General features: G+C 63.0%; 63 protein-coding genes and 1 pseudogene (1 of these 64 cut by a window edge). 32 read left to right on the top strand and 32 right to left on the bottom strand.

The features are described from left to right. Nucleotides 1-960, bottom strand: partial view of a L,D-transpeptidase gene (locus L6637_RS04435; RefSeq protein WP_237869345.1) — the 5' portion only. Its footprint begins 777 nt before the window's first position; only the first 960 of its 1737 coding nucleotides appear in the window; the start codon lies at nt 958-960; the stop codon falls past the left edge of the window. 208 nt (nt 961-1168) lie between these two features. Here L6637_RS04435 and L6637_RS04430 point away from each other — a divergent pair, with 208 nt between their 5' ends. Next, nucleotides 1169-1717: a CreA family protein gene (locus tag L6637_RS04430; protein WP_237858236.1), complete on the top strand. Its 549-nt coding sequence runs from the start codon at nt 1169-1171 to the stop codon at nt 1715-1717. Between the two features lie 11 nt (nt 1718-1728). On the opposite strand, the gene L6637_RS04425 is transcribed toward L6637_RS04430, so the two are convergent. Beyond that, entirely contained in the window at nt 1729-1926 is a 198-nt protein-coding gene (locus L6637_RS04425) for a hypothetical protein (protein ID WP_237869343.1), read from the bottom strand. Between the two features lie 220 nt (nt 1927-2146). Beyond that, on the bottom strand, nt 2147-2338 hold the full coding sequence (locus L6637_RS04420) for a hypothetical protein (protein WP_237869341.1): 192 nt from the start codon (nt 2336-2338) through the stop codon (nt 2147-2149). Between L6637_RS04420 and L6637_RS04415 the strand changes: the two genes are divergently transcribed. Beyond that, nucleotides 2337-2501 (top strand): hypothetical protein, encoded by a 165-nt coding sequence (locus L6637_RS04415; RefSeq protein WP_237869340.1) that lies wholly within the window; start codon nt 2337-2339, stop codon nt 2499-2501. The two genes, L6637_RS04420 and L6637_RS04415, sit on opposite strands and share 2 nt — an antisense overlap. 37 nt (nt 2502-2538) lie before the next feature. Continuing rightward, nucleotides 2539-2904, top strand: coding sequence for a hypothetical protein (locus tag L6637_RS04410; protein ID WP_237869339.1), 366 nt, complete (start codon nt 2539-2541; stop codon nt 2902-2904). A gap of 111 nt (nt 2905-3015) precedes the next feature. Here the strand turns inward: L6637_RS04410 and L6637_RS04405 are convergent, their stop codons facing one another. Together L6637_RS04405 and pdxR are read right to left on the bottom strand one after the other, a co-directional pair. Then, the gene (locus L6637_RS04405) at nt 3016-3273 is read right to left on the bottom strand and encodes a DUF6719 family protein (RefSeq protein ID WP_237869338.1); all 258 of its coding nucleotides are present in this window, start codon (nt 3271-3273) and stop codon (nt 3016-3018) included. Between the two features lie 68 nt (nt 3274-3341). Next, nucleotides 3342-4805: a MocR-like pyridoxine biosynthesis transcription factor PdxR gene (pdxR, locus tag L6637_RS04400; protein ID WP_237869337.1), complete on the bottom strand. Its 1464-nt coding sequence runs from the start codon at nt 4803-4805 to the stop codon at nt 3342-3344. Nucleotides 4806-4889: 84 nt separating this feature from the next. On the opposite strand from pdxR, the gene L6637_RS04395 reads away from it, so the two are divergent. The 9 genes and pseudogenes from L6637_RS04395 (at nt 4890) to L6637_RS04355 (ending at nt 12988) form a co-directional block, all read left to right on the top strand. Next, nucleotides 4890-5618, top strand: a complete 729-nt coding sequence (locus L6637_RS04395) for a pyridoxamine 5'-phosphate oxidase family protein (protein WP_237870011.1) — start codon at nt 4890-4892, stop codon at nt 5616-5618. Nucleotides 5619-5669: 51 nt separating this feature from the next. Further along, complete coding sequence (locus tag L6637_RS04390) at nt 5670-6947, top strand: ArgE/DapE family deacylase (protein ID WP_237869336.1); 1278 nt, start codon at nt 5670-5672, stop codon at nt 6945-6947. Between the two features lie 297 nt (nt 6948-7244). After that, entirely contained in the window at nt 7245-7760 is a 516-nt protein-coding gene (locus tag L6637_RS04385; RefSeq protein ID WP_237869335.1) for a hypothetical protein, read from the top strand. A gap of 308 nt (nt 7761-8068) precedes the next feature. After that, nucleotides 8069-8569, top strand: a pseudogene (locus tag L6637_RS04380) (M20/M25/M40 family metallo-hydrolase); the annotation flags it as partial. 244 nt (nt 8570-8813) lie between these two features. Further along, nucleotides 8814-9623 (top strand): alpha/beta hydrolase, encoded by an 810-nt coding sequence (locus L6637_RS04375; protein ID WP_237869333.1) that lies wholly within the window; start codon nt 8814-8816, stop codon nt 9621-9623. A gap of 32 nt (nt 9624-9655) precedes the next feature. Then, a complete protein-coding gene (gene kynA, locus L6637_RS04370; RefSeq protein ID WP_237869331.1) occupies nt 9656-10495 on the top strand; it encodes a tryptophan 2,3-dioxygenase in 840 nt (279 codons plus the stop codon). Between the two features lie 8 nt (nt 10496-10503). Then, the gene (kynU, locus tag L6637_RS04365) at nt 10504-11706 is read left to right on the top strand and encodes a kynureninase (RefSeq protein ID WP_237869330.1); all 1203 of its coding nucleotides are present in this window, start codon (nt 10504-10506) and stop codon (nt 11704-11706) included. 120 nt (nt 11707-11826) lie between these two features. Continuing rightward, the gene (locus L6637_RS04360; RefSeq protein ID WP_237869329.1) at nt 11827-12225 is read left to right on the top strand and encodes a PaaI family thioesterase; all 399 of its coding nucleotides are present in this window, start codon (nt 11827-11829) and stop codon (nt 12223-12225) included. A gap of 151 nt (nt 12226-12376) precedes the next feature. Next, nucleotides 12377-12988 (top strand): GNAT family N-acetyltransferase, encoded by a 612-nt coding sequence (locus L6637_RS04355; protein WP_237869328.1) that lies wholly within the window; start codon nt 12377-12379, stop codon nt 12986-12988. A 76-nt stretch (nt 12989-13064) separates the two neighbouring features. Here the strand turns inward: L6637_RS04355 and L6637_RS04350 are convergent, their stop codons facing one another. Together L6637_RS04350 and L6637_RS04345 are read right to left on the bottom strand one after the other, a co-directional pair. Next, nucleotides 13065-13370 (bottom strand): hypothetical protein, encoded by a 306-nt coding sequence (locus tag L6637_RS04350; RefSeq protein ID WP_148779049.1) that lies wholly within the window; start codon nt 13368-13370, stop codon nt 13065-13067. A gap of 95 nt (nt 13371-13465) precedes the next feature. Continuing rightward, the gene (locus L6637_RS04345; protein ID WP_237858217.1) at nt 13466-14146 is read right to left on the bottom strand and encodes a DUF2161 domain-containing phosphodiesterase; all 681 of its coding nucleotides are present in this window, start codon (nt 14144-14146) and stop codon (nt 13466-13468) included. 108 nt (nt 14147-14254) lie between these two features. Here L6637_RS04345 and L6637_RS04340 point away from each other — a divergent pair, with 108 nt between their 5' ends. Then, nucleotides 14255-14602 carry a GrlR family regulatory protein gene (locus L6637_RS04340; protein ID WP_237858215.1) on the top strand — a complete coding sequence of 116 codons (348 nt, stop codon included), beginning with the start codon at nt 14255-14257 and terminating at the stop codon, nt 14600-14602. 6 nt (nt 14603-14608) lie between these two features. Here L6637_RS04340 and L6637_RS04335 read toward each other — a convergent pair whose 3' ends face one another. Genes L6637_RS04335 through L6637_RS04325 form a run of 3 tightly spaced genes read right to left on the bottom strand, consistent with a single transcriptional unit; the run spans nt 14609 to nt 15775 of the window. Continuing rightward, nucleotides 14609-14863 (bottom strand): hypothetical protein, encoded by a 255-nt coding sequence (locus tag L6637_RS04335; protein ID WP_237869327.1) that lies wholly within the window; start codon nt 14861-14863, stop codon nt 14609-14611. Further along, nucleotides 14860-15057 (bottom strand): hypothetical protein, encoded by a 198-nt coding sequence (locus L6637_RS04330; protein ID WP_237858213.1) that lies wholly within the window; start codon nt 15055-15057, stop codon nt 14860-14862. The genes L6637_RS04335 and L6637_RS04330 overlap by 4 nt, the downstream gene beginning before the upstream one ends. 37 nt (nt 15058-15094) lie before the next feature. Further along, complete coding sequence (locus L6637_RS04325; RefSeq protein ID WP_237869326.1) at nt 15095-15775, bottom strand: SDR family oxidoreductase; 681 nt, start codon at nt 15773-15775, stop codon at nt 15095-15097. Nucleotides 15776-15895: 120 nt separating this feature from the next. Between L6637_RS04325 and L6637_RS04320 the strand changes: the two genes are divergently transcribed. Continuing rightward, a complete protein-coding gene (locus tag L6637_RS04320; RefSeq protein WP_237869325.1) occupies nt 15896-16615 on the top strand; it encodes an SGNH/GDSL hydrolase family protein in 720 nt (239 codons plus the stop codon). Between the two features lie 16 nt (nt 16616-16631). Here the strand turns inward: L6637_RS04320 and L6637_RS04315 are convergent, their stop codons facing one another. Beyond that, complete coding sequence (locus tag L6637_RS04315) at nt 16632-17375, bottom strand: tyrosine-protein phosphatase (protein WP_237869324.1); 744 nt, start codon at nt 17373-17375, stop codon at nt 16632-16634. A gap of 48 nt (nt 17376-17423) precedes the next feature. Between L6637_RS04315 and L6637_RS04310 the strand changes: the two genes are divergently transcribed. Then, entirely contained in the window at nt 17424-17750 is a 327-nt protein-coding gene (locus L6637_RS04310) for an MliC family protein (RefSeq protein ID WP_237869322.1), read from the top strand. 111 nt (nt 17751-17861) lie between these two features. Here the strand turns inward: L6637_RS04310 and L6637_RS04305 are convergent, their stop codons facing one another. Beyond that, the gene (locus tag L6637_RS04305) at nt 17862-18065 is read right to left on the bottom strand and encodes a DUF2735 domain-containing protein (RefSeq protein ID WP_237858208.1); all 204 of its coding nucleotides are present in this window, start codon (nt 18063-18065) and stop codon (nt 17862-17864) included. A 534-nt stretch (nt 18066-18599) separates the two neighbouring features. Between L6637_RS04305 and L6637_RS04300 the strand changes: the two genes are divergently transcribed. From L6637_RS04300 to L6637_RS04275, 6 genes are all read left to right on the top strand, one after another. Further along, nucleotides 18600-19634 carry a glutamine synthetase beta-grasp domain-containing protein gene (locus L6637_RS04300; protein WP_237858206.1) on the top strand — a complete coding sequence of 345 codons (1035 nt, stop codon included), beginning with the start codon at nt 18600-18602 and terminating at the stop codon, nt 19632-19634. 200 nt (nt 19635-19834) lie between these two features. Beyond that, on the top strand, nt 19835-20536 hold the full coding sequence (locus L6637_RS04295) for a GrlR family regulatory protein (RefSeq protein WP_237869321.1): 702 nt from the start codon (nt 19835-19837) through the stop codon (nt 20534-20536). An 18-nt stretch (nt 20537-20554) separates the two neighbouring features. Then, nucleotides 20555-21238: a substrate-binding domain-containing protein gene (locus tag L6637_RS04290; protein WP_237869320.1), complete on the top strand. Its 684-nt coding sequence runs from the start codon at nt 20555-20557 to the stop codon at nt 21236-21238. A 32-nt stretch (nt 21239-21270) separates the two neighbouring features. Then, the gene (locus L6637_RS04285) at nt 21271-22092 is read left to right on the top strand and encodes a tetratricopeptide repeat protein (protein ID WP_237870009.1); all 822 of its coding nucleotides are present in this window, start codon (nt 21271-21273) and stop codon (nt 22090-22092) included. A gap of 103 nt (nt 22093-22195) precedes the next feature. After that, nucleotides 22196-22663 (top strand): hypothetical protein, encoded by a 468-nt coding sequence (locus L6637_RS04280; protein ID WP_237869319.1) that lies wholly within the window; start codon nt 22196-22198, stop codon nt 22661-22663. 58 nt (nt 22664-22721) lie between these two features. Next, nucleotides 22722-22871, top strand: coding sequence for a hypothetical protein (locus L6637_RS04275; RefSeq protein ID WP_084292415.1), 150 nt, complete (start codon nt 22722-22724; stop codon nt 22869-22871). Nucleotides 22872-23160: 289 nt separating this feature from the next. Here L6637_RS04275 and L6637_RS04270 read toward each other — a convergent pair whose 3' ends face one another. From L6637_RS04270 to L6637_RS04245, 6 genes are all read right to left on the bottom strand, one after another. Continuing rightward, nucleotides 23161-23889 carry an alpha/beta fold hydrolase gene (locus L6637_RS04270; protein ID WP_237869318.1) on the bottom strand — a complete coding sequence of 243 codons (729 nt, stop codon included), beginning with the start codon at nt 23887-23889 and terminating at the stop codon, nt 23161-23163. After that, complete coding sequence (locus L6637_RS04265; RefSeq protein ID WP_237858199.1) at nt 23886-24227, bottom strand: ArsR/SmtB family transcription factor; 342 nt, start codon at nt 24225-24227, stop codon at nt 23886-23888. Before L6637_RS04265 ends, L6637_RS04270 begins: the two co-directional genes overlap by 4 nt. 30 nt (nt 24228-24257) lie before the next feature. Next, nucleotides 24258-24725 (bottom strand): SRPBCC family protein, encoded by a 468-nt coding sequence (locus tag L6637_RS04260; protein WP_237869317.1) that lies wholly within the window; start codon nt 24723-24725, stop codon nt 24258-24260. A 368-nt stretch (nt 24726-25093) separates the two neighbouring features. Then, nucleotides 25094-26374, bottom strand: coding sequence for a lipoprotein-releasing ABC transporter permease subunit (locus L6637_RS04255; RefSeq protein WP_377802658.1), 1281 nt, complete (start codon nt 26372-26374; stop codon nt 25094-25096). 191 nt (nt 26375-26565) lie between these two features. Further along, nucleotides 26566-27534 carry a phosphate acetyltransferase gene (locus L6637_RS04250; RefSeq protein WP_237858193.1) on the bottom strand — a complete coding sequence of 323 codons (969 nt, stop codon included), beginning with the start codon at nt 27532-27534 and terminating at the stop codon, nt 26566-26568. A gap of 597 nt (nt 27535-28131) precedes the next feature. Continuing rightward, on the bottom strand, nt 28132-28842 hold the full coding sequence (locus tag L6637_RS04245; protein ID WP_237869314.1) for a hypothetical protein: 711 nt from the start codon (nt 28840-28842) through the stop codon (nt 28132-28134). A gap of 413 nt (nt 28843-29255) precedes the next feature. Here L6637_RS04245 and L6637_RS04240 point away from each other — a divergent pair, with 413 nt between their 5' ends. Both L6637_RS04240 and L6637_RS04235 read left to right on the top strand, forming a co-directional pair. Next, nucleotides 29256-30878 (top strand): ABC-F family ATP-binding cassette domain-containing protein, encoded by a 1623-nt coding sequence (locus L6637_RS04240; RefSeq protein WP_237869313.1) that lies wholly within the window; start codon nt 29256-29258, stop codon nt 30876-30878. A gap of 70 nt (nt 30879-30948) precedes the next feature. After that, nucleotides 30949-31824 carry an MBL fold metallo-hydrolase gene (locus tag L6637_RS04235; protein WP_237869312.1) on the top strand — a complete coding sequence of 292 codons (876 nt, stop codon included), beginning with the start codon at nt 30949-30951 and terminating at the stop codon, nt 31822-31824. Nucleotides 31825-31949: 125 nt separating this feature from the next. Here L6637_RS04235 and L6637_RS04230 read toward each other — a convergent pair whose 3' ends face one another. Together L6637_RS04230 and L6637_RS04225 are read right to left on the bottom strand one after the other, a co-directional pair. Beyond that, nucleotides 31950-33002 (bottom strand): type II asparaginase, encoded by a 1053-nt coding sequence (locus L6637_RS04230; protein WP_237858189.1) that lies wholly within the window; start codon nt 33000-33002, stop codon nt 31950-31952. Nucleotides 33003-33346: 344 nt separating this feature from the next. Next, nucleotides 33347-33595, bottom strand: coding sequence for a hypothetical protein (locus L6637_RS04225; RefSeq protein ID WP_237858188.1), 249 nt, complete (start codon nt 33593-33595; stop codon nt 33347-33349). A gap of 475 nt (nt 33596-34070) precedes the next feature. On the opposite strand from L6637_RS04225, the gene L6637_RS04220 reads away from it, so the two are divergent. Beyond that, nucleotides 34071-34274, top strand: a complete 204-nt coding sequence (locus tag L6637_RS04220; RefSeq protein WP_237858187.1) for a hypothetical protein — start codon at nt 34071-34073, stop codon at nt 34272-34274. Between the two features lie 47 nt (nt 34275-34321). Here L6637_RS04220 and L6637_RS04215 read toward each other — a convergent pair whose 3' ends face one another. From L6637_RS04215 to L6637_RS04205, 3 genes are read right to left on the bottom strand one after another with little or no spacing between them, the layout of a single operon-like run. Then, nucleotides 34322-35443 (bottom strand): HD-GYP domain-containing protein, encoded by a 1122-nt coding sequence (locus tag L6637_RS04215; RefSeq protein ID WP_237858186.1) that lies wholly within the window; start codon nt 35441-35443, stop codon nt 34322-34324. A gap of 58 nt (nt 35444-35501) precedes the next feature. Then, nucleotides 35502-35822, bottom strand: a complete 321-nt coding sequence (locus tag L6637_RS04210) for a PilZ domain-containing protein (protein WP_237858185.1) — start codon at nt 35820-35822, stop codon at nt 35502-35504. Nucleotides 35823-35825: 3 nt separating this feature from the next. After that, entirely contained in the window at nt 35826-36914 is a 1089-nt protein-coding gene (locus L6637_RS04205; protein ID WP_237869310.1) for a DUF2336 domain-containing protein, read from the bottom strand. Nucleotides 36915-37374: 460 nt separating this feature from the next. Between L6637_RS04205 and L6637_RS04200 the strand changes: the two genes are divergently transcribed. Both L6637_RS04200 and L6637_RS04195 read left to right on the top strand, forming a co-directional pair. Then, nucleotides 37375-38160: an AraC family transcriptional regulator gene (locus L6637_RS04200; protein WP_237869308.1), complete on the top strand. Its 786-nt coding sequence runs from the start codon at nt 37375-37377 to the stop codon at nt 38158-38160. A gap of 50 nt (nt 38161-38210) precedes the next feature. Beyond that, the gene (locus L6637_RS04195; RefSeq protein ID WP_237869306.1) at nt 38211-38801 is read left to right on the top strand and encodes an NADPH-dependent FMN reductase; all 591 of its coding nucleotides are present in this window, start codon (nt 38211-38213) and stop codon (nt 38799-38801) included. 23 nt (nt 38802-38824) lie between these two features. On the opposite strand, the gene L6637_RS04190 is transcribed toward L6637_RS04195, so the two are convergent. Both L6637_RS04190 and L6637_RS04185 read right to left on the bottom strand, forming a co-directional pair. After that, nucleotides 38825-40906 carry a methyl-accepting chemotaxis protein gene (locus L6637_RS04190; protein ID WP_237869304.1) on the bottom strand — a complete coding sequence of 694 codons (2082 nt, stop codon included), beginning with the start codon at nt 40904-40906 and terminating at the stop codon, nt 38825-38827. Between the two features lie 103 nt (nt 40907-41009). Next, nucleotides 41010-41447 carry a DUF1810 domain-containing protein gene (locus tag L6637_RS04185; RefSeq protein ID WP_237869302.1) on the bottom strand — a complete coding sequence of 146 codons (438 nt, stop codon included), beginning with the start codon at nt 41445-41447 and terminating at the stop codon, nt 41010-41012. A gap of 122 nt (nt 41448-41569) precedes the next feature. On the opposite strand from L6637_RS04185, the gene L6637_RS04180 reads away from it, so the two are divergent. The 3 genes from L6637_RS04180 (at nt 41570) to L6637_RS04170 (ending at nt 43507) form a co-directional block, all read left to right on the top strand. Then, a complete protein-coding gene (locus tag L6637_RS04180; protein WP_377802655.1) occupies nt 41570-42604 on the top strand; it encodes a DUF2778 domain-containing protein in 1035 nt (344 codons plus the stop codon). A gap of 66 nt (nt 42605-42670) precedes the next feature. Continuing rightward, complete coding sequence (locus L6637_RS04175; protein WP_237858175.1) at nt 42671-42928, top strand: hypothetical protein; 258 nt, start codon at nt 42671-42673, stop codon at nt 42926-42928. Nucleotides 42929-43009: 81 nt separating this feature from the next. Continuing rightward, a complete protein-coding gene (locus L6637_RS04170) occupies nt 43010-43507 on the top strand; it encodes an SMI1/KNR4 family protein (protein WP_237858173.1) in 498 nt (165 codons plus the stop codon). A 176-nt stretch (nt 43508-43683) separates the two neighbouring features. On the opposite strand, the gene L6637_RS04165 is transcribed toward L6637_RS04170, so the two are convergent. Continuing rightward, entirely contained in the window at nt 43684-45540 is a 1857-nt protein-coding gene (locus L6637_RS04165) for a tannase/feruloyl esterase family alpha/beta hydrolase (protein WP_237869300.1), read from the bottom strand. A gap of 536 nt (nt 45541-46076) precedes the next feature. Between L6637_RS04165 and L6637_RS04160 the strand changes: the two genes are divergently transcribed. Beyond that, nucleotides 46077-46568, top strand: a complete 492-nt coding sequence (locus L6637_RS04160; protein WP_237858169.1) for a MarR family winged helix-turn-helix transcriptional regulator — start codon at nt 46077-46079, stop codon at nt 46566-46568. A 141-nt stretch (nt 46569-46709) separates the two neighbouring features. Next, nucleotides 46710-47801 carry a TRAP transporter substrate-binding protein gene (locus L6637_RS04155; RefSeq protein ID WP_237869298.1) on the top strand — a complete coding sequence of 364 codons (1092 nt, stop codon included), beginning with the start codon at nt 46710-46712 and terminating at the stop codon, nt 47799-47801. 150 nt (nt 47802-47951) lie between these two features. Here L6637_RS04155 and L6637_RS04150 read toward each other — a convergent pair whose 3' ends face one another. From L6637_RS04150 to L6637_RS04125, 6 genes are all read right to left on the bottom strand, one after another. Next, a complete protein-coding gene (locus L6637_RS04150) occupies nt 47952-48734 on the bottom strand; it encodes an ABC transporter ATP-binding protein (RefSeq protein WP_237869296.1) in 783 nt (260 codons plus the stop codon). After that, nucleotides 48722-49777, bottom strand: coding sequence for a dihydrodipicolinate synthase family protein (locus L6637_RS04145; protein WP_237869294.1), 1056 nt, complete (start codon nt 49775-49777; stop codon nt 48722-48724). The genes L6637_RS04150 and L6637_RS04145 overlap by 13 nt, the downstream gene beginning before the upstream one ends. 6 nt (nt 49778-49783) lie before the next feature. Further along, complete coding sequence (locus L6637_RS04140) at nt 49784-50605, bottom strand: GNAT family N-acetyltransferase (RefSeq protein WP_237869292.1); 822 nt, start codon at nt 50603-50605, stop codon at nt 49784-49786. Next, nucleotides 50592-51629 (bottom strand): NAD-dependent epimerase/dehydratase family protein, encoded by a 1038-nt coding sequence (locus tag L6637_RS04135; RefSeq protein WP_237869289.1) that lies wholly within the window; start codon nt 51627-51629, stop codon nt 50592-50594. Before L6637_RS04135 ends, L6637_RS04140 begins: the two co-directional genes overlap by 14 nt. Before the next feature lie 28 nt (nt 51630-51657). Next, nucleotides 51658-52428, bottom strand: a complete 771-nt coding sequence (locus L6637_RS04130) for an ABC transporter permease (RefSeq protein ID WP_237858158.1) — start codon at nt 52426-52428, stop codon at nt 51658-51660. Between the two features lie 81 nt (nt 52429-52509). After that, nucleotides 52510-53157: a TetR/AcrR family transcriptional regulator gene (locus tag L6637_RS04125; protein WP_237858157.1), complete on the bottom strand. Its 648-nt coding sequence runs from the start codon at nt 53155-53157 to the stop codon at nt 52510-52512. Nucleotides 53158-53256: 99 nt separating this feature from the next. On the opposite strand from L6637_RS04125, the gene L6637_RS04120 reads away from it, so the two are divergent. Continuing rightward, nucleotides 53257-54261, top strand: a complete 1005-nt coding sequence (locus L6637_RS04120; RefSeq protein WP_237858156.1) for an ABC transporter substrate-binding protein — start codon at nt 53257-53259, stop codon at nt 54259-54261. The last annotated feature ends 177 nt before the right edge of the window (nt 54262-54438 follow it).

Here is a 54438-nt window from a genome sequence, read left to right as displayed (position 1 = left end):
GGGCTTGGCGGCGTCGTCCGTCTTCGAAACCGTCTCAGGCTGCTTGGCCGGCTCGGAGGCCTCGTCAGACTTGGGGTCGGTCTTGGCCGCTTCCTCGCGAACCGGTGCATTTCCGGTGGTCACATCCGACATCACGGTGTGGCCGACCGTCGAGCGCAGCTCGAGCACGCCGTCGGCGCTGGCGGTCTTCTCGAAAGATATGGTCTCGACAGGCTTCGCATCCGTGACCCTGGTGTCAGGCGCGCCCTTGTCCGCCTTGTCGCCGACGCTCGTCGGCTCGAGGCTTGCTGCGGGCTGCGGCGGGACGCGCAGCGAAGCGAGCATCGGGTGCGAGAAGCTTTGCGGCGTCATCTGGCCGGGCGAGACGATCACGCGCGCGCCCATCTTGGTCCAGTTCCACATCTTCACCGCGAACGCCATCGGCATGCGGATGCAGCCGTGCGAGGCCGGATAGCCCGGCAGCACGCCGGCATGCATGGCGACGCCGGACCAGGTGATCCGCTGCATGTACGGCATCGGCGCGCCGCTGTAGATGTTGGAGTGGTGGAATTTGTGCTTCTGGATGACGCTGAACACACCCATCGGCGTCGAGTGGCCCTTCATGCCGGTCGACACCGGCGACTCCGCGAACACGCCGTTGGAATCGTAGATCGTCACCTTCTGCCGCTCGATCGAGACGACGATGACGAGCGGGCCTTGCGGCTTGGCGCCGGTCTCTTTCTCGACGAGCGCCTCGTCCTTTTTCTTGGCCGCCGAGCCGCGCTTCTGCGGCTTCTGTCGCAGCTCCGCCGGATACCGCTGTTGCGGGGCGTAGTAGGACGCGCCCGAGTAGTCCGGATAATAATAGAACGCTGCTTCCGCCTGGCTCGCTGTTCCGATCGCACCCGCCGCCGCCAAAATCGCGACCTGCCACAGCCTTACCGGCGCGGCCGAAAAGGGGGACCCGTTCACGCTATTCATTCCTCGAATCCACAATCCAAATCAGATGTTAGTGTCGCAGAGGGGATACGCGTTCACCAGCATGGCGGTTCTGCCGTCCGCTACTTTTGTTCAAGACGTAACAAAAAAGCCTCACAGAGCGGTAAACGGCGGCCGTGCCCGCCTGCCGTCATCTTCCTGACGGGACCTTCCGTGCCTACATTGCTGGGACTTGTTACCGGAGAACTTCATGTCATCTCGTTTCCCCGGTCTTTCCGGCATCCGCTTGAAAGGCCTTGCTTTATTGCTCCTGGCTCTGGTCATCCCTCTGGCTTCCGCATCGGCCGCCGACGAGCCCGATCTGATCTTCCGCCGCTCCACCGTGTTCAAATGGATGAGCCCTAATGACAGGCTCGCGACCTATGGCCTCGACGACCCCGAGGTCGAGGGCGTGGCCTGTCATTTCACGGTGCCGGAGAAGGGGGGCTTCAAGGGCTGGCTGGGACTTGCCGAGGAGGTCTCGGACATCTCGCTCGCCTGCCGCCAGGTCGGCCCGATCAAGTTCAAGGACAAGATGGAGCAGGGCGACGACATGTTCCGCAGGCGCCGATCGCTCTTCTTCAAGAAGATGCAGATCGTGCGCGGCTGCGACGCCAAGCGCAATGTGCTGGTCTACATGGTCTATTCGGACAAGCTGATCGAGGGATCGCCGAAGAACTCGACCTCGACGGTGCCGATCATGCCGTGGGGACCGGCCGACGCAAACGTCCAGAAGTGTGGCGACTTCTTCACTCAGTGACGCACTTGCGTTCACTCAGTATTGTGATCGCGCTTCAACCGCGATTTGACGAGGTGCGAGCCGCTCAGCCGCACGAACGCCTGGGGCGCGGCCTCGTAGCCGCGTCCTGATTGCAGCGCCATCGCGCCGGGGCGGTCGCCGGTCTGCCGATCGGCGCGGTCCGTAGGCTGCGCCGCGTCGCGCACCGTTGCGCGATCTTGCGCGATCATGATGGCCATCCCTCAACTATGTGCCCTGATAATGACGGGCCGTTCGGTTTCGAAGGCTTCGGTCGCGTCCGATCGATTCTGGGTTCATCGGCGGGACCGGCCCTCGTTTGCCGACCTCTTCAGCAGAAAACCGTAAAATGCATGTGAAGCGCTGACGTCGCCGAGATGACCGCTTCGCCTCGAGTGGTATGGACGGTCGTTCTCATCGAGGTTCAAACCCTCAAGCGCCCCATCTGAAATGATTGATGTTTTCGGCAGATTGTTTCGTCGCGCCGCGGGTGACGAAACAATTCTGATCGGTAACGAAACCATTTTGGGCTTTGGGCGCATCACGGGAGAAACCGCTGATGGTTATCAGGGTGACAACGACGACGGCAGCACCGCCGGCCACGCAATTCGGAGACAAGTCCATGCGCGCGCTCAGCTTCATCCTCGCTTTCGGTTTCGTGCTCGCCGGTTCCTCGCTCGCCGGAGCACCGGACGGCAATCTGCCCGGCATCGGGACTTTCCAGTACAGCGGCTCGCCGATCACCACCACGGCGCCGCAGCCGATCGTCCTTGCGACGCGCCTCTGATCCCCCAACGAGAAAATCAGCCCGCAAAGGCGCCATCATGTACCTTCGTTTCTGCGCCGCGGTGTTTTTGTCCCTTCTGACCATCAGCTCCGTTCAGGCTCAGGTGCGCTCACCGAGCCGGTTGCCGGATCCGCGCACGGAGTTCGTGAGGCAATGTGCGCCGCGCATGCTCGGGCGCTGGGAACATCCGGAAGAGGTCTGCGGCTGCCTGCATGATCATGCGGCTGCCGTCGTTGAGGATCGCGACCTGCGCGAGGCGCTGCTGCGCGGCATCAGCGAGACAGGCGTTCCCACGATCGAGACCGATTGGGTGCCGGCGGCAAAGCAAGGCGAGATCGGCGCGACCTTCACCAAGATCGCCAAGCCGACCTTGCAGTGCATGTTCGACCCGGCGAAGTCCTAAGGGTCTATTGTTTGAGCATGATCTCCGCGCAAACGCGTTCCGCGTTTGTCGCGAGGGAAAACCGCTTCACACTTTGCGCTAACGCGGCCCTTCGGGTCCGGATCATGCTCGTCACCTCGACTTCGGACCGAACCGCGGCACACAGGATGCTGTCCGCGCGACGCCCTTGTCCGTCATCTTCGAGCCGCGCACTTCCTTGACCTGTCCGGCTGGGCAGGTCCCGTCATCCACCTGCACGCGCTGGCCGAGCTTGAGATCGACGATATCCTGTTCACGTCCAACCGTGGTCGCGTAGGCCGGCGGGGCAAGCGCGGAGAAGATCAGGAGCGCGACGCAGGCTGCGCGGCCGAGTGAGTCGACAAGTGACATGATGAGAGATCCCGGAATCGATTCCGCGATGTTTAGCAGCAGGCTCTGATTTTGATAGTGAACCTTTGTCAGGCCCGCCGGGCCTGATGGCCCTTGGTGCGTAATCTGGCCCGCGCTTCCTTCGCGAGGCGTTCGGCGGCGGCGACGAGTTGTGGAACCGCATGCCCTGAAAATCCCAGCACGAAACCGGGCAGGGGCCGCGCCCGCGCATAGGTGTCGGCGAGCAGCCAACCTTCCGCACCTGCGGCCTGCTTCGCCTCAGCTGCGACCGCGGGGGCAACCGATGGATCGAACCGCGCCACGAGATGAAGGCCCTGCGACGGCACCGGGACCGACAGCACACCATCTGACGCGGCTTCGAGCGTCTCGGCCAGCGCATCGCGTGCCTCACGATAAAGCTTTCGCACGCGCCTCAGATTCGCGGCGAATGCGCCTGAGTTAAGCATGTCGGCGACTGCGCCCTCCATCAGTGTGGCAGGAAAGCGATCGAGCGCGGCGCGCGCGGTCGTGACGTCTGCAATCAGGCGCTCGGGCAGAGCGCAATAGCCGATGCGCAGGCCCGGAAACAGCGTCTTGGCGAAGGTGCCCATGTAGATCACGCGCTGCAGATGATCGATGCCGGCAAGCGACATCAGCGGCGCGCCGTCGTAACGGAACTCGCTGTCGTAATCGTCCTCGAAAACAAAGGCGCCGGCCTGCTTCGCCCAGTCCAGCAGCTCAAGCCGCCGCGGCATCGACATCTGCACGCCCAGAGGAAACTGATGCGACGGCGTCACATAGGCCGCGCGTGCGTGTGGCGCGGTGGTGCGCCCCCTCGCGACTTGCATTCCGTGCGCGTCAACCGGAACGGGCACGGTGCGGTAACCGCACTGCGCGATGGTCTTGCGCGCGGTGGGATAGCCGGGGTCCTCGCACCAGACTTGATCGTTCGGTTTCAAGAGAGCGCCCAGCACGATGCGCAGCGTATGCAGCGTGCCAGAGGTGAGCATGATCTGGTCGGGGTCGCAGCGCAGCCCACGCGCCGATAGCAGATGATCGGCGATCGCGACGCGCAATTCGCGGCTGCCGCGCGGGTCGCCGTAATGCAGGTGTTCGCTGCCAAAGGCGCGCATCCGTCGGCCGACGAAGGCCCGAAAACGTTGCACCGCGCGCTCGTCGATATGGGTGCAGCCGAGCGAAAGTGCGCCTTGTTTCGGCGTTTCGACAGTCACCTTCGGCTTCCTGGTCGCGGCGGCGCGCGCCGGGATGCGTGTCGCCACGAACGTGCCGGAGCCGACGGTCGCTTGTGCGAATCCGTCGGCGATCAGGCGCTCGTAAGCCGTGACCACCGCGTTGCGCCGAAAGCCGGTCTGCTTCGCCAGCCTCCGCGAGGGCGGCAGCGGCTCGCCAGGTTTGACGAGACCAGAGACGATCATCTCGCACAGGGCCTGGTACAGCCGGTGCGCCGAGGACGCGCCGGCTGTGATGTGCGGGCCGGTGAGATCGAGCGGCAGCTCGGCTTTCCCGGGAGAATTGGTCGGAATTTTTCGCATGGAATTGGCACTATCGCAGACCAAATGCGACGCTACAACTAGCCTGGAAGTGTTCCCGATGCGACAGGAGCGGCCGTGAGCCAGATCGAAAGCCAAAAGTCCTATCAACCGTCCTATCCAACATCAGCGCGCAATCAGGTGAAGCGCCGGCACGACCGCGGCTTCTACGATCACGCTACCGTTCACCGCATCCTGGATTCCTCGATGATGTGCCACGTCTCCTACGTGATCGACGGCCAGCCCTATTGCACGCCGACCTTCTTCTGGCGCGAGGGGACCAAGCTCTACTGGCACGGCTCGAGTGCCAGCCGCATGTTGCGCAACCAGGCCAAAGGTGAGCGCGTGTGCCTGACGGTCGCCCATCTCGACAGCCTTGTGCTGGCGCGCTGCGGCTTCAATCACTCCGCCGATTACCGCGCAGTGATGGCGTTTGGCACCGCCTATCTCGTCACCGATCCCGTGGAGAAGGAGCGCGCGGTGGTCGCGATGGTCGACCGCTTCTTCCCGGATCGCACCGCGAGCCTGCGCGCCAGCAATGTCCAGGAGATCAAGGCGACCTCCTTCATCGCGATGGAGATCGAGGAGGCCTCTGCAAAAGTCCGCGCCAAGGGTGTCGCCGACGACGATGAGGACTATGAATTACCGATCTATGCCGAGCGCATTCCGGTCCGCACCGTTCTTGGGGCGCCGGAACCATGCCCGCGGCTGCTCGATGGCGTCAGCCGGCCCGCGACGCTGAATGTCTATTCCGAGGGCCGCCTGCTCGAAGATGCATTGCGGGATGCATATTTTGTGGAGTACCCGAACGGCTGAAATCGGCTAGCTTGCGCGCACCCTCGATCAATGGATGCCCGGAGTTGCCTGATGAACGCCGAAACGCAACAGAGGATTCTTGACGCCGTCGACGCCGGCTTCGAAGCCCAGCTTGCGACCACTCGCGATTTCGTCGCGATCCCTTCGACCCGCGGGGCGGAGGGGCCGTGCCAGGACATGATCGGCGACCTCCTGCGGGCGCGCGGCTACGAGCTCGACGACTGGCACATCAATGTCGATGACTTGAAAGACCTCCGTGGCTTCGGGCCGATCGAGCATGATTTCTCGAGGGCACGCACGGTGGTCGGCACCTATCGGCCGGCGACGGAAGCGGGCAAATCGCTGATCCTCCAGGGTCACTGCGACGTGGTGCCTGCGGGCCCGCTGGAACTGTGGGACACGCCGCCGTTCTCGCCCGTCATCAAGGACGGCAAGATGTTCGGCCGCGGCGCCTGCGACATGAAGTCGGGTACGATCGGCGCACTCTATGCGCTCGACGCGATCAAGGCGGCCGGTCTGAAGCCGACCGCGCGCATTCATTTCCAGTCAGTGATCGAGGAGGAAAGCACTGGCGTCGGCGCACTCTCGACGCTTCAGCGCGGCTATCGCGCCGACGCCTGCTTCATCCCCGAGCCGACCAGTGGCAAAATGGTGCGCTCGCAGGTCGGCGTGATCTGGTTTCGCCTGCGCGTGAAGGGTCATCCGGTCCACGTCGCGCATGCGGGCTCGGGCGCCAACGCGATCATGGCGGCGTATCACCTGATCCAGGCGGTGCAGAAGCTCGAGATCGAATGGAACGAGCGGGCCAAGGCCGACCGTCACTTCAAGACGCTCAACCACCCCATCAATTTCAACCCCGGCATCATCAAGGGCGGCGACTGGGCTTCCAGCGTCCCAGCCTGGTGCGACGTCGATTGCCGAATCGCCGTCCTGCCGGGCTGGTCGATCGCCGATCACCAGAAGGAAATTCTGGCGTGCATCGCCGCGGCCTCGCGCAACCACCGCTTCCTCGCCAACAATCCGCCTGAGGTGGAATGGTCCGGCTTCCTGTCGGAAGGCTATGAGCTGACCGATTCCGCGGCGCCGGAAGCGGCCTTCGGCAAGGCCTTCAACAAGGTCTATGGCGGCGCGGTCGAGGACCTCGTCTTCACCGCGCTCACTGACACCCGCTTCTACGGCCTCAACCACGGCATCCCCAGCCTGTGCTTCGGCGCCAGCGGCGGCGAGATGCACGGCTTCAACGAATTTGTCGATCTGGAATCGCTTAAGAAGACGACCAAGGCGATGGCGCTGTTCGTTGCGGAATGGTGTGGGGTGGAGAAGGCGTAGCGGCGGGATGCGAATGCAATCTTCCCCTTCGGGGGTTGAGCGGCGTGAAAACTTTAGATTCCTGTCGCTGTTGCGTGGATCACACAGCCCAAAAAGAGTTCCGCGAAACGGCCCCCGGGACTTGCCTCATGCGCGAGAGTCGGATTGACTTCAACTGCTGGGTAGGGGCGGCGCGTTGTAAACGCGTCGGCGGGGAAGGCATAACCAGATGCCAAATCTTGTAGTTAACGTTCATTTTTTCGACCGCCGTCCTAAACGGTGGCGCTTGCAGTTTTTCCCGGGCCTTTGATTCAGATCATGGCGATCGGACCACGAGAGCGTCGGATCGCAGCATTTGGTGCAATCGCGGCTGCCATCTTGGTGCTGGCGGTGTCAGCGGAATACTTTACGCCTGGTAAACCAAAGCTAAGCACGGTTTATCAACTCGTCTTGATCACGCTAGCTGGAAACTGGAACCCCGCTGACGTCGACCCAAATTGGAATGCAGTGACCGCTGCGGTCGCACTGCTTCTGAACTTGGCGTCGTTGCTGGCGTTGTTCAAGATCTTTCAGTTCGTGAGCGGCCAACAGGAGCGCAGCATGAAAGCCATCGACCTGCTCGACATCTTCAATGACTTGGTGACCGCCAAGGTCTCCAGCGAGATTGCTGATGAGTTCCATATTGAAGGTGATGCAGAGAAGGGTAGGCTGAATGATGTTGTCGCGAAGGCCGTGAAGAGCACTAAAGATCTTTGGGTGAAGCGTACCGTTCCTCATCTCCTCAATAAAGAAGACGCTCAGCGGTTCATAAAGTCGCTCGACGAAAAGTACTAAGGCCTCAAAAAATCAAAACCACTAATCTCGCCGGTTGGTTGCTTGCTAGGGGGGCGCCAATGAATGGTGACCGCGTGTTTATTGAGCGTTTGGTCCGAAGATTAAAAGCCAAGGGATTGAGTGACGATCAAATAGTGGTCGAGGTCGCGATACACTTCGGGCGTGATGAGGAGGAAGTGAAAGGCCACCTTAAGCGTTGGGGTCTTATCTGAGTGTTGTCGCAGCGCTGACTAGAAACTCGCTGGCATTCACTTCTTCTCGCGAGTTTGAGTGACCGACCCATTTGGCGAGCACGCAAAGATTGATCCTCGCTTCAATATGCCATCAATTTCAACCCCGGCATCATCAAGGGCGGCGACTGGGCTTCCAGCGTCCCGGCCTGGTGCGACGTCGATTGCCGAATCGCCGTCCTGCTGGGCTGGTCGATCGCCGATCACCAGAAGGAAATTCTGGCGTGCATCGCCGCGGCCTCGCGCAACCACCGCTTCCTCGCCAACAATCCGCCTGATGTGGAATGGTCCGGCTTCCTGTCGGAAGGCTATGAGTTGACCGATTCCGCGGCGCCGGAAGCGGCCTTCGGCAAGGCCTTCAACAAGGTCTATGGCGGCGCGGTCGAGGACCTCGTCTTCACCGCGCTCACTGACACCCGCTTCTACGGCCTCAACCACGGCATCCCCAGCCTGTGCTTCGGCGCCAGCGGCGGCGAGATGCACGGCTTCAACGAATTTGTCGATCTGGAATCGCTTAAGAAGACGACCAAGGCGATGGCGCTGTTCATCGCGGAGTGGTGTGGGGTGGAGAAGGCGTAGGCGTCGCCACGACCACGGTCCCGTAGGATTGGCAAAGGCGCACTTGCGCCGTGCCCACGAGCTTTCTCGATTTCAACGAAACCGTGGGCACGCTTTCGCTTTGCCGACCCTACGGCATCTTGGTTGTGGCGCCAGTTGCCCGAAACAACGGCTCGCCAATTCCTTTAAGCTTAAAATAAAGACTAGGATGCCGCCCTGACCGGTGGCAGACTGGGGTTCGCTGAACGAGTCCCCGGGAGTCACGATGCGCGATTGGGATGATGCTTATGCCAACTCGGCCCATATCCCGGGCTCGGACAAGATGCCGGCGCAATGGGCGGAGCGGGCGGCGGCCTATCGGGCGGGGCTGAAGCATTTTCGCGCCGACGTCGCCTATGGCTCCGGTGAGCGTCAGAGCTTTGATCTGATCCTGCCCGATGGCGACAGCAAGGGTCTCGTCGTGTTCGTGCACGGCGGCTACTGGATGCGCTTCGACAAATCGGCCTGGACGGACCTCGCCGAAGGCGCGCGGCGTCACGGCTGGACGGTTTGCTTGCCGAGCTACACGCTGGCCCCCGCTGCGCGCATTTCCGACATGACCGCGGAGATCATTGCCGCGACCACGAAAGCAGCCTCGCTCGTCGGGGGACCGATCCGGCTCGCCGGGCATTCGGCGGGCGGTCATCTCGTCACGCGCATGCTGTGCGACGACAGCCGGCTCGAGCCTTCAGTCTTCAACCGCATCGCCGGCACGCTTTCGATCAGCGGGCTGCACGATCTGCGGCCGCTTTTGAAGACGAAGATGAACGAGACGCTGCGCATGACCATGGAGGAGGCGGCGCTGGAGAGCGCGGCGCTGCATCTGCCGCGGGGCCATTCGCCCGTTACCGCCTGGGTCGGTGGCAGCGAGCGGCCGGAATTCATCCGCCAGTCCGATTTGCTGGCCAACGTATGGACCGGCTTTGACGTCCCGACACGTCTTGTCGTCGATCCCGGGCTCAACCATTTCACCGTGATCGACGCGCTGAAGGACCCGTCCTCGCAGATCACCGCGCGCCTGATCGGGCTCGACTAGCGGGCAGGGATGATCGACCGAAAGGACCTCTCATGACGTCCAGCGATTATGATCCCTCAAGCGAAGGCGCCGAGACGGATTTCGCCCGGCGCATGTCCTACGGCGACTATCTGTCGCTGGATGCGATCCTCGGCGCGCAGCACCCACTCTCGGAGGCGCATGACGAGATGCTGTTCATCATCCAGCATCAGACCACCGAGCTGTGGATGCGGCTCGCAATCCACGAGCTCAGCGCCGCGCGTCGTGCCATCGCCAAAGATGATGTGGCTCCTGCCATGAAGATGCTGGCGCGGATGTCGCGCATCTTCGAGCAGCTCAACAATGCCTGGGACGTGCTGCGGACGATGACCCCGAGCGAATACACCCGCTTCCGCTCCCAGCTCGGCCAGTCCTCGGGCTTCCAGTCGCGGCAGTACCGGCTGATCGAATATCTGCTCGGGAATCGCAACCACGCCATGCTGAAGCCGCACGCGCACGACGTGGAAACGACAAAACTGCTCGAGGCCGAGCTTGCGACGCCGAGCCTCTATGACGAGGTGCTGCGGCTTGCGAACCGCAACGGGCTCAAGATGCCGGCCGCTGTGCTGGCGCGCGATGTCCGTGAGACCCACAGCTTCAGCGAGGGCGTGCTTCACGCCTGGCGCGAGGTCTACCAGGCGCCGGAGACGCACTGGATGCTGTACGAGCTCGCCGAGAAGCTGGTCGATTTCGAGGATTATTTCCGGCGCTGGCGCTTCAACCATGTCACGACAGTCGAGCGCGTCATCGGCTTCAAGCGCGGCACCGGTGGCACCGGCGGCGTCAGCTACCTCAAGCGTATGCTGGAGGTCGAGCTGTTCCCGGAGCTCTGGCGCGTGCGCACGATTCTGTAGAGATGACCATGTCCAGGCTTCGCGTCTACGACGACACCAAAGCGCTGTTTCATCTGCCTGAGGGCGTGATCTATCTCGACGGCAATTCGCTCGGCGCGCTGCCGCTTGGCGTCGCCGAGCGCGTCAACCGTGTCATCACCGCCGAGTGGGGCAATGAGCTGATCCGCGCCTGGAACACCGCAGGCTGGTATGCCCAGCCGCGCCATGTCGGCAATCGCATCGCCCGGCTGATCGGCGCGGAGGCGGGATCGGTGATGGTTGGCGATACGCTTTCGCTCAAGGTATACCAGGCGCTCGCCGCCGCGCTCGACATGAACGCATCGCGCAAGGTGGTCCTGTCGGACACCGGCAATTTTCCGACTGATCTGTATATGGCTGAAGGCTTGATCGCGACGCTCGGCCGGGGTCATCAGCTGCGTCTGGTTGCTCCGGAGGAGATCGAGGCCTCGCTGTCGGAAGAGATCGCCGTCCTCTACATCACCGAGGTCGACTACCGCACCGGCCATCGTCACGACATGGCGAAGCTGACCGCGAAGGCGCATGCGCTGGGCATCGTTACAGTATGGGATCTCGCGCATTCGGCCGGCGCGCTGCCGGTCGATCTCGCCGGCTGTGGTGTCGATTTCGCCGCCGGGTGTACCTACAAATACATCAATGCTGGCCCCGGCGCGCCGGCGTTTCTCTATGTCGCGCCGCGTCATGCCGACGGCGCCCGTGCGGCTCTCTCCGGATGGATGGGCCACGCAAAGCCGTTTGCGTTTGAGCTTGGCTATGCGGCCGCCGGCGGCGTCGAGCGCATGCGTGTCGGCACCCCGCCGGTGCTGGCGATGGCGGCGCTGGAGGCTTCGCTCGATATCTGGGATCGGGTCGACCTCAAGGAGGTCCGCGCCCGCTCGCTGGCGCTTGGCGATCTCCTGATCGCGGAAGTCGAGCGCCGTTGTCCAATTCTGAAGCTCGTGACCCCGCGCGTTCACGAGCGTCGTGGTTCGCAAGTCTCGTTCGCCTTCGAGGGCGGCTATGCCGCGATGCAGGCTGTGATCGCTCGCGGCCTTATCGGCGATTTCCGTGCGCCCGACATCATGAGGTTCGGAATGACGCCGCTGTACATCGGCGAGAGCGAGATCATGCGGGCGGCCGAGATTATCGAGGAGGTGATCGCGGGTGAGGTGTGGCGGCGGCCGGAATATCAGGTCGTCAATGCCGTGACCTGAGAACGACGCGCGGTCTCGACGGCGGGGCGTCGGCGTCACGATAACCATTACCTGTGACGTCATTGCTTTGCCGCGCGAAGCCATTCACGCTGAAACATCTAGGAATTGGGAGGAGTTCTGATGACGCCGCTCGAAAAACTTAAAGCGATGAAAATGCCGTTCGCCGAGCTCAAGGGCGTCGAATTCGTCGAAGCGGGGAAGGATCGCGTCGTCGCCCGGATGACGGTGAGGCCCGATCTCTGCACCCTGAATCACACCATCCACGGCGGCGCCGTGATGGCGCTGGCCGATTCCGTCGGCGCCGCGGCGACCGTGATCAACCTGCCAGAGGATGCCAAGGGCACGACGACGCTCGAGAGCAAGACCAACTTCATTGGCGGCGCCAAGGAGGGGGCCACCGTGATCGCGACCGCGACCCCGGTTCACCGGGGGCGCCGGACCCAGGTCTGGACCACTCGGCTGGAGACCGAGGACGGCAAGCTGGTCGCTGTGGTGACCCAGACGCAGCTGGTCCTGTAAGACTACGGGGCTTTGATTTTATTAACGAATTGGTCGCTCCAATGCCGGAAACTTGAGCAGGTTCCCGTCTTGAAAATTTTGCTGCGACGCACAATATTGGGGGCCTAGGGATTCGAACGCCTCCTCGAGGGACACCAAGAGGAGTTTTGACGTGACACTTGATGAGACTGTTCGCGCGACGTCCGTTCCGGGCTATGTGCGAACCCTGAGCCAGCAGGAAGAGTTGCCGCTGTTGCGCGACCACTTGCTCAGACTCGATGCCGAAAGCCGGCACGACCGCTTCAACGGTTTTCTCGACGACAGTTTTATCGAGCGCTACGCGGCGCGCTGCGCGGATGACGGCACCGTGATTGTTGCCTACATCGTCGACGGCGTGGTCCGTGGTGCGGCCGAGCTGCATCCGCCGGAAGGCGATTCGCTGCCCGAAGTCGCTTTCAGCGTGGAGGCCTCCGCCCGCCGCCAGAACGTCGGCACCGTGCTGTTCAGCCGCCTGATCGCGGAAGCGCGATGGAAGGGTTACAAGAGCCTGCGCATCACCACGGGCGCGGAGAATCACGCCATGCGTGCGCTCGCCAGGAAGTTCGGCGCGAACCTGCAATTCCGCCATGGCGAATCCACCGGCACGATCGACCTGGCCAAGACGCCAGAGGACGAGCTTGCCGATCTCGCCTCGGCGCCGTTCAAGGCCGGCCGCGCGCTACTCAGCTTCAACTCGACTTGCTGGAAGCTGATCTCGAGCATGTACCCCAATCGCGCGGCCTGAAATCAAAAGGCCTGAATCAAAAAAGCGGATCGGCTAAGGCCGGTCCGCTTTTTTGTTGAAGCGAGGAAATGAGGGCTCAGGTGCCGGTGCGCTTGTCGTTGCCGAAGCGACGAACGACGCGGCGTTCAACCACAACCGAGCGCTGTGCGCCCTGTTCGCCAGCGATCACGCGTGTCGCGGTGATGCGGCTGTTGGTGCGGGCCTGCTTCTTCACCTCAGCCTGAACCACGTCGAGCGGCATGCCCATCAGCGAGGCAGCGATCTCGGCCTGCTGCTCCTGGTCGTCGGTAATGCCGACAGCGGCGAAGATCGCCTCGTCCAGGGTAGGCGGATCGTGGCGCACGCGCCGCGTGCCATATTTGGTATTCCAGTCTGCGCTCATAACGGCCTCGTTTTGATGCCGGGATACCTAGTGCCGGAGATGTTGCATTGCAATATGAAATCCGTGTGGCATCTCAGCTATGCACCGGTCGGGTGTCATGACGGTGACGGGGCACCGATCTCGGGGCGTTGCTGCGGCCAGCGCTTCAGCGCCGCATGTCCTGCCTGCGTCAGTCCGTAGATTCCCCGGTCGGCGCGCTCGAACCAGCCATACACATTGTTAAGCAAGATCTTGCCGGCATCGGGACAGCGCTCCCGCAGCTCGCGTATCCGCCGCGGGCCCGCCGCGAGCTCGGATGCGCAGGCCAGCGCCTGCTGCCGGTAGGCCGTCATGATCGGCGCGCGGGTGCTGCCCCCGAGCACCGGATCGCCCTGGCGGCGCTGATGTTCGGCAACCAACCGCGAGCGCGTCTTCGGCTCGCGGCGCGGTGCGGCCGTAGGCGGCTTCACCAGCACCTCGACCTGGCCCTTGTCGGTTACCCCGAGCATACCGAAGCCGAGACGGCGACACAGATTGCGATAGCGCGCATCGCTCTCGCGGCCCTTGCCGCGCGCCGATATTTTGGCCGCGATCCAGATCTCGTCGCCCGCCGGTGCGCGATCGACCGCTTGCAGGATCAGTTCGAGATTGAAGGCGAGCTTGAGCTCGCCGATCACCACCACAGGCGGATCGCCGGCGCTCAGGCCCACGAGGTCGCAGCCACGGATCTCGCCCTTCACGTCGAAGCCGAGGCCTTCGAGGAATCGTTTGACGGGGAGGTAGAGCGCGGTTTCCAAGGCGGTGTCCGATCGGAGAATCAGTTACCGGCAGTTTAGCCCGGATCGGACTCGCACTGACCCGGCCAAGCCAGCTATATCCCCGCGCGGGGAACAGGGCGCTTGCATATGACGATCAGGAACGGGCTTTATCACATCCGGATCGAGTTCCTGGATAGTGTCCAGGGCGGCAATCAGGGTGTCATGGTGCTGCGCGACGGCACCCTGCGCGGCGGCGACTCGTTCTTCTTCGCCTATGGCAGCTACACCTGCGCCGACGGCAAGTGGAAGGGCGAGCTGACCAACGAGGAGCATTCGCCCACATTCGATGAGCGTCCAGTGTGGGGCCGCAAGGTCGTGACCATCGGCTTCAGCGGCACCTATACCGACGAGACTGCCTATGGCGAGGGTATTGCGCTCGCGGGCAAGCAGAGCATCCGCTTCAAGGGCAATCTGCGGCTGCTGGTGCCGGATTGAGTTCTCTCATTGTACAAGACGGTCATAGTCGGCATGCGAGCCGATCCAGAACCAGACGTAATCCCCATTGGCTTCGACGGCCAGGGCGCCATAGCGCAATCCGACTCGGGCAGACCAATATCGTCCGACGCGCTTGAATTGGAGCGAGGGGTGATTGGGATCGCTCTTCAATAGCCTGAAATTGGCGTCAGCCAGCCGTCGAACGTTGGCTGGCAAAGCCTCGTAAGACTTCCAGAATCTCGGCGATGCCGCGTGTTTCACAAGTCGCGGGTTTGGCCGGCGCGATACGCGCTCAACGCTTCCTCGGCAAAAGCATCTAGCTTGCCCGCTTTGGCGTCTTGCTCCAGGGCCTGATCAAAGCGGTGCGCATCGAACTGCTCAAACCATGCGCGGAACTGCGCCAATTCTCTTGGCGTCAGTTGCTCAATCGCCCGCTCGATATCCTCGGTCGTCATGGTTCCAAGATAGCAATATTAGGGGCCGACGAAAAGGCTACACACGTCCGCTCACCGGAATGAGCGCACCGGTGACGCCGCTCGCGGCGTCGCTGACGAGGAACAGGATCACCTCGGCAAGCTCCTGCGGCGTCACCCATTTGGCGAAGTCCGCTTTCGGCATATCGGCGCGGTTGGCCTTGGTGTCGATGGTCGACGGCAGCACGGCATTCACCGTGACCTTGCCCTTCCATTCGTTGGCCAGCGCCTCGGTGAGGCGGTGCACGCCCGCCTTCGATGCCGCGTAAGGCCCCATGCCGGAGCCGGCCTGGAGCGCACCCATGGCGCCGATATTGACGATGCGGCCGGCCTTCGAGGCGGCAAGGTGCGGCAGCGCCGCATGCGAGGTGTTGAGGACCGTCAGCAGATTCAGCGCATGCATGCGCTGCCACGTCTTGATGTCGCCGTCGCCGACCTTCTCGAAGGCAAACCCGCCGGCGATGTTGATCAATGCGTCCAGTCTGCCGAAATGCTTCGCGGCAGCCTCGACCGCTGCCTTCGCCTGCGCTGCGTCAGAGAGGTCGACGCCGCCGATCTCGATGCGCTCGGTCGTTGCCGGCATCTGAGAGGGCGCATAATCGATGCCGGCGACCCGCGCACCGCGCGACAGCGCGATATCGGCGACCACCTTGCCAAGCGCGCCGAGCGCGCCGGTCACGACGACGATTTTTCCCTGCACGGTCCTCTCCCTCGTCTCAGATCGCGCCGACTATTGCGTGAGGCCGGTTGGAGTTGCAATGGCGCCCGCATCAGGGCTGGGCTATAAATGCAACTTTAGATCGTTTGATGAGGTTGTTTCATGCCCGATCCTTTTCCGCCCATCGAATTTCCCTCCGAGATCGTCGACCTGAAATATCCCCTGATGCGGCTCCGGCAAGCCTTCGACGGAAAGGGCGCGGTGCGGATCGTGGCCATGGGGTCGTCGTCGACGGCCGGACGAACCGATGTCGTGCCTTATCCCTATCGCCTCGAGATGTATCTGCGGCAATACGTCAAGGACGTCCTCCATCGGACCGATATCCGGATTGACGTGCTCAACCGCGGTATTGGCGGACAAGAGGCAAATGAGGAGCTCGGGCGGTTCGAGACAGATATTTTCCCCGATGATCCCGCGCTGGTGATCTGGCAGGTGGGGACGAACGCGGTCTTTCACAACGACCAATACGACGTTGACGTCGTTGCCGGGAACATCAGGAAGGGGCTCGCGCAATTGCGTGCCCGCGGTTTCGAGGTCGTGGTGATGGACCCGCAATATACGACGAAGATGCTGTGGGATGATCGCGCCGACCTGTCGGACAGAATGGTCCGGCTGATCCGCGAAGCTGCCAATGACGCCGGCGTTAGTCTGTTTCAGCGCTGGGCCCTGATGCGGCATTGGCACGTGCAGAACAACGTGTCGTTTGAGCAATTGATCGACGTGACCGATCCCGACAAGCTGCACCAGAGCGACTGGAGCACCATGCAGGTCTCACTCGCTCTCAAGGACGTCATCGTCAAAGCTGCGGGGCTGACGGCGTGAGAGGGGCGCTGCCGGATCACGCTTGCAGATAACGCTCCTTCAGCGCGGTGCGCTCGGCCGCGCCAAGCTTGAGGCCGTCGCGCAAGTAGGTTTCGACATCGCCATAGTCGCGGCTGACGGCATCGAACGCGGCCGCGAGATAAGAGGCGTTGACCGAGCCGATCGCGTCGAGGACGTCGTCGGGCAGATCGGAGACGCTCGATGTGTCACGCCTGTAGTGGCGGTTGGTCAGCAGATAATCCTCGGCAATGACGTCGTCGGGCACGCCCAGCGCATGCAGGATCAGGGCGCTGGCAAAGCCGGTGCGGTCCTTGCCGGCGGTGCAGTGGATCACGAGCGGGGCGCGGTCCTCCAGCAGATGGCCGAACAGCATTCGGAAGCTATTCGTGTTGTGGCGGACATAGTTGCGATAGGACTCGCGCATGAGTTCGAGCGCGACCGGTCCGGTCAGCGCCCCCCTGGCGAGCTCGGCGCGCAACGAAGCTACCACCGTCGGCTCGATCGGCAGCGAATGCACGGCGATCTCGTTGATGACGCACGCGCCGGCTGCGCGCTCCTCGACGCCGCGGAAGTCGAAGGCGCTCTTGACGCCGAGCGCACGGACGATCTCGATGTCTGCCGCGGTGAGCTGGCCAAGATGATTGGAGCGGAAGATGTGGCGCCAGCGCGTGGTGCGGCCGTCCAATGTGGCGTAGCCGCCGAGATCGCGAAAATTACTGGCGCCCTGCAAGGCGAGGTGGCGGGCAGGGGAGTCTGACATCGGAGCTGCTTTTGTTATGTTGTCGACGGATCATTAGAGGGGGCGATCATGAGCCGGCACAAGGCTGTTGTTTGGGGGATTATCATGCTGGCGGCAGGACTGTCCGGCGCGCGGCAGGCTGACGCGCAGACGTTCCGGACCTATCGCTGCGTCGATGGTACGCAATTCATCGTCGCGTTTTATGACGACGACAAGCGCGCCTTTCTCCAGATCGACGGCGAGCCGGCGACCCTTGCCAAGCGATTGGCCGTTTCAGGCACGCGCTATTCGGGAGCGGGGATCACATTGCGGATCGACAAGACGGGGGCGACCACGGTCAAGCATTTGAAACGGCCGGTTACGGCCTGCGAGGTGATTGAAAAGCCCGCCCTCTAAACGAGTGTCCAGTCAGAATCAAAAAGGGTCGAAACGTCGTTGTTTCGACCCTTTTTCAAACTCCCGTCGGGCACTCGAAAGAGCGCGGCGGTCTCAATCCAGGCACTGGCATTAGCGTTCCCATTTGGGCTTTGCTTCGTCGACCGCGTCCTGATGGTACCAGCTATCGCTGCAGATCGAGGCGTTCGTGGGAAGGGACGCGTGATCGGCAGGAAGGCGGGTCTCGCCATAGCGGTGCCCCGCGAGAGCCGCGCGGCCCCCGACAGGGAATTGGTAGATCTTCGCTGATCCGTGACTTAGACCATTGTTCATCATTGCGATTGCTCCTTGGTCGAAGCGCCTTGGCCTCCATGGTGCGCTCGACTCGTTCTGATGTGGTTACTGGAATCCCCATATCGGCCTCGCACTCCCAAAAGCAAAGTGCTGAAAACGAAATCAGTTTCCGCCTAATTCTTGGGCAGGTGGCCATCTGCACCCCCTAAGGCATCGGGTCGATGACTAACGTCTGGGCCATTCCAAAGGTTGCTAGGCAGGCGCAGGCCGCTTTTCGAAAGTTGCCGGACGTTGATGCGCGTTTGATCGGCAACCTCAGGCAGGGACCTGCCTGCTCCAGAATCGGGCGTTTTCCGCGGGATTTTTGCAGTGCAGCTTCACGAGAAGGTGCGCTTCTATGACGCACGCCGGTGTGGACCGTTTAGGTCGGGCGGCCAGTTGCGGCGGCGGTGGAAAACCTGCCGAACTGCGGCCTTTTGGCACGCAAAATGCTTGTAAGGGGCCGGCCGATGATGGCCGGGTACAAACGTGCGGGGCTCTCAACCCCACCTTTCGCATCATCTACAGAGAGGCTCAATGACCAAGTATAAGCTCGAGTACATCTGGCTCGACGGATATACGCCGACTCCGAACTTGCGCGGCAAAACCCAGATCAAGGAATTTTCGTCGTTCCCGACCCTCGAGCAGCTTCCGCTGTGGGGCTTCGACGGCTCCTCGACCCAGCAAGCTGAAGGCCACAGCTCCGATTGCGTGCTGAAGCCGGTCGCCGTCTTCCCGGACGGTGCGCGCACCAACGGTGTGCTGGTGATGTGCGAAGTCATGATGCCAGACGGCAAGACCCCGCATCCGTCCAACAAGCGCGCCACCATTCTTGACGACGCCGGCGCCTGGTTCGGCTTCGAGCAGGAATACTTCTTCTACAAGGACGGCCGTCCGCTGGGCTTCCCGGAATACGGCTATCCGGCGCCGCAGGGTCCGTACTACACGGGCGTCGGCTACAAGTTCGTCGGCGACGTCGCTCGCAAGATCGTCGAGGAGCATCTCGACCTCTGCCTGGCGGCGGGCATCAACCATGAAGGCATCAACGCGGAAGTCGCGAAGGGCCAGTGGGAATTCCAGATTTTCGGCAAGGGCTCCAAAAAGGCCGCCGACGAAATGTGGATGGCCCGCTACCTGATGTTGCGCCTGACCGAGAAGTACGGCATCGACATCGAGTTCCACTGCAAGCCGCTCGGCGACACCGACTGGAACGGCTCGGGCATGCACGCCAACTTCTCCACCGAGTACATGCGTACGGTCGGCGGCAAGGAGTACTTCGAGGCGCTGATGGCCGCCTTCGACAAGAACTTGATGGACCACATCGCCGTCTACGGCCCGGACAACGACAAGCGTCTGACCGGCAAGCACGAGACCGCGCCGTGGAACAAGTTCAGCTACGGCGTGGCTGATCGTGGTGCCTCGATCCGCGTTCCCCACTCCTTCGTCAACAACGGCTACAAGGGCTATCTGGAAGACCGCCGCCCGAACTCGCAGGGCGACCCATACCAGATCGCTTCGCAGATCCTGAAGACGATCTCGTCCGTGCCGGTCGACAAGAAGGCCGTCGCCTAAGATCGTCCCGGCCCGGGGCAGGGGGCTGGCCCGGGTTGTCTTTCGATCCGCCGGAGCTGCAAGGCTCCGGCGGATTTTTGCGTTCCGAGTACAGCGCTTGTTGTGGGTCTCGCATCCATGCCGGGGTGAAGCCTGTCCATGTCAGCCGAAACCGGGCTAGACTAGTCGTCAGGATGCGCGCGGAGCCGGGGACACGGCTGGTGTTTGAAGGCTTCTACAAGGTACGATTTCAGCTCGGCGACACCGTCGGCCGGAGCGTGATGCATGCCGGCAATGGCAAGATGCTCGGCGGCAATTCGGCGTTTGCCCATATCGGCACCTACGAGAAGACCGAAGGCGGCGTCGACATCGTTATCAACACCGTCCGCCACAACCCCGATCCGAACTACCGCGCCATGGCCGGCACCGATGATGCGACGCTGATCGCGAAAGGATTTGCGGACGGCGATCTCTACCGCTTCAAGGGCGAGCTGAAAGAGCTGCCCGGCGTGCCCTTCCAGTCGGTGATGACACCGATCACGGAGGAGGAGCTGCCGATCGCCGGCGGGGTCGGCGAGGCCAGCATCACCGATGGCCTCTACTCGATCCATCTGCGCATGCTCGACGGTGTCGACGGCGGGCTCACAGGCGTGATGCTGCTCAACCGGGGCCGCATCCTCGGCGGCGATGCCTCGTTCTACTACCTCGGCAGCTACACCGCCGCGAACGGCCGCTGGAAGGGGCAGATCCTCAACCAGGAGCACACCCCGGCCAAGGACGATCCGATCTTTGGCGGCCACGAGGTCGGCATCGGCTTTGCCGGCACCTATGATGGCGATCAGGCGATGCTGGAAGCGACTGCACTGGCCGGCAAGCGCAGCCTGCGCCTGACCGCCACGCTCAAGCTGATGCATCGCGCCTGATCGTACCGGGAAAATCACATGGAAAATGTTCGCATGCTCTCGACGCTCGGCCTGATGGGCGCGATGCGCAGCCTGTCCGCCGCGTTCGAGACCGCAACGGGCATTCACGTCGAGGCCGACTTCGCGCCGACCCTGGCGCTGCTCAAGCGCCTGCGCGCCGGCGAGGCGGCCGATCTTGTCATTCTCACACGCGAAGGGCTCGACGAGGTGATCGGCGAGGGCCGGGTGATCGCGGACAGCGCAGCCGACCTCGCGCGCTCCTATGTCGGCCTCGCCGTGCGGGCCGGGCAGGTGCATCCCGATATTTCAAGCGAAGCCGCGCTGCGCAAGGCGCTGCTCGCGGCGCGGTCCGTCGCCTATTCGCGTCTCGGTGCGAGCGGCGTGTACTTCGCCCAGCTGATCGTGCGGATGGGCATCGCTGAAGAGATCAACGCCAAGGCCACCATCGTCGAACAGGGATTTACCGCAGAGCGGCTCGTCAGCGGCGAGGCTGACCTCGCCGTGCAGCAGATCAGCGAGCTGAAGCAGGTTGCGGGCATCGAGGTGATCGGCCCCGTCCCGCACGACTTGCAGATTCCGGCGGTGTTCTCTGCCGGCCGCATGACGAATGCGAAGCAGGCCGAAGCCGCGGACCGGCTGTTGCGCTATCTGGCATCGCCCGAGGTCGTGCCTGTGCTGCGTCAGTCGGGGCTCGAGCCTTGAATTTGCCGGCACGCGGACGCAACGTGATGGCCATGCGGACTTATCTCTTGGCCATCCTCGTCACTCTTGCCGTGCCGGTCGCCGCGCATGCGCAATCGGCCGATCTCGTCCTGTGCGACCGTGTTGCCGCCGATCCCAGCGACCCGGACAAGCCGGCCGACGTGAAGGGCGTGCCTGAGATCGCTGCCGCCGACATCACGACCGCCATCAAATTCTGCAAGCAGGCAGCAAGCACGTCGCGCCGCGCGATGTTTGCGCTCGGCCGCGCCTATGCCGCCAACCGGCAGACGGCGGAAGCGCTCGCCGCCTGGCGCAAGGCGGCCGACAAGGGCTCCAGCGCTGCGATGGTCGAGCTCGGTGTCGCCTATGGCACCGGCTCCGGTGTCGCCAAGGACGAGGCGCAAGCGCGAAAGCTGTTCGAGAAGGCGGCGCAATCAGGCAATCCGCGCGGCGTCTCCAACCTCGCAGCGCTCGGCAGCGCCGGTGGCGGGGCGCCGGCCGATCCGGCGCAGGCGCGCACCCTGCTCGGCAAGGCGGCCGAGACCAATGCGGAGGCGCAGTACCAGCTCGGCCTGATGCTCGCGAATGGCAATGGCGGCGAGAAGGATGACGTCGCGGCGCGCGCGCTGTTCGAGAGGGCGGCGGCGCAAAACCATCCCGGCGCGCTGGAGCGGATGGGCGCCTTCGCGCAGGAGGGCCGCGGCGGGCCCAAGGACAAGGACGCTGCGAAGGCCTATTACGAGCGTGCCGCAGCGCTCGGCGACGAGGACGCCAAGAAGGCGCTGGAGCGGCTGCGTTGCCCCTATGCGATCAAGGACAAGCAGGGCAAGCTCGTCACCACGCTGTGCTTCTAGAGCTCGCTCGACAACGCTTTGGCGCGCGACCCTTGATCAAGCGCAAGGCCCTTCGGATCAGCGCGTCGTAGACGGGGTCTACAAAAAAGACTGGAGACTTGCGATGATGCTTCGAGGATGGATGCTGGCGCTGGCCTTGATGGGAGCGGCGACGGCCGTGGCGGCGCAGGATCTCAGATCGCCGTCGGCGGACCAGTACGTGCCGCGGCTCGGCGACATCATGAGCGCCGCGCAGTTGCGCCATCAGAAGCTCTGGCTCGCCGGCAAGGCGCAGAATTGGGAGCTTGCGGCTTTCGAGCTGCGCCAGCTCAAGGCGAGCCTGGTCGAGGCCGCCTTGCTCTATTCCGGCATCCCCGTCAGCAATGTTACAACACTGGAGCCGTCGCTGCAGGCGACGTCCGACGCGATTGCGGCAAAAGACGGCCGCAAATTGGCAAAGGCCCTGGGCGATCTCACCGAGGGCTGCAACGCCTGTCACCGCTCGATGGGACGCAGCTTCGTCGTCATGAAGGTTCCCTCCGATCCACAGCCGTTTGCCAATCAACTGTTTCCGCCACAGGCAAAGCCTTGACGGAACGGACCGCGTGCAAAGCGGGTTGACGCACAAGGCCGCGACAGGAGGCGCAACCATGATCCGCAAGCTCGCATCCGGCGAATACCGGCTCTATTCGCGCAAGGTGAATCCCAAGACCGGCAAGCGGCGCAATCTCGGCACCTTCAAGAGCCGCGCCGCCGCCGAGAAGCACGAGCGCGACGTGCAATATTTCAAACGTCACTGACGGCTGCCGAATGCTCTCCACGAGGCAGGGTCAACGCAAAATTCGAAAACAACCCCATGCACAGTAGGCAAGTGGTTGAAGTTCAAAGCAGTCGGGTCGCGAAAGCGTATTTTGCTGATTTTACGAATTTTGGTTGACCTGTCGGGCAAAACAGGGGCATGATGGCACCATGGCACGTTGGGCTCCGCGAGCGCCGCCGCGGGGACAAGCCGGATGGTTCTGATCTGGCATCGCCATGCCGCCCGCGTTTCATCGAAGCCGAAGGCGCGAGGCGATCGTGTCTCGGTCGCTAGCGGAAGAAAGCCCGGGCTGCTTCCGAGATTGCCTCGCGTGCCTGACTGTCGTCGATCGAAGGTCGGCCGTCGCCGGACTGAGGTCCATAGTTTCCGAACTGGCTATGGACCATGCCTGGAATTCGAACAAATTGCGCATCAGCCGGCAGTTCTCCCGCGTGTTGCCCAATCGTCTCGGGTGCAATGACGCCATCGCTGCCCGCCACCATGGTGAGCACCCGGAGCCGCGACATCGAAATATCGGAGCCACAATAGGTCCCAAGCAACACCACTCCCTGAAGATCGTCGAGGTGGTTGCTTGCATAGTAACAGGCAACTGCGCCCCCAAGTGAATGCCCGGCCACATACCATCGCCTGATCCCGGTCAATTGCTTGCGCATCTCGTCGGCTTGCCCAATCGACAAGGCCGCGATGTTGAGGCGCGGTCGTCCAATGACAACGTTCACTCCGGCTTTGCTCGATAGCGCGGCAAGCTTGGAGAGATATGCCTTCGGCTCGATCCGGAGGCCCGGATAAAACAAGACACCGGTCGCCGAGGGGGCAGCGGAGGGGCGAATGACAAGGAAACCATCGCGTTCGCTGATCACAACGCCGGGATCGTTCAGGGCGCTGATCTGCGTAATGGGCTCTGCCTTGTAGGTATCCAAAGCCCATGAGACGAAGCCACATCCGAGAAAGGTCGAGAGTCCGACGCCAATGCCGATCGCGATCAGCACCTTCTTCACGTGTCATCCTCGTCCAGGATGCCGCCGAGTCGATCAAGACGACGCTCCCACGAGGTCCGGCATTCGCTGACCCAGTGTTCCAGCGTCTCGAACCCCGACGCATCCAGGCTGCACATGCGCACGCGCCCGTTCTTGCGAGACGTGAGCAAGGCACAGGACTGAAGGATGCGCAGATGCTGCGTCACAGCCGTCACGGTGATACCGAGCGGCTTGGCGAGGTCCGATACGGACATCGGGCGCGTGCTCAAAAGGCGAATGATCCGGCGCCGCGTGGAATCACCGAGGGCATCCAGGATTCGATCAACCTTGCCGACGCGCAAGGCCATGGACGTGGCCATTCGACATGCTCCCGTTCTTGTTGCAGGTGTCTAGACGACCGGCTCAAGTCGATCGAGGAGTGCGCGCCATCCGGCTTCGCGGAGTTTGGGGCCATCCGCGCCCTCGAAGAAGACGGCTTGGTGGGTCAGAACCAGAAGCGTTCTCGAATTCTTTGGGCGCAACTCCGCAGTCACGAGGGATGCGGATATGCGCCTGTCTCCCAACGTCATCGTGGAAGCCGTAACGATGCGGTGATCCGCGACGATATCCAGAAAGCGCCCGTCATAGGCGAGTGCAATCGAGGCAAAGGGAGTGCCCTTCTTGAAGCGGTACAGGGCGCTCTCTTGCCCTCCGACCTCGAAGTCCATGCTGTAGTGCTCGACGTCATGGTCAGGGCTTTCGGCAAACCAGCGCCGCTTCCTGGACGTCTCGGAAAAGGCAGCAAATACCTTGGCCGCCACCTTGGGATAGGTGCGCTCGATGACGAACGTGTCGTGGACGATCGATTGGTCGGCCATTTGCGATCCTGCTCATTAGTGAAGCGTACACTTCAGTATTAAGGGGCGGCCAAATAGTCAAGTGAAAACTTCAGTATTGCTGATGGCGGAGCAAGGCGGGTGTCACCGACGCGCAGCATGATCGTGCGATTCGGTTGGACACCAACACATCCATTCGCTGGATTGGCTGCCTTGCGAAAGACCGCCGGCACGAGCAAGCAGGGCCGCAGCGATGTTCTCACTTCTCATCCCAAAGACGCTTGGTCATTTGAAGCGTTTCGGAGGAGGGCGGTCGCGGTCAACCTCCTGTGGTAGCGAAGCTCGCTGCCGCGGTGCATTAATACGGGCGTCCTGCCAAACTGGATCGTGATCCAAGCCACAACTCGCCACTAGCCTCCTTGCCGCAGAGCCTCGACAGGATCGAGCCGTGCGGCGCGCCACGACGGATAGAGCGTCGCGAGGAACGAGAGGGTCAGCGCCATGATCACGACCGCTGCGGTCTCGACGAGATCGAGTTCGGCCGGCAGCTTGGACAGAAAATAGAGTTTTGGCGGGAACAGGTCGGTGCGGGTCAACCAGGACATGAACTGCCGGATCGATTCGATATTGGTGCAGACAAGAAGCCCGACAACGAAGCCGACCAGCGTTCCGGCCACGCCGATCGATGCGCCTGTGATCATGAACGTTCGCATGATCGCGCCTTGCGAAGCGCCCATGGTTCTGAGGATGGCGATATCGCTGCCCTTGTCCTTCACCAGCATGATCAGGCCGGACACGATGTTCAGCGCGGCCACCAGAACGATCAGGCTCAGGATCAGAAACATCACGTTGCGCTCGACCTCGAGTGCGCCAAAGAAGGTCGCGTTGCGCTGCCGCCAGTCGACCAGGAAGATCGGTCGACCGGCCGCGTCCGCCACCGACCTCCGAAACAGATCGATGCGATCGGGATTGGCCGTGAACACCTCGATCGCGGTTACATCCTGATTGCGATTGAAGAAGGCCTGCGCTTCTGCGATCGGCATGAAGATGACGCCGGAATCGTATTCGGACATCCCGATCTCGAACACAGCCGTGACTCGATATTTCTTGACCCGCGGCATCACGCCCATCGGCGTGACTGCGCCGCGTTGTGCCACGAGCGTGATGCTGTCACCGGCCTGAACAGAAAGTTGATCGGCAAGGCCTTGGCCGATGGCGACGCCCTGGCCCTCGTCAAAACGGTCGAGTGACCCGTGCTTGATGTTGCCCGCGATCGAGGGAAGCCGATTGAGATCTTCAGCCCTGATACCGCGCACCAGGACGCCCGAGGCGTTCGATGAGGATGCCAGTGCCGGTCCGTCGACGACCGGTACCGCCAACCTGACGCCCTCGAGCTGGCTGATGCGCTCGGCGACATCCTTCCAGTCGGTCAGGGGAGTCTCCAGCGGTTGCGCCACGAGATGCCCGTTGAAGCCGAGGATCTTGCCGAGAAGCTCGGCGCGGAAGCCATTCATCACTGCCATGACGATGATCAGCGTGGCGACCCCGAGCATGATGCCCAGGAACGAAAATCCAGCGATGACCGAGACAAACCCCTCCTTGCGACGGGCCCGCAAATAGCGCGCCGAAAGCATCCATTCGAACGGAGCAAAGGCGCCTGCCTGCCGTGAATCCATCACCGTCTCGTCCATGCCATCCGATCGTCATTCTCTCCTGTTGTACCCGGATTGGCCATAGCGGGTACGCGTCCTTGTCGTGATGTCGCTGTCGAAATGGGAGAGCGCCGGCGAAGGGCGACAATCCCGTCTTCGGCCGTTACGAGGTCGGGATCGGCTTTTCAGGGACCTCGAAGGTATGGCACCTGCCGGCAAGCGCTCGCCCATCAGGCGGCGGGAACGGGATGGAGTCGTCGTCGCGCGTCGGCAGAGAGTACGGCCATGGCACAAGAGGCCAGACGTGCTCGCACGGTGTCGGCGCGCGAGGTCAACACAATCGGCACGCGAGCGCCCAGCGCGATGCCTGCGGCATCGGCCTTGGCCAGGAAGGTAAGGTTCTTTGCCAGCATATTGCCGGCCTCGAGATCAGGCACGACAAGAATTTGAGCCTTGCCCGCGACCGGAGATTTGATGCCCTTGATCTCTGCCGCTTTCGGATCGACCGCATTGTCGAAGGCGAGAGGGCCGTCCAGGATGCCGCCGTTGATCTGGCCGCGATCCGCCATTTTGCAGAGCGCGGCCGCATCGATCGTCGAGGGAATCTTGGTTGTTACCGTCTCCACGGCCGATAGCAGTGCGACGCGCGGGTGAGACCCCAGCCCGATCTGGACAAACAAATCAATAGCATTCTGCACAATGTCACGCTTGGCATCGAGGTCGGGAAAGATATTGATCGCCGCGTCCGTGATGAAAAGCGTTTCGGCATAATTCGGCACATCCATTACAAAGACGTGACTGATCCGCCGGTTCGTGCGCAGACCGTTGGTGGTCGCCGTCACGTACCGCATCAACTCGTCGGTGTGCAGGCTGCCCTTCATCAGCACTTCGCCTTTGCCTTCATGGACGAGTTCAACGCCTCTGGCGGCAGCCGCATCGCTGTGCGGCGCATCCACAATCTCGAACTTTTCGACGTCCAGATCGTGTCTGGCCGCCGTGGCCCTGATCTTGTTACTCGGTCCTACGAGGATCGGTTTGATGATGCCAATTTCGGCGGCTTCGCAGACGCCCGTTAATGATGTTTCGTCGCAAGGATGGACGACGACGGTCGTTGCGGGAGAAACGTGTCGGGCAGCCGCGATCAGGCGCTCGTATTTCGCGTGGGGCGCAGTGTTGGATTCGACTTGGACCGCGCTCATGGCTCATCCTCTCTCTCGTGATGCAGTGGCCCCGGGGATTCCGCCAGGGAAATCGGCCATCTGGAATGCGACTCTCTAGCCAAGCGGCTTCAGGTGCTTGTCGAAGAGTTCAAACCGCTCATTCGGCACGCCAGTCAGGGTTTCTCCCAACTCGGTTCACCCTGGTTGATGGCGCGACCGCGATCAGTGCAGAGTTCGTATTCATACTATCGAACAAAGTGTTCGCTTTGATGTCGCGCAAAAATCGACTGGGAATCCCGATCTAACGTAAAACGCCCAATAGTTAGCGAGCAGCTTTTGCGATCCTCGAACTTTGCTCCAGAGACGATCTCACGCCGCGAGCCAAATCGCCGCCGGAATATCGTTACGCCGACGCATGGGCTTAGCTCCATTTCACCGGCTGCATAGAAATATGGCGCAACTCACATTGCGCTTTCACCGCAAGTCTGCACGCTCGCCCTCAGCCTGACTTTCGGCCTTGGTCAATCGGGTCCTTTTAGTATTGCCGCGATGACTTCCGATCAGCCCCGATGAGCGGACACTGCAGTGTTCATCGCAAGGTCTCAGACGGGCCACAAGCGGAAGCGGCGCTGACCCTCATCGTGGCCCCCTGAGATGCCATTGGGCATTGCGGCGCTCGATGAAGCCGGAGACCTTTCGATCGGGCGCATTTAATGACGATGCTAAAAGTTCGACGCGAGTGTTCCCTTTCCAGCCCTCAAATTCGTAAAGCCATTGCTCCTCGTCCGGAGCGCGATAGTGCCATTCCTTGAGAGATGGATTGGATGTGCTCGGAACGACGTCCATTCCGTTGGGAGGTCCGGAAGGTCCTACAGACGATGCGACGGACGCGAGCCAGCGCTTATCCGGCGAATAATGTGGGGGTGCGACTATTGCCGCGTCGTCACCCGTGCTGGCCCTCACGAGGAGCCAACTGACACCTTCCCAATAATCGACCTCAATCAACACAAGGTCGTGCTCGGGAAAGTACCCTGTTAGTTGATACCTGATGCAGCCGTCAGCGTCGTTGGCCTGACACTTCGCTTCTTCGTTGAGATAAATTCTCGTCTTTCCGTTCCTGAACTTCAACTGCAAACCGGGGCCGCCGCGCCGCGCCAGCTCGCCAACCTGCTCCAGACAGGCTTTCTCCGACCGATCAATGTCGCCGACGCCATGATCGCCCATACAGCGGCCATCTTGCGAAGGATGATCAGAAACGGAATACGGCGCGCCAGCAAAAGCTTCCGCATCAAACAGGAGCGATGCAGCCGCTGTGGCAATTGCAACCCGTATCAGCCAAACCTTCATCGCGGCGCCTACGTCCTTCAAAACCCGGAACCTGATGGCAGAAAATCCCTTCTGGTCGCGTTAATTGGTTGGTTCAAAGTTACCGAACCTCGACGTCGGCTATGGGGTCAGAAGCCGCCGATCACCACCAGACGTTCCGACCGCCGCTCTAACCTCGAAAGCCGACGCTCATGTGTCGTTGTCAGGCCGAACCCATCACGGCGCGGGGCACGGCGCTCCCGTCTTCATCCAGGCCTGCACTAGCGCGCGCCGGCCTGCGCCTGCCTACCCGGAACGGGGGAGCGTCCGAAGCCCGTCTTTCAGGCCCCAGCCGAGAAGCACTCCTCCCAGGAAATCCGTACCCCGCCGGGCTTCCCTTGGGCGAGGGCATGGCCTATTACGCTGCAACGCAAAATTCCCCCCGAAAAGACCTCATGATCCGCCTCGACAACGTCAGCAAGCAAGCCGGCCACCAGATCCTGTTCATCGAAGCCTCCGCGGCCCTCAACAAGGGTGAAAAGATCGGCCTCGTCGGTCCCAACGGCGCCGGCAAGACCACCCTGTTCCGGATGATCGCCGGCGAGGAGCTGCCCGACGAAGGGCAGGTCTCGACCGATCGCGGCATCACCATCGGCTATTTCAACCAGGACGTCGGCGAGATGTCCGGCCACAGCGCCGTGGCCGAAGTGATGAATGGCGCCGGTCCCGTCAGCGAGGTCGCGGCCGAGCTGCGCCAGCTCGAGGCCGATATGGCCGACCCTGACAAGGCCGACCAGATGGACGAGATCATCGCACGCTATGGCGAGGTGCAGCACGCATTCGAGGAGCTCGACGGTTATGCGCTCGATGGCCGCGCCCGCGAAGCGCTGTCCGGTCTCGGCTTCAGCCAGGAGATGATGGACGGCGACGTCGGCAAGCTCTCGGGCGGCTGGAAGATGCGCGTGGCGCTGGCGCGTATTCTCTTGATGCGGCCTGACGTGATGCTGCTCGACGAGCCGAGCAACCATCTTGATCTCGAAAGCCTGATCTGGCTGGAAAAATTCCTGCACGATTACGAAGGCACGCTTTTGATGACCTCGCATGACCGCGAGTTCATCAACCGCGTGATCTCCAAGGTGGTCGAGATCGATTCCGGCTCGCTGACGACCTACACGGGCAATTACGAGTTCTACGAGCAGCAGCGCGCGCTGAACGAGAAGCAGCAGCAGGCGCAGTTCGAGCGCCAGCAGGCGATGCTTGCCAAGGAGATCAAGTTCATCGAGCGCTTCAAGGCGCGCGCCTCGCACGCCGCCCAGGTGCAGAGCCGGGTGAAGAAGCTCGACAAGATCGAGCGGGTCGAGCCGCCGCGTCGCCGCCAGACGGTGGCCTTCGACTTTCCGCCGGCGCCGCGCTCGGGCGAGGACGTCGTCGCGTTGAAGAATGTCTACAAGGGCTATGGCAGCAAGCGGATCTATGACGGGCTGGACTTCATGATCCGCCGCAGGGAGCGCTGGTGCGTGATGGGCGTCAACGGCGCCGGAAAGTCGACGCTGCTCAAGCTCATTGCCGGCGCGAGCGAGCCGGACGAGGGCACGGTGGTCTTGGGTGGCAGCGTCAAGATGGGCTATTTCGCCCAGCACGCGATGGATCTGCTCGACGGCGAGCGCACCGTGTTCCAGTCGCTGGAAGACCAGTTTCCGACTGCGGGGCAGGGCAGCCTGCGCGCGCTCGCGGGCTGCTTCGGCTTCTCCGGCGACGACGTCGAGAAGCGCTGCCGCGTGCTCTCAGGCGGTGAGAAGGCGCGCCTCGTGATGGCGAAGATGCTGTTCGATCCGCCGAACTTCCTGGTGCTGGACGAGCCGACTAACCATCTCGACCTCGCCACCAAGGAAATGCTGATCAATGCGCTGGCCGATTTCGAAGGCACCATGCTGTTCGTCTCGCATGACCGGCATTTTTTGGCGACGCTGTCGAACCGCGTGCTCGAGCTGACGCCCGAGGGCATCCACCAATATGGCGGCGGCTATACGGAATACGTCGCGCGCACCGGGCAGGAGGCGCCGGGGTTGCGGAGCTAGTGTTCCGCGGGCGCGCCTTGACGCGCTAACGCTGCCCGTTACGCTCCCCCAAGAAGGGGAGCGAACAACCATGAAGCAACTCAGGATCGGCGATATCACCATCGATGCGGTGATCGAGCGGGAAGGGCCATGGCGGCGGCCGCAAGATTTTTTCCCTGGATATGACGACCGCGTATTCAAGCATCATCTGCCGACGATGGAGCCCGAGGTTTTCGACGTCGCGCGCGGCATGATGGTCATCACCTATCAGACGTTTGTGGTGCGGACGCCGCGCTACACAATCCTGGTCGATACCTGCACCGGCGAAGACAAGGGCCATCCGCCGCCGTTCGACTTTCCGGGCAAGGAACGCTGGCGCAACGAATTGTTCGCGCTCGGCATCGGCTTCGAGCAGATCGACTACGTCTTCTGCACCCATCTGCATATCGATCACACCGGCTGGAACACCACGTTACGCGACGGCCGCTGGGTGCCGACCTTCCCGAACGCGAAATACGTCTTCCACAAGGGCGAGTACGCGGCCTGGGAGGCCGAGAACGCCAAGGGCAACAACCCGCCCGGCACGGTCTTCCGTGACAATTGCCTGCCGATCGTCGAGGCCGGGCAGGCGCTGCTGGTCGACGACGACTATGCGCTCGACGACACCGTCACGCTGACGCCGACGCCGGGGCATTCGCCCTGCCATTGCTGCGTGAACATCTTCTCGAAGGGCCAGCGCGCAGTGGTCGCCGGCGATCTCATGCATCACCAGATCCAGTGCCGCGAGCCGGAGTGGTCGTCGAAGCCGGATTGGGACGCCAAGCAGTCGGCGGTGTCGCGGCGAAAGTTCTTCGCCTCCGTCGCGGACACCGGCACGCTGATCCTGCCGATCCATTTTCCGGCGCCGACGGTTGGATTGATCAAACCGTTCGGCGCCGCGTTTGATTATCGCTTCAAGCGGGAGTAGGGCGCGTCCGTTCGCTCGGATGCTCTAAAGCGCGATGAGATTTGGTTGAATCGTCATCGCGCTTAAGCTCTTTGTTTGAGCATGATCTTTTCGGAAAACCGCTTCACACTTTTCCGGATCATGCTCTAGTAGGTATAGAACATCCGCTGGATTTCCTTGGTGTCTGATGTCTTGGTCAGCGCCAGCATCAGCAGGATCCGCGCTTTCTGCGGATTGAGCGTATCGGACACGACGAAGTCGTGCTCGTCGTCCTTGGCTTCGCCGTTGCGCGCGACGATGCCGTTGCCGACGCGGCTGCTCCGGACAATCACGACACCCTTCTTGCGGGCCTCGTCGAGCGCCGGCTCGACCGCGGGCCGGGCCAGGCTGCCGTCACCGACGCCGGCATGCACGATACCCTTGGCGCCGGCGGCGACGAAGGCGTCGACCGCGACGCGGTTCATATTGGCATAGCCGTAGACGATATCGACCTGCGGCAGGGTATCGAGGTTGGAGACATCGAATTCCGAATCCGCCGTGTGCCGGCGGGTCGATTGACGATAGAAATACGGCTTGTTGCCCTGCATGTAGCCGAGAAAGCCGAGCTCGGGCGTGCGGAAGGTGTCCGCGGTCGAGGTGTTGTTCTTGGTGACCTCGCGTGCCGCGTTGATCTGGTCGTTGAGGGCGACGAGCACGCCCTTGCCGACGGCCTCTTCACTGCCTGCCAGGATCACCGCATTGAACAGGTTGATCGGCCCATCCGCGCTGATCGCCGTCGACGGCCGCATCGCACCGACAATGACGACAGGCTTCTTGCTCTTGACCACGAGGTCGAGGAAATAGCTGGTCTCCTCGATCGTGTCGGTGCCGTGCGTGATCACGATGCCGTCGACGTCGTCCTGCGCGAGCAACGTATTGACGCGCTTGGCGAGCTTGAGCCAGTAGTCATTGTTCATGTTCTCGCTGGCGATCTGGAAAACCTGTTCACCCTTGACGTTCGCCACCGTCTTCAACTCGGGAACGGCGTTGAGCAGGGTGTCGATGCCGACCGTAGCTGCAGTGTAACCGACCACGGTGGTGCTGCTCGAGCCGGTGCCGGCGATGGTGCCGCCGGTCGCCAGCACCATGACGTTGGGCAAACCTGGGCCCCTCGCGTTCGCCGCGTCAAGACTGACGAGCAGTGCAAAGAGCACGCTCATCGTCGCCATCATGTGATTCCGCACTCGAAACTGCCACATCTCGACCACCCTTTTTCCAGAAGTCTTCTCGATGCGCCCCGCTTCACTCAGCACCGCATGATCGGTCAGCCGAACCTTTCTGTCCAGGGTGGAGATGATTTTGGTTTGCTCGTTCGGCGCGTGCGGGTAGACCGCGAAAGTTTGGACGTCCCAATTCTTGGAAACGGGAACGTCAATGCCCGGACCTTCGTCTCGCCTCCGAGGCTTGGGCCTCGGAGGCGGGACAGGCCCGGGCATGATGAGTCGTGGAACGGTTGCTTACGAAAGCAGCACCAAATTCAAGAATGGCGCGAACGCCGGGCGTCTTATGCGCCCATCTCGCACTTCTTCATGAAGCTGTTCTTGGCAGCACCGGCGAGCGGCTTGCCGTCGGAGCCGACGGCCTTGGGCGTGCAGGCGTCTTCCTTGCACTTCTTCATGAACGAGGTCTTGGCCGCGCCGGCGAGCGCCTTGCCGTCCTTGCCGACCGCCTTGCTCTCGCAGGTGTCGTCCGCAAGGGCCGAGCCCGCCGCAAAGGTGGCGACGAGCGCAGCCAGGAAAATCCGTTTCTTCATTGCGTGTCTCCCTAAACCAGAAATGGCGTCGCGGATTGGAGCCCGGAATCGTGGCGCAATCAAGCAGGATCGCGGCGCAGCCTTGGCTCTCGCGTCATTTTTTCCAGCCGTTGACGATCGCAATGGCCTTGACCAGAGCGTCGTCCATCGCCGAAAAATTCCCGTGACGCGGTTGAAGATGGTGCTCGCAGCAGTGAAGGCGCGAGGTCGCAAGGTTTTCGGAGGACGAGGTCATCATGACCTGCGTCGCGATGGGCTATCCGACGATAGCTTCGCCGCGAACGCCGTGCGTTCGGATCGCGAAGGCAACGAGTCGTTCGTACGTTACGTCGGATTCGCCGACTGAACAGGAGAGGAGGAGATTATTCCCTGACGATTTTTTTCGTGCGGACTCATAACGGCCCTTGCAATCTCCGTCGCGCAGGAGGAACAATATGCGGACTGGTAGGTTTGTTGCTGGCGCGAGGGAATTGACATGCGGCGGCTGGCTAGCCTGGTTCGATGGTTCTTCGGTCCGCGGATGCGGCACCCGATCGATGATGATCCCAGTCTTCCTTTCACCCCTGAAGAGTTCGGCAGGCTGATCCGCAGCGGCAAGCGCGAGGACATGAAGATGCTCGCCGAGGGACTGGCCTGTCGCTCGATCCCGCGTCGCATCAAATTCCGGGCGACGCACTAGAACGCGATAATCCGCGACGTCATTCCGGGCCGACGATCCTGCACGGGTTACCTCGAGAGTGCGACGTCCCTGAAGGAGGTGACCAGCGCTTTCTCCAGCTTTCCCGTCATCCCGCAGAGAATGTTGTAGGCTTCGTTCCGCGGCATCGTCGGCTTGTAATGCCGGTGCTCGATCAATGCGGCGAAGATGTCCGAGATCGTGAGAATGCGCACGATATCGTTGATGCTGCCGCCCGCCAGCGCGTCAGGGTATCCGCTGCCGTCGAGATATTCATGGTGGTGGCGCACCGCATCGAGAATTTCCGGCGAGATCTTCTCGTGGTCCTTGAGAAAGTCGTAGCCCGCTGCCGGATGCGTCTCGATCATGGCGCGCTCGGTGTCGTCGAGCCGGCCGGGCTTGTCCAAGATCGCAAGCGGGATCCGCGCCTTGCCGATGTCATGGAACATTGCGGCCGAATACAGCCGCTCCATATCGGCTCGTCCGACGCCGAGACTCAGGCCGAAGTCGATGGCCACGCCCGTGACCAGCAGGCAGTGCTGGTAGGTTCCCTCGTGGTGGCGACGCACGGTCGTGAGCCATTCGGACAAGCCATGCTCGGTGATACGTTCGGCAATCTTGCGGCCGGCGTCCTTGGTGCCGTCAACGTCGAGCGGCTCGCCCATGGTGACGGCCGTGAACATCGACGAGATGGCGGTGGCCGCGGTCTCCACGGCGTTGTCCTGATATGTCGAGCCGCCAGCTGAATCCGCTGCCGACCCGTCTGGATCAGCCAGCGCGGCCAGCAGCTTGATCTTGTTGAGCGGGCCGGGGAGGACGAGCGTCGCGCCGAGCGCGTAGGCTTGCGAGATGCTGACGTGCGAGGAGTGCTCGACGAGGAAGATGCGCTTGGTGGCCTTTGCCAGCCTGGCGGATCGCTTCTTGATCGCCGCGATGTTGTCGACGTCACGCAGCTCCGCGCGGATCACGACGGCAAATGGGACTTGCGACAGCTTGGCTTCCGCGTCGAGCCGTTCGCCGGCAACGGTGAACTGCTGCTCGAGCACCGAGCAGATGCCGGACAGTTTGTCCGAGGAATCGGCCAGCACATGCACGAAAGGACGCGCCGAGGGTGCTGATCGCATGCTGCCGTCGCCTTTGACGGAGCCGGTTATGGTTCGCGCGTTCTGCACGGAAGACCTGGACTGTCGTTGAGTTGAACGAAGCTGATGATGTCTTGAACCTTACTGACTAGGGGCTTTGCGCGGCGGCGGCCTTCGTGCTCGCCGGTTTCTTCTTGCCGTCCGCCGTGACGAAGTGAACGCCGGCGGTGGTGCCGTCGATCCAGACCAGCTCGCAGCGCCGATAGGCCAGCCCCGTCGACGACAGCACCAGGAAGAATTCCTTGGCCTGCAGCACGTCGAGCGTGCCCTCGACCTCGAGCTTGGCACCTGTTTGCGACACGTCGAGCAGCACGCAACTGCGCCGCCAGGTGCCGTCCGAGCCCATCAAATTGACGGGCTGCCGGTGATCCATTTTCACGCGAGGGTCCTTGCGGCCATCGAATTTCATCGGCTATTTCCCCATTGCCGCGCCGCGTGTGTCTGCGCTGGCTGCGATTTCTCCCCAGCGCACCGTCCACTGGCTGGTCGACAGAAGAAGCGTCTCGAAGAGGAGTTGGGCGCGCTCGCGCTGGGCGAATGAGAGCCGCGTGCCGCTGCGGTTGCTCAGGATTGCGAGCGTGGTCGCCCAGTTCAGGCGCGAGGCCCGACAGGCCATCACCAGGCCCTCGCAATCCTCGTCGGCCATGACGTGCTCAACGATCTCGATCGGAGCGCCTGACAGCACCGATAGCGCTGTGAACAGATTGGCGGTCTCGCCGCGGATTGCAAAACGGTTCACCGTTGAATCGTTGAGCTTCCCGACACGGTTGAGGGCAACGATCTCGGGCCTTGCATTCGCATAGTCGGCCGAGGAGGGCAGCTTCAGCGCGGCAGGTGCGGGATGCTGTACCGGTGGCCCGGCGGAGGCATTGGGCCTGGCCGCGGCTTTCGGTCCGGGCGAAGCCGACAGCAGCTTGCGCAAGACCAGGTCCGGCGTGCCTGGCCGGAGCGCCAGAAGCTTCGTGATCTCGTCGTCTGCAACACCGGTCACGATGAGCAGGGCGTAGACCGCATCGGAAAATCTGGCCCCAGGGTTCTTGATCAGGGCCAGGCGAACCGCGCGCGTGCCGCGAGCGGCGAGCACTTCGGTCACGGCCGCCTCGATCCCGTCGCGGGCCGAGATCGCGAGTTGGTGGGCTTCACGGCACGATGTCGCGATCGCCGTGAGGTCGGCGGTCGTGAGGGCCTGCGATCTCAGCAGGAGCGGGCATGCGATGGCTGGATCATCGTGGGATGCCAGATGTCGCAATGTGGCCTGCGGAGCAATGTCCAGCCCGGCAAGTGCCTCGCTCAGCTCCGCCAGCGCAGCAGGCGCGACGCGTCCGGCCAGCCGAAGCAAGACGCTGTCGACGACGTTGACCAGCAGTTCCTGAGGCCTGTCGCGACCGGACGCGAGCAGGCGAACAATCCCTGAAAGGATACGCGCGCAACGGTCCGGCGGGCAGACTGCGACCGCTTCTTCCAACTCAACAAGAATATCGGCAGGCGAATTTGCCATCATGGCAGGGAGCCTGAATTCAAAAATGACCTAGAATATCGAACAGGTTCATTGCGTCCTAGAGGTGTTAATTTAGATTATACAATTTGATCTTGTGGGTATTGGCGCACCGCCCCGGCGTCGGAAACGATATCGAAATTTGGCGAGCTTTGATGGGGCGGCTTGTTCTTTCGATCGGACGCTCGCCAACTGTCCGGATAGATCGGATGGTTTTTTCGGCCTAACGGGACAGCTCACAAGGGGGATCGAGCCGGCGTCGCTGCCGGACGCGCATCGGTTTGGATGCGACGTTTCAAATTGCCATGAACAGTATTGATGATGCGCCCGGGTTGGCGCTCAAGACATTTCGCTTCTCTGACGTCGATGAATTTCGGTATGCCATACGGGCCTGAATTTCCAGTTCACGCCTTTCGTCAGGAGCATTTCGTCTGAGCAGACAATCCTGTCATTGCCCGGATGTGACGTGAACGTGACGCGTGCGTTTCCCCGCGTTGTCGATGCACAACTCGTCGAAAACTGCACGGCGATCGGCTTCATGATGGACGACCTCAACGTGCCCGTTCGCTTCAACGGTTCGCAGCGTGCCCGTCCAGTCATCGTCATTGGCAGCAGCGGCGCTGCCTACACCACGGTCGAAGAGGTGCAGCGGCAGATCGCCTCGGTCGTATTCAGGCCGGAGGTGACGGATCGGGGTTGGCCGGCGGCGACTTCAATCTTCAAGATCTACGAGACGACCGCGGCCGGTCTGAACCGGCTGCGTGACGTGGTTCGGGAGGTTCTGGCCGTTGCGGCCGAGCCGGTTGAGGCCGCGGCGATGCCACTGAAGGCGGCGGCCATGAAGGAATCTCTGCTCGGCGCCGTCGACCAGGCATTTGAGAGCCTGGTCCCCGCACGATGGACCTTGCGCGCGAACGACGAGCGCAATTTCAAGATCTTCCAGGACATCCGCGCGCTTCTGTCCGACGATTTGTCGCAGCCAATCTATAGCGAGGAGATCGCACGCAAGCTCGGTTTCTCCGTCCGCACGATGCATGATGTGGTCCGCCGCTATCGCGGCATGAGCCTGCATCGCTACTTGCGGGTCCACCGCCTGTGGCTGGTCCGCCGGCAGCTCCTCGCAGGCGCCGAGAGCGTGAAGGCTGTCGCGCTGGCTTTCGGTTTCTGGCATCTGTCCGATTTTTCCCGCAGCTATCGCGACCAGTTCGGCGAGACACCCTCGGAAACGCTGGGCCGCAGACGCCGGCGATAGCGCGATAAAGCGACTGGGGCCGGGCTCCGGTTTCGTGCTAGCATGCCGGCATGAGCAACCGCATTCTCGTCCTCTACGGATCCTACCGTTCCGACCGCATGGGCATCCGCCTGGCGAATTTCGTCATCGATCGCCTGCGCAGTCGCGGCGAGCAGGTGGAGTTCATCGACGCCAAGGCCATCGGCCTGCCGATGCTCGATCGCATGTACAAGGAATACGCCAAAGGCACGGCGCCCGAGGCGCTGGAGAAGCTCGCCGGCCAGATCCGCGGTGCCGACGGCTTCGTCTTTGTCACCGGCGAATATAATTGGGGCATCCAGCCCGGCTTGAAGAACCTCACCGACCACTTCCTGGAAGAGTGGTTCTGGCGACCGGCTGCGATTGTGAGCTACTCCGCCGGGCGCCTGTCGGGCGCGCGCGCCTCGACCGCCTGGCATGGCACACTGTCGGAAATGGGCATGGTGGTGGTCTCGAGCACCATCGGCGTCGGACCGATCGCGCAGACCCTGTCGGCCGAAAGCGAGCCAATCGGTGAGGGCGGCAAGGCGCTGGAGCGCTCCTTCCCGCGCTTTGCCGATGATTTGCTGTGGTGGATCGAGGCGGCCAAGTCTCAGCGGGCGCGCAAGGCGCCGCCGTACTGAGCTAGAGGGCTGCCAAGCTACGCCTACGCAGCCCTGACTTCGCCGAGGAAGCGATCGAACTGGCCGGCGAGGTCACGCGACTGCGTCGAGAGCTGTTCGGCGGCGCCGAGAACTTCCTTTGCGGCGCTACCTGTGTCGTCGGCGGCGCGCTGCACGCCCGATATGTTGGAGTTGACCTCCAGGGTGCCGCGTGCAGCTTCCTGGACGCTGCGTGCGATCTCCTTGGTGGCCGAGCCCTGTTCCTCGATCGCGGCCGCAATCGCAGTGCCGATCTGGTCGATCTCGGCGATGACGTCGGCGACGTTGCGGATCGCGGTGACAGTCTCGTCGCTTGCGGTCTGGATCGCCGTGATCTGCTCGGAGATCTCCGTGGTGGCCTTGGCGGTCTGGCCGGCCAGCGATTTCACTTCGGATGCGACGACGGCAAAGCCGCGACCTGCGTCGCCGGCACGGGCGGCCTCGATCGTCGCGTTGAGTGCCAGCAAATTGGTCTGTTCCGCGATGCTCTGGATCAGCGTGACGACGTCGCCGATCTTCTGCGCGCCCTCGGCAAGCGCACGCGCGGTGTCGCCGGTGCGACGGGCGTTGTCGACAGCGCGGGCCGCGATCTCGGTCGATTGTGCGACCTGGCGGCCGATCTCAGCGATCGAGGAGGTGAGCTCTTCGGTCGCGCTTGCGACCGTCTGCACATTGGTCGAGGTCTGCTCGGATGCGGCGGCGACGACCGCGGCCTGGCTGTTGGTCTGGGCCGCCGTGGTCGTCATCGACTGCGCGGTGCTCTCCATGGTGGAGGACGCCTGTGACAGGCCGCCGATCAGCTCGGTGACCTTGGCCTCGAAGGCGCGGGTCAACTCGTCGAGCGCCTGGGCGCGGCGCATCTTGCCGTCGTTCTCGGCCTGCTTCTCGGCGGCGAGAGTGTCGGCGCGGATCATGTTGTCCTTGAAGACCTGGACGGCGGCGGCCATCGCGCCGATCTCGTCGGAGCGTTCGGCGCCGGGAATCTGCTCGGCTACATCGCCGTCGGCAAGTCGCGACATCCGGGTCGTCAGGCTGACGATCGGGGCGCAGACGCGGCGGCGAACCATTACGATGAGGCCGGCGCTGGCGATCAGCACGGCGAGCAAACCGACCAGTGCGATCGTAAAACTGGTGCGCGCGGCGGCAGACGTGCCGGCGAGGATCTGCTCGGCATTGTCGTAGAAGGCATCGCGGACGCCAATGATCGCGCCGAGACCGACTTGCGATGCGGCGTAGTAGGTGTCGACGTCGTGCTCGTATTTGCCGGTGACTGCGCCGTCCTTGACGAGTTTCTGCTCGCGGCCAAAGCCCTCGACATAGACGGTGTTCATCGTCTCCAGTGCGGTTGCGACATTGGCCGGCGTGGTCGGGTTGCCGCGCAGCTCCTGAAGCGACATCACGAGCTGGTCGTTGCGGCCCTGCGTGCGGGCGACATCGACTTTCTCGGCCTCGGTCGCGATCTTCTTCGAGCCAAGGAGGTTCTTGTGCAGGCTGGCGTTGAGGCCGCCGATGTCACGCAGCGTCATCGCGATATTGGCATAGCTCGCCTGGCGGTAGGCATCGCCGTTGAGAATCGCCATGCGGCGGACCTGCTCGTTGAGCAGCGCGGTGACGCCGGCATTGAGCACGGCATTGTCGGCGACGATCTTTCTGGCCGCGTCCTTGCGCGCTTCCGCCGGTCCCGAGATCGCCTTGTCGACGGCTTCGCGGAGCGCGGTGAACTTCGCATTGAGGCTGTCGATGTTGCTGCCGATGGTGGTGCCGTCGTCAAACGGGCCTGGCAACTCCTTGCGCACCGCGTTCATCCGGTCGCGGGCACCGTCGGTCTGCTTGCGCAGCTTGTCATGCTCGGCGAGCTGCGCCGGGTCGACGGTCGCGGGCCCATAGAGGATGTTGGTGGCAAAGCCGCGCTCGGGGTTGAGATAGCGCGGGATGTCGCTGACGGCGCGGACGATCGCGAGCCGGCCCTGTGCCTCCGTGATCCGCTCGATCGTCTGGTATTTCGTCACGGCGACATAGACGGCGAGGCCGCCGCCGACGGTCGAGAGCGAGACGATGGCGGTGGTCAGCAGCGTACCGATTTTCATGATTCGTCCGGCAATTGGCGCGGGTGGAGAATGATTTTCTCCAAGAAAATAGGGGCAGCCTGTTAACCGCGGGTTTACGCTGCTCGCGCCGCAGGTGTGCCGGCTAGGTCTTTCGATCGAGAGCTGCCAGGATTTCCAGCGTCGCATCATCACGCTTGCCGGCGAAATATCTGGCGAGCGCTTCGTCGAAGACGGGATCGTCGGACACGGCGCCGAACAGCGTCATCGACGAGCGGAATTTGGCATCGTCGGGCGCGCCGAGGATCGCATTGATGGTTCGCCCCTGCACAGCGAGGACTAGGCGGGTGCATTCGGTCAGGCGTGGGCCGAGCACGGGGTGGGCGAGATAGGCTTTGGCCTCTGCCCGCGAGCCGATCGCGTAACGCTGTGACATGGCGCTGAAGCCGAGACCGGCGATTTGCGGAAAGACGAACCACATCCAGTGGCTTTGCTTCCGGCCCTGGCCTAGCTCCGTCAAAACGGCGCGAAAAACCGGGTCTTGGGCCTCCAGGAAGCGCGCTAGATCGAAAGGATCGGTCATTGGGTACCTCCGGAGGGCTTGCCGGCCGCGATTATGCCTAACTTTTGGCTCCCAATGTGGTAGCTGGTATAGAGTCTCCGGGTGGGGGTTGGGTCCCCCGGGGGTGTCGATTTGGGGATCTGATGGTTTCCGACCGCGTACGCGCCGACAGGCTGTTGTCGCGCCGCCGTATTGGGCGAGCCGAGACGATATTACTGTCCATGGCCGCGATCGCGCTGGCGCTGGGTGCCGCCGCGTGGGTCGCGGATATTGGCGTGTCGAATTCAGGCGATTCGAGCTCGCTCGTAGCCGCCGCGCTTCCGCCCGGCAATTCTCCTTCGTTCAATGATCGTTTCGCCTCGCTGTCCGGCAGCAACGCGCGCGAGCTCGGTCTGCGGACCATGGAGCGCTCCGCCCTGAACGCGGTTCAGCTCAAGCTACGCGACGCCAAGGCGATGCTCGCCCAAAAGCTCCAGGGCGACGACTGGCGTTCGACCTTGATCGATAACGATCAGCCCGCAACCGAAGAGACTGCAAAGCCCTCGCAACGCGCCGACGCCGTGCCGATGCCGCGCTCGCGGCCGGTCCAGGCCGACTTCTCCGCGCAGATCGCCTCGAGCCAAGCCTTTGCCGACGCCAATCCCCGCGTCGACAACCGCAACTTCTTCGAGAAATTCACCGACAAGATCAGGCTGGCCTCGCTGACCCCCGGCGACGGCCTGTTGGGCAGGGCGCCGGATCTCGCCGCGCTCGGTTACGATTCGAAGACGGCGGTCTATGACATCAAGGCCAAGGCGCTCTATTTGCCGAGCGGTGTCGCGATCGAAGCCCATTCGGGCATGGGCGCGCTGATGGACGATCCTGATCATGTCGACCAGCGCATGGTCGGTGCAACCCCGCCTGCGACCTACGACCTCAAGCCGCGCGAAAAACTGTTCCACGGCGTGCGGGCGCTGCGCATGACGCCGACCGACGGCACCAGTGCGCTCGGACGCGTCGGTCTGCTCACCCACACCTACATGCTCGGCCCGCGCGGCGATTCCAACGGCTGCGTCTCGATCAAGGACTATGATCGCTTCCTCAAGGCCTACGACAATGGCGAGTTCAACCGCCTGGTCGTGGTGCCGAGCCTGAGCGGTGCGACGACCGCCTCGCAGCGCGCCAGCACCGATTCCTGATCTTTACCAGGTCCGGCGGGGCTGCCGTTTTCCCTTCGTTAAGCCGTTGTCGTCCAGAAGCAGCCCATGAGTGATCCAGCAAGCTCCGAGACCCCGCTGCGCACGACGTTCAAGATCAAGCTGAACGGTGACACGCTGGCGATCGCGACCGTCGGCCAGGCCTATCAATTCCTCACCAACTTCAAATCGGTCGAGTGGATGGAATTCCGCTCGCTGCATGAGGAGGCCGTCGCGGCGCTGGAAGGCGCTGCCGGCAACGCCATGCTCGCGGTCCAGGCGACGAATGCCGTGCGCGCCTTGTTCGTGAGCGCGAAGCTGCTTTAGGCAAACAATCTCTCCTCCTCGAACCGGCTTCTCTGCGCCCGCGACGAAGTCGTGCGCGCAGATGCGCCGAGGAGAGACTACATGGACATTGCCAAATTCATCGCGGGAGTCGACAGCGCCACCGGCGAAGCGCCGACCGAGGCCGCGCTTGCATCGTTCGAGAAGGTGCTCGGGTGTCGTCTGCCGGATGATTATCGCCGGTTTCTGCTGGGCTGCGCGGGCGGCTATTTCCAGGGCTCCGCCGAGTTCAACTGGCCGCAAGGGCATTGGGCCGGTGCGATCCAGGAGGTGTTGGGATTACGGAGCGACGAATGCTCGCTGGTGCAGACGCGACAGACGCCGCAATGGCCAACCGTGGATGAGCTCCTGTGGATCATGAGCGATCACGGCGGCAACCCGATCTGCATGACGATCGACAAGGCGCATTTCGGCAAGATCTGGTTCATCGATCACGAGGTCGCCGAATACGACAAGCCGTGGACGCTTGCTGAGGCGATGTCCGACCGGTGGGGTTACGTCCTGCCGCTCGCCCCGACGTTCAGCGAGTTTATTGCGGGCCTGTACGAGGAGGTGGCTTAGGCCGAGCTGGTGCCCACACTCCGTCATTGCGAGCGCAGCGAAGCAATCCAGAGTCTCTCCGCGGAGACAGTCTGGATTGCTTCGCTGCGCTCGCAATGACGGGGATAGAGCTTGGGTTCAAACAACCCGTGCCCCGGACGCTGGGCGTCCGGGACACGACACGGAGTTACGAACGATCAGTGCCGGTCGCCGCTATGGCCGTCGTCATCGTCGTCGAAGTCGTGGTCGCCGCCGCGGCCAAAGCCGGGATCGACGCAGGCAAAGTTGGCGGCATCGCTGGTCAGGCCGCTGCCCTTGTACGATGCGATCCTGGGATAGACGCAGAGCGGCCGCGTCCCTCCGGTCGGGAAGTTCTGGGCAACACGCGGGTCGAACAGGCCGCCGGCCGGATAGGGCGAGGCGGTGTTGGTGTTGGCCGCGACGATGCGCTCCGGCGCAATGCCGTTCTCGACCCAGTCGGTGATAGCCTTGAGCTCGTTGGTGGCGAAGTTGTTGGTCGCCGCGCCGCCGCCGCAATGCGCCATGTTGGGCACCATGAACAGCCGCGCGAAATCGGTCGCGTGCTTGTCCATGCGCTGGTTCATGTGGCGATACCAGCGGGCGATTGAAGCGCCCGAGAAGATGCCGTCATTGACCGAGGATGAGATGATCAGCTTGCCGCCGCGCGCCCGGAACGGACGCAAGTCCGTTGCGACTGCCGCCATGAAGTCCATCGAGCTCTCCGGATAGGCCGCGGTCTTCGTGAAGATTTTTGGCGCATCGGTGTCGAAGTTGAACTTGAACACGAAGGCTTCCTGGCCGGTGGGCCCGTTGACCGGCGTGACCACGGGCGGCGTCTGGAAGATCATCGGGATCGCACCGGCGCCGAGCGTCAGATTGATCGCGGTATTGACACCAGGCACCGGCGCAGTGACGACGTTCCAGAGTTGCCAGCCTGCGCCGGGCGCCGAGGGCGGCGTCCAGATGCCGGCGTCCCAGAACCAGTTCGAATAGAGCCGCTCGCCCCTGGAGTTGACCGGGCCGGCGTAGATCTTCTTCAGCGCATCGACCTGGCCGCTGGTGAGGCAGGTGCCGCCATGCGGCGTGCCGCCGTGCGAGCCGGTGGCGCAGGTGTAGCTTGCGAGCGCCGGATAGACCTTCTTGGCCGTGCAGGCGTGGTAATTGTCGATGATGCCGTCGACGAGGCCGTCGAGCGCATCGCAGGCGCTCAGGATCGCGGCCGATGCCACCTGAAGGTCCTGCTGCGGGAAGGTGTCGGGGATGAACGGCTGGCCGTTGACGTCCTTGCTGGTTGCGAGCGTGCCGAGCACCTGCTCGTTCCAGGCTTCGGCGAGCGCCGCCTGCGGCAGGTTGAAGCCGGGGTTTTGCGAGATCACGCCGTCGAACAGCCAGGGCGAGCGCTGCGACGCCACCATCGCGTCGCGGCCGCCATTCGAGCAGCCCATGATGTAGGAATAGACGGTGTCGAGGCCGTAGAAATAGGAGATGATCTGCTTGGCCGTGGTCGCGGTCTTCTCGATGCCGTTGTAGCCGTAGTCGCGGCGCGCTTGCGCATCGATGGCGAAATGCGCCGAGCCGCCGGCATTGGCATCGTCGTCCTGATAACCGCCGACCGCATTGGCCGGATTGTCCTCGTGGCCGCCGTCATCGGCTGCGACCGCCCAGCCCTGGCCGACCTCGACGCCGGCTGCGCCTTGCGGGTCGGCATTGAGGCCGCCGTCGGTGCCGCCCCCGCCCATCATTTCGAAGCGGCCGTGCCAGGTGTTGGGCAGGTTGAGCGCAAAGCCGATGCCGTAGGTGAAGTGATCTGGATCCTGGGTCGAGACGCGCTTGTTGATGATGCCGACCACGTTGCAATAGCCCGACTTTTGCGTCGCGCTCAGGATCTGCGTATTCGGCAGCGTGAGGCCGGTGAGGGCAGTGCAGGACGCGCGTGGCGCCACGCCGCTGGGCGGCAATCCGTGCGCGGTGGCCTGCGGACCAATCCACGCCCACGTGGCGATGATCGTCGATGCCAGGAAAAGTCGTTTCATGTCATGTCCTCCCAGTTTCATGATTGCTGCGTGAACGAACACGCCCGGCGCGCCGCAAGCCGGCAAGGCTTGGCGGCAAGGCTTGACGGCAAGGCTTGGCGGCGTGATCTGCGATAGTGTTGTTGGAAGAGAAGCTCGCGCGCCCATGGTCGGCGCCAGCGCGGCATCGGCCGCGCGCAAAGTCGTTCCGCCGCGCATGCACGATGGCATGCGGATCGGCGTCCACCCCCGATGACGGCACCGAATTTCGCTCCCCTTGAACCCGCTCGCATGACGGCGGGCTTTCACGATGCTTAAGGGAGCGATGTTGCCGTGTCAACATGACGCATCGCGCGATATTGCTGTGCAACCTGTCGTAGAAGCTGTAGATGCGAGGACGGAACCCGCCCGGCTTCTCGATCGGGCCACGTTGCGTTAGGTTAGCTGTCCGAATCCGCCGGATGCGCCTGCACCGGCTCTGCGAAAGATGCGGGTCGATGCAGCCAGGCAAGGCACGGGTGAGGAAACGGATCGCACGACCGCAGCGGCCAGCACGCGTGACAAAGCCGTCGCGATCGGCGCCCCGCGCCGTGTCCGGCACCAAGCCGGCCAAGGCGAAGCCGCTTGCGCTTGGCGACCTCACGCAATTGCTGGGCTACAGCATCCGCAGGGCGCAGCTCTGGATCTTCAAGGAGTTCAGCCGGCAATTGGCGGCCTTCGAGATCAGCCCCGCGCAGTTTTCCGTGCTCTGCGTGATCGATGCCAATCCCGGCGTCAACCAGCTCGCGGTCGCGCAGCTGCTGTCGATCGAGCGGGCAGGGCTTGGCAGGCTGGTCGATCATCTGGAGAGCCGCGGCCTGGTGCGGCGTACCGCGTCGGCGGTCAACCGCCGCTACTACGTGCTCTATCTGACCGAGGCCGGTATCGCGTTGCTTGCCCGGCTCAGGCCCGCGGCTGCCGAGAGCGACAAGGCGCTGGCGGCCAAGATCGGACCGCGCGCCTACAAGGAATTGCGCCAGGCCCTGTCGATCTTTGTCGAGGACGCCTGAGCGATCCGCAACGCGGCGATTTGGCAAGTCGCCCCTCCTTTAACATGGCTTGAACTGCATGGCAGGAACGGGCAAACGGTCCGCGAAGACGGTGGATTACGCCATCCATTTCAAGCCTGACTCAGAGGGAGAGAGCCCAACATGAAACGCCGTACATTCCTTAAGGGAGGCGCGGTCGCCGGCGCGACGACGCTGGTGGCTGCCCCCGCGATCGCGCAAGGCGCGCCCGAGATCAAATGGCGCCTGACCTCGAGCTTCCCGAAGTCGCTCGACACCATCTACGGCACGGCGCAGACCTTTGCGAAATATGTTGCCGAGGCCACCGACAACAAATTCCAGATCCAGACCTTTGCCGCCGGCGAGCTCGTTCCGGGCCTGCAGGCGCTCGATGCCGTCAGCGTCGCCTCGGTCGAGATGGCGCAGACGCCGCTCTATTTCTACATCGGCAAGGAGCCGGCGCTGGCCTACGCCACCGGCGTGCCGTTCGGCATGAATCACCGCCATCAGGAATCGTGGTGGTACTTTGGTGGTGGCGCTGAGCTCGCCGACGAGGCTCTCAAGCCCTTCAAGGCCCACGCCATCCTCTGCGGCAATTCCGGCACCCAGATGGGCGGCTGGTTCCGCAAGGAGATCAAGACCGTCGACGATCTCAAGGGCCTCAAATTCCGCATCGCCGGCATGGGTGGCCACGTGCTGGCGCGGCTCGGCATCGTGCCGCAGCAGCTTGCCGGCGGCGACGTCTATGCGGCGCTGGAGAAGGGCTCGATCGATGCCGCTGAATTCGTCGGTCCCTACGATGACGAGAAGCTCGGCTTCCAGAAGGTCGCCAAATATTACTACTTCCCCGGTTGGTGGGAGGGCGGCGCGATGCTGCACATGATCGTCAATGACGAGAAATGGGCGAGCCTGCCGAAGCAGTACCAGGCCATCGTCAACCAGGCGGCCTCGGCTGCCGGAGCCTGGATGCTGGAGAAGTATGACAGCGTCAATCCGGCCGCGCTGAAGCGCCTGATCGCCAACGGCGCGGAACTGAAAGCGTTTCCGCAGCCAGTGATGGAAGCCTGCTACAGCGCGACCCAGGATCATCTGAACGAGCTCGCCGCCAAGAGCGACCTGTTCAAGCGCACCAAGGACAGCCACGATGCGTATATGAAGGAGCTGCTGTTCTACACGCAGATCGCGGAGAATTATTACGACAATTATCTGCTCGGCAAGATGCGCAGCAAGACTTGAGCGTGAGGAGGGTGCGGTTTTCACGTCGCGCCCGGCTCTCGTAGGGAGGGCAAAGGCGCTCTTGCGCCGTGCCCACGATCTCTACGATGAATCGATGGAATTGGTGGGCACGCTTTCGCTTTGCCCACCCTACGAGACCTGTCGTGTGGTCTACGCCGCGCCCAGCCCCAGCTTCGCGTAAATGCGCCGCGCATACACGCCGAACGCATCCGTCGTTTTCAGCGGCAGGTCGCGCGGGAAGGGCAGGTCGATCGGGAAATAGTCGGCCATCTTCGCAGGGCCCGCGGTCAGGACGGCGCAGTGCGAGGACAGGAACACGGCTTCCTGAATCGAATGCGTGACGAAGACGATGGTCTTGCCGCTCTCGCGCCAGATCCGCAGCATCTCCAGATTCATCTGCTCGCGCGTCAGTGCGTCCAGCGCGCCGAACGGCTCGTCCATCAGGATCAGCTTTGGATCGTGGATGAAGGCACGCGCAATGGCGGTGCGCTGCTGCATGCCGCCGGAAAGCTCGCGCGGATATTTCTCTTCATAGCCGGCAAGTCCGACCAGCTTGAGCAGGTCGCGCGCCCGCTCGCGTGCGGCCTTGATCGGCAGTCCCACGATCTCGGCGGGCAGCAGCACATTGTCCAGGACGGTGCGCCATTTCAGCAGCAACGCTTGCTGAAACACCATGCCGATGTCGCGGCTCGGATCAAACGGGCTGTCGGCATTGCCGATCGTGACCGTGCCGCCATCGGCCTTGTGCAAGCCCGCCAGAATCTTCATCACCGTGGTCTTGCCGCAGCCGGACGGGCCGACCAGCGAGACCAGTTCACCTTCCTGCACGTCCATCGTGACGTCGGACACCGCCAGGAATTCGCCACCGCCGCTGCGGTAGATCTTCCGAACGCCTTGCAGGCTGATGAATGGCTTTGGGCTCATGCCAGCCATTTGCTCAAATTGGCAGCGACGAAGGAATCGTCGCTGAGGTCGGCATGCTCGCGCGTGACCCGGTCGATCTCCTCCTTCTGGCCGGGGCTGAGGCCCTCGTTCGGATCGAGGCACCATAGGCCCCGCATCAGGCCCTGACGCCGCAGCACCTCGTGACAGCCGGCGATGCAGCCGTGGAAATTGTTGGTGACGTCGAAGAAGGCGCCGTTGCAGTCGGTGACGCGGGCATCGAGCGCGAGCAGATCGGCCGGCACGCTGTCCTTGTGTCGCGCCTGTCTGCAGCGCTCGAACTGCTTGATGGCGCTCGCCGTCCACACCGACCAATGGCCGAGAAGACCGCCCTTGAAATAGGTGCGCGTGGTGACGCCCTTGTCGCGCAGGTCGAATGGCAGCATCAGATCGAGCAGGATGTGGTCGTCGTTGCCGGTGTAGAGCGCGACGCGGTCGAGCGCGCCGGCGGCGGCGACGCCGCGCAGCACGTCGAGGGTGCGATAGCGGTTGAACGGCGCGATCTTGATGGCGATGACATTGTCGATCGAGGCAAAGCGCTGCCAGAACCGGCTCGACAGGATGACGCCGCCGACGGCCGGCTGGAGGTAGAAGCCGACCAGCGGGATTTCGACGGCGACCGCCGTGCAATGCGCGATGATCTCGTCCTCGGAAGCGCCCTTCATTGCGGCGAGGCTGAGCAGGCCGGCGTGATAGCCGATGTCGCGTGCCGTGCGGGCCTCAGTGACGGCCTGCTTTGTTGGACCAGCAAGGCCCGCGACCATCGCCAGCGGCCGCCTGGTCCAGTTTGCTGCCGTCTCGGCGGCAAGCTCCAGCACGGGTCGGTAGAGGCCGACATCGCGGATCGCGAACTGCGTGGTGTGGACGCCGACCGCGAGACCGCCGGAGCCGGCGTCGATGTAGTAGCGCGTCAGCGCGCGCTGATGTCTCTTATCGAGCTGGCGCTCGGCGGTGAGGGCGAGCGGATGCGCCGGCAGCACGGTGCCTTCGGCAATCAGCTTGCGGATGTCGCTGTTGATCTGGCTGTGGTGCATGATGTCCTATCCGAATTCAGGGCCGGCAACGGCGAACGGCATTTCATCGCCCGCTGATGTGGCGGGGCCGAGCCGCATGCGCTGGAACGGTCGTTCGATGGTCCAGCCCGAGGCGATCAATCCTTCCAGGAACGCGGCCTGCGGGGCGACCGCGTCGATCAGCAGCGGTGCGTTCTCGGATCGCGCGATCGCGTGAACCAGCGCCAGCGCGTCGGCGGCATTGTCCGCAAACAGGGGGCCGATATGGCGCGCGGTCCTGCCGTCGCGGATCAGCGCGATCGCGCCGTGCGAGGCGACGATGCGCGAGCCGGAGCGCTGCGCAAAGGCGGTGAGGAGGGCGCTGCGGTCGAAACCGGTGGCGCGCAGGTCCCGTGTGCGCAGCGTATCGAGCGATGCGGCCGGCGGCGGTGGCGTGGGGAGGCGCGGCGGCATGACCAATTTCAATCGCCGCAGTTGCAGCGTCGGGGTAAAGCCGAGCGGCCCGTAGACGGCAGCGCCCTCGGGCGTCGCATCGAGCCAGCTGGTCAATCCGTTCTTGCGTGCGGTTTCAAGGCAGGCGTCGACCAGGCGCGTTGCGAGGCCGCGCCGGCGATGGCTCGATGTCACCAGCACCATGCTGATCCAGGCGTTGTTGCCGGAGTAGGGCAGCAGCGCAGCGGTAGCGACAAGCAGTGGGCCGTTGCGGATGCCGAACACGACGCCCTCGTGCAGGAAGACGCGCCAATCCTCTTCGGTCTGGTTCCACTTCGCTTCCGTCGACAGCACGAGCCCGGCGATCGCATCCTCGACGCCGAGCTTGATGACGGGCAGCCCGTCAGTAACGGCCATCGCGCACCTCGTATTTGGTCGGCTTGCCGAGGCTCGGCATGGCGCGGGAGACCCAGTCGGCCGTCCAGGCGATCATCTGCTCGGTGTCGACGACGGGCAGGCCGAACAGCTCGACCGCTTTCGACGTGTCGGTGAGCCAGGCGGTCGGCTCTTCCTTGCCCATCAGCGCTGGCGCACGGCCGAACCTTGCACCGAACTTCGTGGCGAGGTCGCGCACAGCAAGGATCTCGTGCCCGCTGACATTGATCGGCGAGGTCGGCGCCGTGCAATGGGCCAGACACCGCAGCGCCTGCGCGGAGGCATCGCCCTGCCAGATGAAATTGACATGGCCAAGGCTGACATCGATCGGCGTGCCCGTGAGCACCTTCGTGGCAATGTCGTGCAGCACGCCGTAGCGCATGTCGATCGCGTAATTGAGCCGGAACAGCCGTCCAGGCGTGCCGAACTTGTGCGAGAAATACTCGAACATGCGTTCGCGCCCGACGCAGGATTGGGCGTATTCGCCGGGCGGGTTCGGCGCCATCTCTTCGGTGGAGCCTTTGCCGTCGACCGGCACGAACGGATAGACGCAGCCGGTCGAGAACGCCACGATCCGCGATGACGGGAAGGCCTGCGCCACCAGCGCCGGGACATGCGCATTCATTGCCCAGGTCAGCGAAAGATCGCCCTCGGCGCCGAACTTGCGGCCGGCCATGAAGACGATGTTGGGCGCCTTCGGCAGCGCCTTGATCGCGGTCTCGTCCAGGAGGTCGCAATTGATGGTCTCGACGCCGCGCGCGTGCAGCCAGTCCTTGATGCCGGCCTCGCTGAAGCGTGCCACACCGATGACGCGGCGATCCGGCGCCGCAGCCTTCGCCAGCCCCGCCAGCGTCGGGCCCATCTTGCCGGCGACGCCGAGGACCATGATGTCGCCCTCGACCTTCTTGAGGTCATCGATCAGCGCCTGCGTTGGCCGGCACAGCAGATCGTCGAGCGCTGCGATGTCAGGAATGGTCTTCGGCAGCGTCTGGCGGGTGAGCAGCATCGATCGGTCCTTCGTTAGGCTTGCCGTCTCAGGTTTGTCTTGCGTCGCCGACGACGAACATGTGTTCGAGGGCGAGCACCAGGCCGTAGAGGGCCACGCCGAGCAGCGTCAGCAGCACGACGGCCATGACCATCGCGGGCGTGTCGAGCGAGGACTGCACCTGGATCATGAGGTAGCCGAGCCCGCGCTCGGAGGCGATGAACTCGCCGACGATGGCGCCGGCGACCGCGAGGATGGCGCCGACCTTCATGCCGGAGAACACGTAAGGCAGGGAGCCCGGCAGCTGGATCTTGCGGAACAGCGTCCAGCGCGACCCGCGCAGCGATTTGACGAGATCGAGCAGGTCGGGCTCGACCTCGCGCAGGCCCCGCGCGGTGGTGAGCAGGATCGGGAAGAAGCAGATGCTGAAGGCGATCAGGATGTTCGGCAGGATGCCGTACGAAAACCAGACGATGAAGAGCGGTCCCAGCGCGACCTTCGGGATCATGTTCAGCGTCACGAACAGCGGAAGCAGCACCAGGCTCACCAGCGGCGCCCAGCTGAAGATCACGGCGAGCGCGACGCCGACGACGGCGCCGAGCGCGAAGCCGCCGAGGATCTCGATCGCCGTCACCAGCGTATTGGCGCCCCAGGCGTAGCTGGCGGTTCCCAGCGTCTGCACCGTCGCAAGCGGCGAGGGAAGGATGAATTTCGGCACGTGGAAGGCGTCGACCGCGACCTGCCAGAGCACGAGCACGGCGAGGTGCACGATCAGGACGATCGCAAAGCTGCGCGCCGGCCTTGCTCCGCCACCTGCCACCATCCGCTCCCTATTGCTTCGGCCTCGCTGCCGCAAGCCGAACCTAACCGTCCGCGGGGCAAGTTTCAACCAGCTGGTTGATTACGGCCGGAGCGATTGCAGCACCAGATCGGCTACATGCCGGCGGCGCGCGCGCCGGGCCGTACGGCTCGACAGGTCCTTGCCGAAGATCGCCGACAGCGTCGGCGTATTGGAGAAGAAGAAATAGGAGAGGCCCGCAATGGAGATGTAGAGCTGGATGGGGTCGATCCCCTTGCGGAACATCCCTGAGCGCACGCCCTCATGGAGGATGTGCGAGACGCTCTTGACCAGCGGCGAATGCATCGCCTCCAGCCGCGTCGAACCGCGGACATGGCGGGCGCCGCCGCGGTTCTCATCGTTCAAAAGTACGATGAAATCAGGGTTGGCGGCCAGATGGTCGAACGAGGCCTCGATCAGCCGGCGGATCGCCTTGTCCGGCGGCAGGCCTTCGAGATTGAGCCTGCGCTCCTGTTCGCGGATGTCCTCATAGACCCATTCGAGTACGGCGAGGTAGAGCGCGTCCTTGTCGCCAAAGTAATGGTAGACCAGCTGCTTGTTGACGCCGGCGCGCTCGGCGATCTCGTCGACGCGGGCGCCCGCAAAACCGTGCCGGGCGAACTCCTGGCGTGCCGCGGTGAGCAGTTTCTTGCGGGTAGCGACGGGGTCGCGGCGCTGCGGCACGGTGTCGCCTGAGCGTTTTGCGGGCATTTCCAACCAAACAGTTGACAAGTTGAGGACGGGCTTGTTGCATTGGTAACCGGACATGGCGGGAGCGACAAGCCGGGTCGCGGGAATGAGGAGAGTACGATGAAGCGTTTGCAGGCTGCGATCGTAACCCTGATGCTCGGATTGCCGGTGGCCCCGGCAGGTGCGGGCGAGGCGGTCAACCTGATCCTGAACTGGACGCCGACCGCCGATCATTCGCCGTTCTACTATGCCAAGGCGCAAGGCTGGTACGAGAAGGCTGGCATCGACCTCACCATCGAGGTCGGCAAGGGCTCCGGCGTCTCCGCCGCCAAGGTCGGCTCCGGCGGCTCACCGTTCGGCATCGCCGATCTCGCCACCATGCTGGTCGCCAAGAGCAAGGGCGCCGACGATGTCGCCCTGATGAGCATTTACGCAAATACCGGCCAGACCTTCTACTGGCTGAAGAGCTATGGCGTGAACGGCGCGAAGGACTTTGCCGGCCACAAGATCGGCAATCCGCCCGGCGATGCCTCGCGCGTGATGTGGCCTGCGTTCGCGAAGGCGGCGGGTCTCGCGCCTGACTCCGTCAGCTTCGTCAATATCGGTCCGACCGCCAAGATCGCAGCGTTGAAGAGCCACACGGTCGACATCATCAGCGACTTCTACAACGAGCACGATCTGAAGGTGATCGAGTTCGGGCCGGACCTCGGCTACGTCAACTGGAAGGACATCGGCCTCAACCCTTACGGCAATTCGCTGATCGTCAACGGCGCGTATTTGCAGAAGAACCCGAAGCTCGTCGAGGATTTCGTGCGCATCTCGCAGAAGGCCTTTGCCGCCTGCGTTGCCGACGTCACGCCATGCCTGAAGGCGCTGCTCGACCAGGTCTCCGGTCTCGACAAGGAGAACCAGGAACGCCAGTGGGAGCGCATCAAGTTTCTGATGACAGACGAGTTCACCACGACCAAGGGCCTGGGCTGGATCGACGGCGAGCGGATGAAGAAGGATTACGAGCTGGTCCAGACCTATCTCGGCATGGAAAAGCCGTTCGACGTGACCACAGCGTTCACGACCAAGATGCTCGACCCCGCCATCAAGATGGATGCGAGCAAGGTGAAGAAGTAGGGGCTGTCGACGAAAGCGCTTGCCTCATAATCCAGAGTCATGCCCCGCGCAGGCGGGGCATCCAGTACGCCGCGGCCTATCGATTGACCCAAAACCGTCTCGGAGTACTGGATCGCCCGCCTTCGCGGGCGATGACAGTTCGGGTGTACCACGTAACCCCACGGAGAAATTAACCGG

The sequence above is a fragment of the Bradyrhizobium zhengyangense genome (genome assembly GCF_022012435.1).
Lineage (GTDB): Bacteria > Pseudomonadota > Alphaproteobacteria > Rhizobiales > Xanthobacteraceae > Bradyrhizobium > Bradyrhizobium zhengyangense.
Note: the sequence above shows the minus strand (reverse complement) of the source record. Positions and strands in the feature narration are given on the sequence as shown.

Coding starts and splice junctions, on each gene's coding strand:
- L6637_RS04190 (WP_237869304.1), bottom strand. CDS start 40,906: ATGAAAATCGGTACGCTGCTGACCACCGCCATCGTCTCGCTCTCGACC.
- L6637_RS04305 (WP_237858208.1), bottom strand. CDS start 18,065: ATGATGAACAATGGTCTAAGTCACGGATCAGCGAAGATCTACCAATTC.
- L6637_RS04175 (WP_237858175.1), top strand. CDS start 42,671: ATGAGTGATCCAGCAAGCTCCGAGACCCCGCTGCGCACGACGTTCAAG.
- kynA (WP_237869331.1), top strand. CDS start 9,656: ATGACGTCCAGCGATTATGATCCCTCAAGCGAAGGCGCCGAGACGGAT.
- L6637_RS04285 (WP_237870009.1), top strand. CDS start 21,271: ATGCGGACTTATCTCTTGGCCATCCTCGTCACTCTTGCCGTGCCGGTC.
- L6637_RS04430 (WP_237858236.1), top strand. CDS start 1,169: ATGTCATCTCGTTTCCCCGGTCTTTCCGGCATCCGCTTGAAAGGCCTT.
- L6637_RS04195 (WP_237869306.1), top strand. CDS start 38,211: ATGAGCAACCGCATTCTCGTCCTCTACGGATCCTACCGTTCCGACCGC.
- L6637_RS04165 (WP_237869300.1), bottom strand. CDS start 45,540: ATGAAACGACTTTTCCTGGCATCGACGATCATCGCCACGTGGGCGTGG.
- L6637_RS04125 (WP_237858157.1), bottom strand. CDS start 53,157: ATGCCCGCAAAACGCTCAGGCGACACCGTGCCGCAGCGCCGCGACCCC.
- L6637_RS04150 (WP_237869296.1), bottom strand. CDS start 48,734: ATGGCTGGCATGAGCCCAAAGCCATTCATCAGCCTGCAAGGCGTTCGG.
- L6637_RS04185 (WP_237869302.1), bottom strand. CDS start 41,447: ATGACCGATCCTTTCGATCTAGCGCGCTTCCTGGAGGCCCAAGACCCG.
- L6637_RS04320 (WP_237869325.1), top strand. CDS start 15,896: ATGCCCGATCCTTTTCCGCCCATCGAATTTCCCTCCGAGATCGTCGAC.
- L6637_RS04210 (WP_237858185.1), bottom strand. CDS start 35,822: ATGAAATTCGATGGCCGCAAGGACCCTCGCGTGAAAATGGATCACCGG.
- L6637_RS04260 (WP_237869317.1), bottom strand. CDS start 24,725: ATGGCCGACCAATCGATCGTCCACGACACGTTCGTCATCGAGCGCACC.
- L6637_RS04390 (WP_237869336.1), top strand. CDS start 5,670: ATGAACGCCGAAACGCAACAGAGGATTCTTGACGCCGTCGACGCCGGC.
- L6637_RS04120 (WP_237858156.1), top strand. CDS start 53,257: ATGAAGCGTTTGCAGGCTGCGATCGTAACCCTGATGCTCGGATTGCCG.
- L6637_RS04410 (WP_237869339.1), top strand. CDS start 2,539: ATGTACCTTCGTTTCTGCGCCGCGGTGTTTTTGTCCCTTCTGACCATC.
- L6637_RS04230 (WP_237858189.1), bottom strand. CDS start 33,002: ATGAGCGTGCTCTTTGCACTGCTCGTCAGTCTTGACGCGGCGAACGCG.
- L6637_RS04225 (WP_237858188.1), bottom strand. CDS start 33,595: ATGAAGAAACGGATTTTCCTGGCTGCGCTCGTCGCCACCTTTGCGGCG.
- L6637_RS04385 (WP_237869335.1), top strand. CDS start 7,245: ATGGCGATCGGACCACGAGAGCGTCGGATCGCAGCATTTGGTGCAATC.
- L6637_RS04425 (WP_237869343.1), bottom strand. CDS start 1,926: ATGATCGCGCAAGATCGCGCAACGGTGCGCGACGCGGCGCAGCCTACG.
- L6637_RS04135 (WP_237869289.1), bottom strand. CDS start 51,629: ATGCTGCTCACCCGCCAGACGCTGCCGAAGACCATTCCTGACATCGCA.
- L6637_RS04155 (WP_237869298.1), top strand. CDS start 46,710: ATGAAACGCCGTACATTCCTTAAGGGAGGCGCGGTCGCCGGCGCGACG.
- L6637_RS04330 (WP_237858213.1), bottom strand. CDS start 15,057: ATGACGACCGAGGATATCGAGCGGGCGATTGAGCAACTGACGCCAAGA.
- L6637_RS04180 (WP_377802655.1), top strand. CDS start 41,570: ATGGTTTCCGACCGCGTACGCGCCGACAGGCTGTTGTCGCGCCGCCGT.
- L6637_RS04340 (WP_237858215.1), top strand. CDS start 14,255: ATGACGATCAGGAACGGGCTTTATCACATCCGGATCGAGTTCCTGGAT.
- L6637_RS04170 (WP_237858173.1), top strand. CDS start 43,010: ATGGACATTGCCAAATTCATCGCGGGAGTCGACAGCGCCACCGGCGAA.
- L6637_RS04375 (WP_237869333.1), top strand. CDS start 8,814: ATGCGCGATTGGGATGATGCTTATGCCAACTCGGCCCATATCCCGGGC.
- L6637_RS04205 (WP_237869310.1), bottom strand. CDS start 36,914: ATGATGGCAAATTCGCCTGCCGATATTCTTGTTGAGTTGGAAGAAGCG.
- L6637_RS04315 (WP_237869324.1), bottom strand. CDS start 17,375: ATGTCAGACTCCCCTGCCCGCCACCTCGCCTTGCAGGGCGCCAGTAAT.
- L6637_RS04290 (WP_237869320.1), top strand. CDS start 20,555: ATGGAAAATGTTCGCATGCTCTCGACGCTCGGCCTGATGGGCGCGATG.
- L6637_RS04280 (WP_237869319.1), top strand. CDS start 22,196: ATGATGCTTCGAGGATGGATGCTGGCGCTGGCCTTGATGGGAGCGGCG.
- L6637_RS04250 (WP_237858193.1), bottom strand. CDS start 27,534: ATGAGCGCGGTCCAAGTCGAATCCAACACTGCGCCCCACGCGAAATAC.
- L6637_RS04255 (WP_377802658.1), bottom strand. CDS start 26,374: ATGGACGAGACGGTGATGGATTCACGGCAGGCAGGCGCCTTTGCTCCG.
- L6637_RS04140 (WP_237869292.1), bottom strand. CDS start 50,605: ATGGCCGTTACTGACGGGCTGCCCGTCATCAAGCTCGGCGTCGAGGAT.
- L6637_RS04265 (WP_237858199.1), bottom strand. CDS start 24,227: ATGGCCACGTCCATGGCCTTGCGCGTCGGCAAGGTTGATCGAATCCTG.
- L6637_RS04275 (WP_084292415.1), top strand. CDS start 22,722: ATGATCCGCAAGCTCGCATCCGGCGAATACCGGCTCTATTCGCGCAAG.
- L6637_RS04405 (WP_237869338.1), bottom strand. CDS start 3,273: ATGTCACTTGTCGACTCACTCGGCCGCGCAGCCTGCGTCGCGCTCCTG.
- L6637_RS04245 (WP_237869314.1), bottom strand. CDS start 28,842: ATGAAGGTTTGGCTGATACGGGTTGCAATTGCCACAGCGGCTGCATCG.
- L6637_RS04300 (WP_237858206.1), top strand. CDS start 18,600: ATGACCAAGTATAAGCTCGAGTACATCTGGCTCGACGGATATACGCCG.
- L6637_RS04240 (WP_237869313.1), top strand. CDS start 29,256: ATGATCCGCCTCGACAACGTCAGCAAGCAAGCCGGCCACCAGATCCTG.
- L6637_RS04350 (WP_148779049.1), bottom strand. CDS start 13,370: ATGAGCGCAGACTGGAATACCAAATATGGCACGCGGCGCGTGCGCCAC.
- pdxR (WP_237869337.1), bottom strand. CDS start 4,805: ATGCGAAAAATTCCGACCAATTCTCCCGGGAAAGCCGAGCTGCCGCTC.
- L6637_RS04220 (WP_237858187.1), top strand. CDS start 34,071: ATGCGGCGGCTGGCTAGCCTGGTTCGATGGTTCTTCGGTCCGCGGATG.
- L6637_RS04310 (WP_237869322.1), top strand. CDS start 17,424: ATGAGCCGGCACAAGGCTGTTGTTTGGGGGATTATCATGCTGGCGGCA.
- L6637_RS04145 (WP_237869294.1), bottom strand. CDS start 49,777: ATGCACCACAGCCAGATCAACAGCGACATCCGCAAGCTGATTGCCGAA.
- L6637_RS04420 (WP_237869341.1), bottom strand. CDS start 2,338: ATGGACTTGTCTCCGAATTGCGTGGCCGGCGGTGCTGCCGTCGTCGTT.
- L6637_RS04415 (WP_237869340.1), top strand. CDS start 2,337: ATGCGCGCGCTCAGCTTCATCCTCGCTTTCGGTTTCGTGCTCGCCGGT.
- kynU (WP_237869330.1), top strand. CDS start 10,504: ATGTCCAGGCTTCGCGTCTACGACGACACCAAAGCGCTGTTTCATCTG.
- L6637_RS04360 (WP_237869329.1), top strand. CDS start 11,827: ATGACGCCGCTCGAAAAACTTAAAGCGATGAAAATGCCGTTCGCCGAG.
- L6637_RS04235 (WP_237869312.1), top strand. CDS start 30,949: ATGAAGCAACTCAGGATCGGCGATATCACCATCGATGCGGTGATCGAG.